A 57,671-nucleotide genomic window follows, 5' to 3' on the forward strand; every position below is an offset into this window, starting at 1 on the left:
AACCTTGATTTAATCGCCATTCAACCAGAAAACATGCAAGGTAAATGGCAAAGCCGTTTTGCTAAAGAACAGCCGTTATTTATTGAAGTTGGCTCAGGTAAGGGTAGATTTATTACTGAATTAGCTAAGCAAAATCCGCAAAATAATTATATTGCGATGGAAGTTCAAGAAGGGGCCATTGCTTTGGTACTAAAAAAGCAAGTTGAGTTAAAATTACCCAACTTGCAATTGTTATTAGCTAATGGTGCTGATTTATCTGAATATTTTGCTGAGAATGAAGTTGACGGAGTTTACCTAAACTTTTCCGATCCATGGCCAAAAACGCGTCACGAAAAGCGTCGCCTAACATACAAATCATTCTTAAAACAATACCAATACATTTTAAAAGATGATGGTTATTTACAATTTAAGACTGATAATCAAGGCTTGTTTGAATATTCATTGATCAGTATGAATAATTATGGAATGAAGTTTGATGAAATTTCTTTGGACTTACACAATAATGAAAGTCTAAATATGAATAACATCGAAACTGAGTATGAAGAAAAGTTCTCAAAAAAAGGCTTCAGGATCAATTACCTGAAAGCCCAATTTAAAAATTAATATTTAATTGTTTACTGTACTTTTTTAATGTTAAGTAATTCACCAGTCATGGCGTCTGCGATGAAGTGGTATTGAACAACATCGAATTCGTCCATAGTGGTTACTCCACCGACGATTCCCCAAGTTGCACGACCGTTCACGTCAACGCGTTGGTAAAATGGTTCGACCCATGAACCGATGACTTTGCTATCTTCGCCCAAAACGGACTTAACTTTATTAATAATCTTCTCGCTATCTAGATGGTGTTTTACTAAGACTGTAGCAGCGGCAGAAGCAGCTAGAACAGTACCAGCAACGATTAATGAACCGATACCTTTTTTACTCATAAAAATCACTCCTTGATTTCGATTTACTGATATATTACCACTATTATATATCAATCCGATGCTCAAGAGCACTTAATTGACCGTTTAACAAATAAAAAGTATCTTATTGAAGAGGTGAATAATATGAAAACATTTGAAGATTATGGTGTAAAAGATTGGCACGAGATTACTAAAGAGGGAAAACATATTTTATTTTTCCACGCTGATTGGTGCCCAGATTGCAAATTTATCGAGCCTAAATTACCAGAACTTGAAAAAGAGTATTCTGACTTTAACTGGATCAGTTTCAATCGTGATGATAATATGGAAATTGCTCAAGAATTAGGCATTATGGGAATTCCTAGCTTTGTTATTATTGAAAATGGCAAAGAAATTGGTAGACTAGTAAATAAAGATCGAAAAACTAAAGAAGAAGTTGAGACCTTTATTAACGGTGTAATTAACGCTTAGTATTAACATTGCTTAGATAGCCGCCTCCGGGCGTAAGAAATTTGGGCTGCTGTGGGGACCGGTTGGAGCCAAGGTCTCCAATCTCGATTTTGAACTTCGCCAAGAACGCGAATTTCAAAACTCGTCCCGTATTGTAATGGCTAAAGCCATAACAATACCTTCACTGCTGCCTAAATTTCTTACGCTCGGAGGCTAGTGTATTAGTTACTTCTGGTTGAATTTTTCATATGAATTTTCTTATTACAAATATGAATATTTAATAAAAATGATACTAGTTGGAAGAGTGAAGAAAGATTAACAGACAGTGAAAGTGGTGTTAGTGCTTTAGCACTTACACCACCGGGCGTATTTGGAGACTTGCTTGCAAGTCTTCAAATCGAGGTCTGAGACCTTGGCTCAGACCGGTCCGAACCGCCAGTTAATCTTTCTTCACTCTGGAAACGGCATAATACTAAATATTAATTAACAAATAAATTAATCAAGTGAGGGAAAAAACTTGCTATTAAGCTTTTATAATCCAGATGTTTTAGGGGATGTCTTGATTGTCGAGACAGCAGAAGATGTTGCGGCACAAGATACGACTCAAAAAGATAATGTAGTACGTATTTTTAATACAGAAACTAATGATGCCATTGGATTCAACTTTTTGGACTTGGTGAAGCGCTAGGTATCCAAAATGAATCCGGTCAAGTATTTCTTGATGACAAGCAAGTAGACACTTTGAATAGTGCCATTGCTAAAGCAGGTTTTTCTGATAAATTAGAGACTGATAATAGTCCCAAGTTCGTTATTGGACATGTTGATGAAATGGAAGCACATCCTGATTCAGATCATTTGCACATTACTCAAACAAGTGTTGGTTTAGATAAACCTGTACAAATCGTTTGTGGTGCGCCAAATATTGAACAAGGTCAACTAGTTGTCGTTGCATTGCCGGGTGCGGTAATGCCAACCGGAGCTGAAATTTGGCCTGGTGCCTTACGTGGCGTTGATAGTTATGGGATGATTTGTTCTGCTCGTGAATTAGGTATTCCTAATGCACCACAAAAACGTGGAATTTTGGTACTCGATAATGGTACAGCAGGACAAGCATTTGATTTTGAAGCAGCTAAGAATTTGTTCGATTAGGAGTTATTATGGAAAATACAGTCTATCATTTTGTTGGAATTAAAGGTACAGGTATGAGTGCTTTAGCACTTATTTTGAAAGACCTAGGATATGAAGTTCAGGGATCAGATATTGATAAATATACATTTACTCAACGTGGCCTTGAACAAGCAGGTATTAAAATCTTACCTTTCGATGAAAATAATATTCATGAAGCTTTGACAATTGTTAAAGGAAACGCTTTTAATGATGACCAAGTAGAAATTAAAAAAGCTAATGATATGCATTTATCAGTTATTACATATCCAGAATTAGTTGGTAAATTGGTTAATGATTATACATCAATTGGTATTGCTGGTTCACATGGTAAGACAAGTACAACTGGTCTTTTGGCACATACACTTAGTGGAATTGCTAAGACTTCATACTTGATTGGTGATGGTACTGGTAAAGGTATCAAAGATGCAAAATTCTTTGTATTTGAAGCTGATGAATATCGTCGTCACTTCTTAGCTTACTCACCAGATTACTTGATCATTACAAATATTGATTTTGATCACCCTGATTACTTCTTCGGTGGAATCAATGATGTTGTTGATGCCTTTGAGTCAGAAGCTAGAAAGACTAAGAAGGGTATCTTTATCTGGGGTGAAGATAAACATGCTAAGTCAATCAAGGCTGATGCTCCAATTTATACATATGGTTTGAATGAATCAGATTATATTCGTGCAACTAATATCAAGCGGACTGTTAAAGGTTCATCATTTGATGTTTCAATTAATGGTGAAAATATTGGTAATTTCCAAGTTCCATTGTTTGGTGAACACAATGTTCTTAATTCACTAGCTGTTATCGGTGTCGGTCATATGGAAAAACTTGATCACGCTTTGATCAACCGTGAACTACAAACATTCAGTGGTGTTAAGAGACGTTTCAGCGAAAAGAAAGTAGCTGATCAAGTTATCATTGATGACTATGCTCACCATCCACAAGAAATTAAAGCTACCATTGACGCTGCTAGACAAAAATATCCTGACAAAAAGATTATTGCTGTCTTCCAACCACATACTTATACAAGAACGTTAGCCTTAATGGATGACTTTGCTAAGTCACTTGATTTGGCTGATGAAGTTTACTTGACTAATATCTTTGGTTCCATTCGTGAAGCCCATGGTGATATTACAAGTAAAGATCTTGGTGACAAGATTCATAAGGGTGGTAACGTTCTAACGCTTGACGACCTTTCATCATTATTGGATTATCACAATACAGTGATGATTTTCATGGGTGCCGGGGATGTTCAAAAGTATGAAACTGCTTATGAACAATTGTTAAGCACTTTGAATCCTAATCAACAATAAAAATAAAGCTAAGCAATCTGATTTTTGGATTGCTTAGCTTTTTTATATGCCGCCTCCAGGAGCAATGAAATTAGGTACGCTATGGGGACCGGTTGGAGCCAAGGTCTCCAACCTCGATTTTGAACTTCGCAAAGTGCGCGAATTTCAAAACTCGTCCCGTGGTGTAATGGCTAAAGCCATAACGCCACCTTCACAGCGACCTAATTTCATTGCTCCTGGAGGCTAGTTTATTTGTTGTTTTTTTACAATATTGAGATTGATTTGTATGCTGTTTACTATCTTGATACTTCGGAAAACTAGAGTGTCATAACTTAAAGTCTATTTTGAAACTTTTAACATTTGGTTACTTAATCATTAATACTTTTGAAAATTTAATTCACAGTAATCTAAATTTATTGTTGATGTGGTTTTATCACAAAAGTTTCAAAAAGACTGATGCGATGATAACTGATGCCACTGATACGGTTGCAAATCCTCCGACGAGCATTTTAGGTAAGATGGATTCGGTTAGATAGGCTTTTTCGTCGTCGCTTTGAGCAACACTTTGGCAAATTTCGGTTGTTAGGATGAAATCGGCAGGAAATCCAAAGAGGGCTGTTAATGAACAGGCAAAGGCCATTTCACGGCTCATACCAAATGGCTTTGCTAATAGGAATGAGGCTACAAACATACCGAGGATTCCTAGTAAAATTAAAACGATAATTTGAATAATAATATGTCCGATAATAGCAGGTGTGGTCAAGCTTAGTTGGGCAAAGATGTATGACAATAGTCCATACATTAGCCAGTTGAAGACTTTAGCTTTATCAAGGGCATTTGTTTCAATGAAACCGAGTTGATGGGCGATTACACCCAGGATTAGACAGATGACGTTGGCGTTGATTTCTCCGTGAACGAGGCTGGCTAACCAGTTTCCTAGTAAAGCAATCAAGGCAACACGAGTAATGATAAAGACGGGTGTTTGAAATTGGTCAGGCAATTTAAAAGCTGGTTTATTAACTGTTTCAGAAAGATTATGTTTTTTAATAATTTGGGCGACTTCAGAAGTGGGGTCGTCTTTTTCATTGTGATATTTAGTTGAAAGTCGATGTCCTTCTTTACGCAAAAGGAGGGCCGTTAATGGATAACCAATCATTGAATGCATGATAAACATTGAAACTGGGAGAGCTACTAGGGTTGTGATGCCGGCAGCTTTCAATCCGTTAGTCATCAATAATGCAGCAACGATACCACCAGTTAATGGTGGAACTGCAGCAACAACTGTTTTCCAGTTAAAGAATAATGATCCAATGGTTAAAGTGAAAATTAATGTACCAGTAACGCCTAGAAGCGCGATACAAACAGCTTTCCACTGGTTAGCCAATTCCTTTAGATCCATTAAGCTTCCCATCTGTACCAATAACATCGACATCGCAACCCCGACGAATTGGGGTGTATAAGAAGCTTGTGTAACGATATTTTTTGGTAGAATAGTCCAAAATCCGATGGCGAAGAGGACCGCGGTGATGAAAATTGAAGGTACGAATGCTTTGGTAGCGGCAGAGGCCCACTCACCGATCAATATGAAAATCATGACAGTTGTGAACGATAGTAGATAAGTCATATTTTTGACCTCCTGAAATTTATTGGCAAAAATTATTAGTTACAGCGCAAATTTTGCGAGCATTTAATAAATATGGCAATAAATAAAGCATTTATTAGACAAAAAGTATAATTATATCAAAAATAATTTGTACATTTTGACTTTAAAACTATTTCAATTTAAGCTAAATTTAAATTTTATTTAGGAGGACTTTATCGTGGAAACTCTTTACAAGAATTTTAATTTATTTGATGGCAAAACAGCTCAAATTCAAAAAGATGCTTGGTTTATCGTTGATGATAAGTCTGGAGAAATTATTAAGTTAGGCTTTAAAGATGCACCTGATGCTGAACACATCGTTGATTTGCAACAAAAGTATGTCATGCCTGGATTGATCAATTCGCATGTTCACTTAATGATGAATGCAATTACTAATAAGTTGAATTATTTGTCAGAGGCTGAAGTTACTTTTACAGCGTTAAATAATTTAAAAGAGGCACTTCAAGCTGGTGTTACTTATGTGAGAGATTGCGGTTGTGCCTTCGATGTGGATATTAAATTGCGTCGCTTACAAGAAGAAGGTCAATTGGGTGGAACCGAAATAGTGCCATCTGGACGTCCAATGTCAATCACAGGTGGACATGCTGACTTTACTGAAGGACTTGATGGCGAAACAACTTGGGGCAATATTGTCGATTCCCCTGATGAAATGCGTCATGCTGTTCGTCGTGAGTTTAAACTGGGTGCTAAAAATATCAAAATCATGGTTACCGGTGGTGTCATGTCGGCGACTGATAAGATTGATGATGTAGAACTTTCAATGCCTGAATTGGAAACTGTTGTTGAAGAAGCTCACAACAAACATATGACAGTTGCCGCCCATGCTGAAGGTGCCAAAGGTATTCATGAAGCAATTGTTGCTGGAGTAGACTCAATTGAACACGGTTGCTTAATTACAGATGATGACATTGAGTTAATTAAGCAAAAAGGCATTTATTTAACACCGACAGTTATCGCAACATACTCTATTCCAGCCTATGGTGAAGGCAAATTGCCAGATTATATGATTGAAAAAGCCAAAGGTTTCAAGGAACAATTCTATGCACGTATGAAAGTAGCCATTCCTGCAGGAGTTAAATTATCTTTTGGTACTGATGCTGGGACTCCATTCAATCGTTTCGGCGATATTCCAAAAGAGCTAGAACTGCTGACTGATGTTGGAGCAACCAATGAAGAAGCCTTACTATCAGCAACAAAAAATAGTTCCCACTTGTTAGGAATTGATGACAAATATGGTTCACTAGAAACCGGAAAAATCGCCGATTTCTTAGTGCTTGATGATGATCCCATTGCTGATATTAAGGCTGTTCAACAAGCTGATAAAGCTGTTTATAAAAAAGGCGTTAAGGTATTTTAATTAGTAAGATTTGTCGAAGACTTAATTAAAATTTTAGGAGATACAGATGAATAAGACATTTACCAACCTCAATTTATTTAATGGAATTGACGAAACAATTGTTAGAAATAGTTATTTTACCGTCAATGAAAGTGGTCGTATTACTGAAATTGGGGTAGGTATTCCCAATGATGACAGTCAGAAAATAGATTTGAAGGGAAAATACGTGATGCCAGGGATGATAAATGCCCATACTCATATCATGATGGATCCCTTTCTCAATAAATTTAATTATGCATCTGAAACTGAAGTGACTTTCGAGGCGTTGAATAATTTGCAAAAACTTTTGCTGTCAGGAGTTACTTATGTGAGAGACTGTGGTTGTGCCTTTGATGTTGATATTAAATTACGTAAGTTACAAGAAGATGGGCAACTCAAAGGAACTGAAATTTTACCATCTGGTCGTCCGATGACAATGACAGGTGGCCACGCAGATTTTGTTGAAGGACTTGATGGGGAAACGACTTGGGGTCATATTACGGATTCTAACGATGCTATGCGTCATGCCGTTCGTCAGAATTTCAAACGTGGTGCTAACAATATTAAAGTCATGGTCACAGGTGGAGTAATGTCACCAACTGACCAAGTTGACGATGTTGAATTAACAGAAGAAGAAATTCGTATAGCGGTTGAAGAAGCTCACAGTAAGCACATGACAGTGGCAGCACACGCCCAAGGTAATCGTGGAATTCAGTTTGCACTCAATGCTGGTGTTGATTCAATTGAGCATGGAATTTATCTTGATAAAAAACAAGCTGAATTTATGAAAGATAATGATATCTGCTTAGTACCGACCTTGAGTGCCTGTGTTAATATTGAAAAATTTGCAAAAGGTAAAGTTCCAAATTATATGTACTTGAAAAATCAAGCTGTTAAGGCCGATTTATTCAGAAATGCAACAATGGCTACACAAAAAGGTGTCAAAATTATTGTTGGGACCGATGCTGGAACACCCTTTAATAGTTTTGACACGGGCACGGCAGATGAAGTTGTATTACTTACTGAATTAGGATTAACACCTTATCAAGCTCTATTAGGAACAAACATTTATGCGGCTGAATTATTAAAGATTGATGACCAATATGGCAGTATTGATGTTGATAAATTTGCTGATTTTTTGGTATTGGACGAAAATCCATTAGATGACATTACTGCAATTAGACAAGCTAATAAACTAGTTTATAAAAAAGGTGAGTTAGTTAATAAAAAAGTAAATGTTGGGCTGAATGAAGTAGCTGATTTGTTATAAAAGTTAGATTCTTTTCTAGCATAAATTTTTTTAAAATAGTAAAGTATAGGGTAAGAGCTAGGCTATGACAGAGCAGATTGTCATGGCCTTTTTGTATGAAAAGAGGTCATTGGTTTGGATAATTCCGTATCAACTCGGGTTAAATTGTCAATTTTGGCAGTGGGATTGTTATCATTTACAGGTATTTTAATTGAAACATCAATGAATGTGACATTTCCAACATTGGTTAAAATGCTTAACGTCAGTCTGGGTACAGTTCAGTGGCTGACAACGGGATATTTATTGTTAACAACAATTGTTATGAGTACAACGGCTTATCTTTTGAAAAAATTTAATCCGCTAAAGTTATTTATTTTCGCAACCGCTTGTTGTTTTATCGGTTCGCTGGTTTGTTTAATGGCACCTGATTTTCCAGTTTTGCTAGGTGGGAGATTATTACAGGCAGTCTCTACAGGACTTTCAACACCATTGATGTTCAATTTGATTTTTGAGGAAATACCTACTTCTAAGTTAGGGCTATATACTGGTTTAGCTGGGATTGTAATTTCATTAGCTCCTGCCTTAGGGCCTACCTATGGTGGTGTCGTTAATGGCTTGTGGTCGTGGCGTGAAATATTTGTAGGTGTTTTGCCATTAATTATTTTATTGTTTATTATTGGGATTTTTACTATTCGTGGTCAAGCTCGAGGTACAAAGGGGATTTCCTTTGATTATTTGAGTGTGGCAGGATTAGCCATAATTTTCTCAACAATTTTATTTACTTTTGATCAAGCAGGTCGCTATGGCTGGGATTCTAAGAAATTTTTACTTTGGGTATTAGGTTCGTTAGTGATTTTTATAATATTTACTTGGTACAATCGTCAAAGTAGTCGTCAATTGATAGATTTTTCAATATTAAGAGTTCCAGTTTTGAGGTTACGTTTATTTGGATACTTTAGTTTGCAATTTATAAATATCGGTTTGTCATTTGTTTTGCCGATATTTGCTCAAACAGTTTTAAAACTAGATTCAGCACAGGCTGGATTAATGCTACTACCGGGTTCGTTGCTAGGTGCAGCAGTCGGCCCTATTGCCGGTTATATGTACGATAGACGAGGAGCTTGGATTCCACTATTGATCAGCGGTTTATTAATAACTGTTGGTTCAGGTCTATTTTGGATTAAGAGTGAAAGCTTGACGATGGTGGGGATTATTTGGATTTATATTTTAGTAAGGATTGGTTTCAGTATGGGATTTGGAGTCTCATTATCCGACGGAAGCGTTCAAGTAAAGGGGGCGAAGAAGTCGGACCAAAATTCGCTTTATAGTATGATGCAACAATATGCGGGTTCACTAGGAACAAATGTCTTGTCGGTTGTTATTTCAGCAGTGGCTATAACAAGTGGCACCAATAATGAAGTTTTGAACACAATAGCGGGTGCAAAAATTGACTTTGCTATTTTAACTGTTCTATCGTTACTAGTATTGTTATCAATTATTTATGTTTATTTCAGATATGAAAGACAAAAAGATTAATTGAAAATCTTGGGAAGTTTGGTTAGTTGCCGTCTCTGGGTGTAAAAAATGTTGGCGCTGTGGGGACCGGTTCGAGCCGAAAAGCGGTCTCGAACCACGATTTTGAACTTCGCAAAGTACGCGAATTTCAAAACTCGTCCGGTGGTGTAATGACTAAAGCCATTACACCACCGTCACTGCAGCCAATATTTTTTGCACCCAGAAACTAATATATTTGTTATTTTTAAAACAGTGCTGTATTATTTGAAGTTTAATATAATCAAAAGGGCTAGATATTTTTTGTATACCAAGAAAAATATCTAACCTTTTTTTACATTGGATTCTATAACCAAAGTTGAGAAAAAACTGATGCGGTAAGAGTTGTTTTTTATCTTTCACAGTCAAGTGATTATAGGTTAACCCCATAGCTACCAAAATCTCTTGCTCTTGGAGGCGGAATATTTAACATGCATATTGACTGGAGGTTGCGTAGTGATGGGTAACTTTAATTTCACTAATCTGTTACAACGCAGTCTGATTTGTTAAAATAGAATTAGTTAATTCAGTTTTATTGGAGAATATATGTCAAAAAATAAAAAATTACTTTTAATAGATGGAAATAGTGTGTCATTTCGAGCTTTCTTTGCTATGCACAACGTTTTAGATAAGTTTGTTACTGGCGAAGGAATCCACACAAATGCACTATACGCATTCAACAACATGTTGGAATTGATTTTAAAAGATGAACAACCAACACACGCTTTAGTTGCTTTTGATGCTGGTAAGACAACTTTTAGAACCAAGATGTTTGATGAGTACAAGGGTACACGTGCTAAGACACCCCAAGAATTGATGGAACAATTGCCATTGATTCAAGAGATGTTAAATTACCGTGGGATAAAAACGTATGAGTTACCAGACTATGAAGCTGACGATATCATCGGTACAATGTCACGTAAAGCTGAACTGGATGGCATGGACGTGACGATTATCACCGGTGATCGTGATTTGACTCAGTTAGCAACTGATAAAGTTACGGTTAAAGTTAACGTTAAAGGTGTTACGGAAACCGAAGCATATACCCCAGAGCACGTTCAAGAAAAATTAGGCATTACACCTAAACAAATCATTGATATGAAGGGCTTAATGGGTGATACATCTGACCATTATCCTGGTGTTGAAAAAGTCGGTGAAAAAACCGCTATCAAATTGATTAATGAATACGGTAGCGTTGAAGGTATTTATGATCATGTCGATGAGATGAAGAAGAGTAAATTAAAAGAACACTTAATTAATGACAAAGACAAAGCATTTTTGAGTAAAAAGTTGGCTACGATTAATTTGGAAGCCCCAGTCGAATTGTCATTGGGTGATTTAGAGTATCGTGGTGATAACCAAGAACAATTAGTTCAGTTTTATCAAAAAATGAACTTCAAAACTTTCTTAAGTCGAATGGATATTCCACAAGAAAATACTTCTGAAGCTTTAGCAGATATTAAAGTGCAACCATTAGATGCTACTGCTATTAAAGCAATTGCTGGTAACACTAAGCCACAAACATTAATCGTTGAAGGTTTTGGTGAAAATTATCATTTGGCTCCAATTGTTGGTTTAGCAATATCGGATGGTAAAAACTATTACGGAACGACTGATGTTTCGGTATTAGAAAATGCTGATTTGAAAGCTTGGCTAGCTGATGAGACAAAGGAAAAGTATCTCTTTGATAACAAGCGAACGATTGCGTTATTGCATCGTTATGGTTGTGATATAGCTGGTATTAGTTTTGACATGTTATTAGTGGCCTATTTATTGGATACTAATGATAACAAGCAAGATATCGGTTTAGTTGCCAAAAACTATAATGTCAATTTGCCATCAGAAGAAGAATTTTATGGTAAAGGTGTTAAGAAGGCTGTTCCTGAAGACACTGATATTTTATTGAACTTCTTAGCTCAAAAGGCACAAGTAATTGCAACTTTAAAAGATAAGATGATGTCTGAATTGAAAGATAATGATCAGGACAGTCTTTATGATGAGATTGAACTTCCATTATCAAATGTCTTGGCCAGTATGGAAATTAAAGGTATTACAGTTGAAGTTTCCAAGTTAAAAGAAATGGAAAATACTTTTGCCACTCGTTTAGCCGAAATTGAAAAGAAAATTTATCAAGAAGCAGGCAAAGAATTTAATATTAATTCGCCTAAACAATTGGGAGTAGTCTTGTTCGAAGATTTGAAATTACCTGTTGTTAAGAAAACTAAGACTGGCTATTCTACATCAGTTGATGTTTTGGAGAAATTAAAAGATAAGTCACCAGTAGTTCAGATGGTTTTAGATTATCGTCAAATTTCTAAAATTCAATCAACTTATGTAGTCGGATTACAAAAGTTTGTTCAACCAGATAACAAGATTCATACGATTTATTTACAAACTTTGACCCAAACAGGTCGTTTGTCATCAATTGAACCAAACTTGCAAAATATTCCAATTCGAATCGACGAAGGTAAGCAGATTAGAAAGGCATTCGTGCCACAGCATGAAGATTGGGAAATCTTTTCAGCCGATTATTCACAAGTTGAATTACGTGTTTTAGCTCACATTTCGGGTGATGAACATATGCAAGAGGCGTTTAAGGAAGATTACGATATTCATGCTCATACGGCCATGCGTATTTTTGGCTTGAATAGTACTGATGAGGTAACACCAAATATGCGTCGTCAAGCTAAAGCTACTAACTTCGGAATTGTATACGGAATTAGTGATTATGGTTTGTCACAAAATATTGGTATCAGTCGAAAACAAGCTGCGGCCTTTATCGAATCTTACTTTGAACAATATCCTGGTGTTAAGAAATACATGGATGATATTGTTAAATATGCACGCGAGAACGGTTATGTTGAAACAATTATGCACCGTCGTCGTTATTTACCAGATATTCACTCAAGTAACTTTAATATTAGAAATTTTGCCAAACGGACGGCAATGAATACGCCTATTCAAGGTAGTGCGGCTGATATTATTAAAGTTGCCATGATCAATATGCAGAAGATGTTGAAAAAAGAAAACTTGCAAGCTAATTTATTGCTACAAGTACATGATGAAATGATTTTTGAAGCTCCAAAATCAGAAATTGAGACTTTAGAAAAATTAGTGCCAAGCGTGATGGATTCAGCTGTCAAACTTGATGTTCCTTTGAAGGTCGAAACAGCTCATGGTCAAACTTGGTATGAAGCAAAGTAGGTTGATAATATGCCAGAGATGCCAGAAGTAGAAACAGTTAGACGTGGTTTGAATGCTCAAGTCAAAGGACGTAAAATCACTGATGTTGAAATACGCTATCAAAATTTAATTACTGGGGATGTTGACCAGTTTAAAGAATTTGTTACCGGGGCAACTATTACTGATGTAGGTCGTCGGGCAAAGTTTTTGTTGATTCATTTGGATAATGGCTATACAATTATTAGTCATCTAAGAATGGAAGGCCGCTATCGAATTTCGGCAGATCCAAGTGCCATTGATAAACATTCCCACGCCATTTTTACATTAGATAATGGTCAAAAAATGATTTATAATGATGTTCGAAAATTTGGTCGTATGCAGTTGTGGAATACCGACGATTTAGCTAACAATAAATCAATTCACAAACTTGGTCCTGAGCCACTTTCGGTAGAATTTACTTTTGAGGACCTGAAACCAAGAATAATGCGTCATCGTAAAGACATTAAGACTGTTTTGTTGGATCAGTCAGTAATGAGCGGTCTAGGAAATATTTATGTTGATGAAGTTTTGTGGAAGGTTAAATTACATCCGGAAACACCGGCCAACCATTTAACTGATACAGATATCCAAAACATTATTGAAGCTTCTAATCAAGAGATGAAAAATGCGATTGCTTCAGGCGGTTCAACAATTAGATCCTATGTTGATGCAACAGGCCACACAGGAAATATGCAAAATAGTCTCCAAGTTTATGGTAAGGAGGGGACACCTTGTCCACGTTGTGGAACTGACATTGTTAAAATCAAAGTCGGTGGAAGAGGAACGCATTTTTGTCCTAAGTGTCAAGTTGTCAAATGAGTAAAATTTACGGATTAACTGGTGGAATTGCTGCTGGAAAGTCGACGGTATTAGCAATGTTTAGGGATCACGGATTCATAATATTTGATGCCGATTCATTTGCCCGGGAAGTAGTCGTTCCTAATTCGATAGGGTTAAAACAAATCGTTGCGCAATTTGGAGAGCAAATTTTGAATGAAGATGGAACCTTGAACCGAGCTGAGCTAGGCTCAATTGTTTTCAGTGATCGTAATGAATTAGAAAAATTGAACCGAATTACGCGACCATTAATTAAAGAGAAAATTTTAGAGACTATTACATTGATCAAAAGGTCTACTAGTAAAACAATTGCCATTTTTGAGATTCAACTGTTATTTGAAGGCGGTTATGAGGATTACTTTGACGGTGTTATTAGTATTTATGAACGTCCGGAGATTCAATTAGCTCGACTTATGAAACGTAATAATCTGTCTGAAAAAGTTGCTTTGGACCGAATCAACTCCCAGATGTCGATGGATGAGAAGAAACGTCGAGCCGATTTTGTAATTGATAATTCAGGAGATTTAACACAGCTTCAACAGGAATTTAAAAAACTAATATCACAACTTTGATTTGGAAAAGAGGTTGGAATTTTGATTTGTCCACATTGTCATCATGATTCATCAAAAGTAATTGACAGTCGTCCCAGCGATGAAGGACGCGCCATTAGAAGACGTCGTGAATGTGAGTACTGTGGTACTCGCTTTACAACGTTTGAAAGATTAGAAAAGTCGCCGCTCTTGGTTATCAAGAAAAATGGTAATCGTGAGGAATTCAGTCGTGAGAAATTACTTCGGGGAATTGTTCGTGCAGCCGAGAAACGTCCAGTTACCATGGATCAGATGAACGATATCGTCGATAAGGTTGAAAATGAAATCAGAGCTAACGGTGAAAGTGAAGTTGGCTCACAAATTATTGGTGAACATGTCATGAAAATTTTAGCCAAGGTTGATGATGTTACTTATATCCGCTTTGCTAGCGTTTATCGTGAATTTAAAGACATGAATAGTTTCATGCGTGAAGTTCAAGAGATGATGGCAAACGGTAATAAAATTGATAAGAAGTAAGAGGGATGCCAGTGTCTACAAGTAATTTTGGATCAGAAAAGTTTACACCACTAGTAGGCTATTGGTGTTTGCCAAATGGTCATTTGAATGATGATGATCGTCACGTTTTAACCGATTTATATTTGCCCATTTTGGGAACAGAGGCTTTTAGCCTCTATTTGTTGTTGTGGGAAAAATTACCTAATAAGGAACTAGTCACGCAACGTAAAAGTCACGCTGAATTGCTGAGTTTATTAGGAATTGATTTGAAACGGTTTTATGAAGCACGCATTAAAGCTGAAGCATTAGGGTTGATCCGTACCTTTGAAAAAAAAGATGATCTTGGTCCATATTATGTTTATCAACTGTTTGAACCTTTATCACCGGATGACTTTTTTAAGGATGACTTGCTAAGTATCTTCTTATACGAGCAAGTTAGTGATAGTAAATATCGTTTATTGGTTGATAAATATGCTCATTCAGACTTGATTTTGCAAGATTCTCAAGAAATTACGAAGGATTTCTTGGAAGTCTTCCAATTGAGTAATAATGATTTGATCAATACACCAACTGAAGTTAAAAACGCGAAAAATAACTTTGCCACAACGGCTGATGTTAAGAAACCTACGTTAAATGCTAAGAAGGTTAAACCATTAGACTGGGAATTGATTTCTGATCGAATTCAACAGTTGTATCGAATTAATCCAGATAATTTATTAGAGAATCAAGAGTTGATCCTTAATCTGCACGCTTTTTATGGATTAGATGAGATGGTTTTGATTGATTTAATTGGTAAAACTTGTGATATTGTCAACAATAAAATTGATCCTAAACGTTTGAAAAAGTCAGTGCAGGACCGTTTTGAAAAGAATGCTAATATCTCCGTTAAAAACCAAGCTCCAACAGTGGAGACAACTCCAGATACTTCTGCAACAAGCCTAAACCGCTCTGACCAATTGATTTTGCAACAAGCGAAGTCAATGACACCTGCAGATTTTTTGGCGGCTCAAAAACAAAAAAGTGGCGGTTTTGTGGGTACAGTAGAATCGCGTGCTTTACGTGATATGGCTATGAAGACTTATTTGTCAGCTGGAGTTTTGAATATTATGGTTTACTATATCTTGCAAAATTCGCCGACCTTAACTTCGCCATTAATGGAAACGATGGCCAATGATTGGCAGCAAAATAATGTTCAAACACCTGAACAAGCTCTCAAACGCATCAATGAATTTCAAAACAAGCCGCGCAATCCTAAGCGCCGCTATAACAACAATCGGAATCGTAAAGTGGAACAAGCTACTGACTGGAGTAAAGTTAAAGCCAAAGTTCCAAAGCAACAAAACCAACAAACTAGTCACAGTGAAATGCAAGATCGCTTGAAACGACTAAGAAATAAGGATAATTAAGCATGGAAAATTTAGGAAATAGACTGGCAGAATATTTAAATTCAAAGAATTTGACGGAGGATTATCGCCGTCTTCTTAATGGTGCTTTGAAAGACCCAGATGTTCAAAGCTTCTTGAAAGAAAATAGCGATTCAATCAATCCTAATGCGATTTCAACGAGTGCCGCCAGTATTTATGAGTTTTACAATAACAAAAATCATGCTAGTGAATTGTCCCGTGGTTATTATCCTAAGTTAATCGTAAATAATCACAATATCGAAGTAGCTTACTATCCTAATGAAAGAACCCAGAATCGGGAAAAACGTGATCAGTATGAATCTGGTTTCGTTTTGATGGATATGCCTTCTGACATTAGAAGTGCTAAGTTGGATGATTACAATGGTGATGGTCGACAAGACGCCTTGGGCAAATCGCTTGATTTTATCGATAACTATTTGAACCAAAAAGGCTTTGTACCGGGACTATATTTAGCCGGTGATTTTGGTGTTGGAAAAACTTATTTGCTGGGTGCAATTGCCAACGAACTATTCAAACATGACGTTCATACGACAATGATGCATTTTCCTACTTTTGCGGTAGAAATGAAAAACTCGATCGGTTCTAACAGTGTTTTGGCAAAAGTTAATAAAGTTAAAGGTGCAGAAATCTTAATGCTTGATGATATTGGGGCGGATTCGATGTCTAGTTGGATTCGTGATGAAGTTTTAGGAGTCATTTTGCAATATCGGATGCAAGAAAATTTGCCAACTTTCTTTTCATCTAATTTTTCAATGCAAGAATTGGAAAAACACCTGGCTATCAACCAGCGTGGTGAGGAAGAACCAGTTAAGGCAAAGCGAATTATGGAGCGTGTTAAGTACTTATCACGTGAGGTTATTGTTACCGGTCAAAACAGAAGATTTGAAAAATAACTTGCAATCAATGAAAATAAATGTTTCAATAAAGCCATGAAAGATAACACTTTGGTTCTATTCAGGGAGGGTACGATTACTGAAAGCTTACCCATTACTGGAGTTACCACTTTCACATAAAACTGTATAATGGTCGGTTACTTTATAACCAAATGAGAGAAAACTGTTATTTGTTGTACAGTTTTAAAGTGGGTGGAACCGCGTAGAAATACGTCCCTGAAGTATGCACATATTTAAATATATGTATATACTTCAGGGACGTATTTTTTTTGTTATCAAATTTTAGGAGGAAAATAGTCAATGTCAAAAATCAAGTTAACATTCCCAGATGATTCAGTTAAGGAGTTTGACGAAGGCACTACAACCTTAGACGTTGCTAAGTCAATTAGCACATCTCTAGGTAAAAAAGCTGTTGCTGGTAAATTAAACGACACTTTGGTTGATCTTGAACGTCCAATCAAACAAGATGCCAAAATTGAAATTATTACAGCTGAAGATTCAGAAGATGCACAAAAGGTGCTAAGAAACACTGCTGCTTTAGTATTTGCTGCTGCAGCTAAGAGTTTCAAAGAAGACCTTCACTTCGGTGAAAAACAAGCTAATGACGATGGTTTCTATGTTGATACTGATAGTAAATCAGGTCAAATCAGTGTTGATGAATTAAAAGAAATCACAGCTTTGATGAACAAGATTATCAAGAACAACGATAAGATTGAAAGATCAATGATGGACAAGAAGGACCTTGAAGCAATGTTTAAGGACGATCCTTACAAGTCATCATTAGTTGCTGCTATTGAATCAGTTCAAATTCCTGTTTACACACTAGATGGATTTGTTGACTTCGGTTATGATGCCGTACTTACAAACCTTAAAGCTTTGAAACACTTTGAATTACTTTCAGTTGCCGGTGCTTATTGGCAAGGTAAATCAAGTAACCCAATGCTACAAAGAATTTATGGTACAGCCTTCTACAAGGAAGATGGCCTAAAAGCTGACCTTAAACGTCGTGCAGAAATTAAGGAACGTGACCACAGAACAATCGGCCGTGACCTTGACTTATTCTTCGTTGATCCAGAAGTTGGTGCTGGACTTCCATACTGGATGCCAAATGGTGCTACAATCCGTCGTGTCATCGAAAGATATATCATCGATAAGGAAGTTGCTTGGGGTTACCAACACGTTTACACACCAATCCTTATGAACTTGAATGCTTATAAGACTTCAGGTCACTGGGATCACTACCGTGAAGACATGTTCCCACCAATGGACATGGGTGATGGCGAAATGCTTGAACTACGTCCTATGAACTGTCCTTCACATATCCAAATTTACAACCACCACAACCGTTCATACAGAGACTTGCCTCTACGTATCGCTGAACTTGGTATGATGCACAGATATGAAAAATCAGGTGCTTTGTCAGGACTACAACGTGTTCGTGAAATGACTCTAAATGATGGTCACACATTCGTTGCACTTGACCAAATTCAAGAAGAATTCAAGCGTACACTACAATTGATGGTTGAAGTTTATAAAGACTTTGATATCAACGATTACACATTCCGTCTAAGTTATCGTGACCCTGCTAATACAGAGAAGTACTTTGATGACGATGAAATGTGGAACAGATCACAATCAATGCTTAAAGGCGCTATGGATGACCTTGGTCTTAAGTACTATGAAGCTGAAGGTGAAGCTGCTTTCTATGGTCCAAAACTTGATGTTCAAACTAAGACAGCTCTTGGTAATGAAGAAACATTATCAACTATCCAATTAGACTTTATGCAACCAGAGAAGTTCCAATTAACATATGTTGGTGCTGATGGTAAGGATCATAGACCAGTTATGATTCACCGTGGTATCGTTTCAACTATGGAAAGATTTATTGCTTACCTAATTGAAATTTACAAGGGTGCATTCCCAACATGGTTGGCTCCTACACAAGTACGTATCATCCCTGTTAACCAAAAACTTCACACAGATTACGCTAACGAAATTCTTTCAGAATTACGTGCTAAGAATATCCGTGCTGAATTGGATGATCGTGATGAAAAGATGGGTTACAAGATCCGTGATTCACAAACAATGAAGATTCCATACACAGTTGTTGTTGGTGATGATGAAGCTAAAGACGCCACAGTTTCAGTAAGAAAATATGGTGAAGAAGATTCAGAATCAGAAAACGCTAAGATGTTTGTTGACAGTGTCGTTGCCGATATTGCTAACTACAGTCGTAAAGACGTTACTGATAAATCAGATAAATAATGATTATTAAATAGTAAAATCCGGAACAGTCAATTGATTGTTCTGGATTTTTTTTGTTTCAATATGCCGCCTACAAGAGTAAAAAATTGAGGTTGCTATGGGGACCGGTCGGAGCCAAGGTCTCCAACCTCGATTTTGAGCCTTGCAAAAACCGCAAGTCTCAAAAGTCGTCCCGTGGTGTAAGCACTAAAGTGCTAACACCACCTTCATAGCAACCTCAATTTTTACTCTTTCCGGCTAGGTTCTTTCTTCAAATGAATTTGATAAGTGTATTTCCAAATTAAAAAAAATGTCCGATTCTGGAGACGGCATATTTAAACACAAACTTAATATAAAGAACAAAAATATTATGTAACATCCAAATTTATGTCTATAATAGATATGGTTTGAAATTAAGCAAAGAAGGCATAAATAAATTATGGATGAAAAAAGTAATAATTTAATAAAAAGTTTGGGTGCCGCTTATAACAATCAAATGATTAAAAATAATGCAGAACTAAAAAAGGCTGTTGAAGAATGTGCCCGACCTTTGATGGGTAATAATGATGATAAAGTTTACTTTGAAGTCATTGCTAAGTTATCCCACTGTGTTGTTAATTATTATCAAGCAAGTAGGGAAGAGGTCCCTGAAGAAATCAAGGCTATTTATGAACAAATTCAAAAAGATGTTCCTGCTAAGAGTGTTGTGGGTAAGAGGTTACGTAGACAATTTAAAGATGATAAGTTAGCATCAATTTTGTGATAAGTTTCTACCTATATAAAGGAATCTCTTAAATGAAGATTCCTTTTTTTGTTTTAGCAATTGTTGATAGTCTGATTAAATAGAATGGGTTTTAAATATTTGTAAGTAGTTATAAATTATGCTAAATTGGATGTATTGAAATCTTCAACAAACTAACCGAAAAGTTTTTCTATTGTATTGACAGAATAGGACTTTGTTGGTATAGTTAATAACTGTTGAGATTAAGCAGAAGCGCCCGCTTCTCACCTATGCAATTGCCTCTAGGTTAATACGATTACGTAGATAATTATAGTGGGCATGCTTGTGCAGCCCGCTTTTTTTTGTGGGTTAAATTACTCCGGAGGTGACTACTCATAGCAAGAGATTTATTAATAAATGATCAAATACGTGCTAAAGAAGTACGACTAATTTCTGAAAATGGTGATCAAGTTGGTGTTAAGCCAAAAGCTGAAGCACAACGTTTAGCTGAAGCAGCTAATATGGACTTAGTTCTAATGTCACCAGGTGCTAAACCACCTGTTGCCAGAATTATGGACTATGGTAAGTATAAGTTTGATCTTCAAAAGAAAGATAGAGAAGCACGTAAAAAACAGAAAACTGTTAGTCTTAAGGAAGTACGATTGAGTCCAACTATTGAAGAAAACGACTTCAATACTAAGCTTAATAATGCTCGCAAGTTCTTGGCTAAAGGTGATAAGGTCAAAGTTTCTCTTCGCTTTAAGGGTAGAGCAATCACTCATAAAGAGATAGGTAAGGAAGTCCTAGACCGTGTTGCTGAAAAGACCAAGGATGTTGCTACGGTAACTACAAGGCCTAAAATGGACGGTCGTAGTATGTTCTTAATGCTTGATCCAATTAACGCAAAAGATAACAAAAAGAAGAAATAGTGGAGGGATTTTCAATGCCTAAACAAAAGACACACCGCGCATCAGCAAAGAGATTTAAGAAGACTGCTAATGGTGGTTGGAAGAGAATGCATGCTTACACAAGTCACCGTTTCCACGGTAAGACAAAGAAGCAACGTCGCCAATTGGCTAAGCCAGGTATGGTCAGCTCAAGTGATATGAAACGTATCAAACAAATGTTAGCTACATACTAATTAATTATTTTTTATAATCAAAAGGAGGAGTCATTATGCCACGTGTAAAAGGTGGAACAGTAACTCGCAAACGTCGTAAGAAAGTTTTAAAATTAGCTAAGGGATATCGTGGTTCAAAACATATCACTTTTAAAGCAGCACATACTCAAATCATGGTTTCATACCGTTACGCATTCCGTGATCGTCGCCAAGTTAAGCGCGATTTCCGTAAGATTTGGATTGCTAGAATTAATGCTGCTGCAAGAATGAACGAAATCAGTTACAGCAAGTTAATGCATGGTTTGAAATTAGCTAATGTTGACATCAACCGTAAGATGCTAGCTCAAATCGCTATTGAAGATCCAAAGGCATTCACAAGTTTAGTAGATACAGCTAAGAAAGCTTTAGCTTAATTTTTTAAAACGTAATTTGGATAACCCCAAATTACGTTTTTTTACTAATTCGCAAAGATGAGGATTAAATTAATGTTTAAACCGTATATTATGCTTGATAAGATCACTGATATCAATGTTGAAGATCTAAAAGAACTTGGTATCACAACTATCATGACAGATTTGGATAATACTCTTTTGCCATGGAATAGTAACGAATATGATTTATCACTCCGTAAATGGCTTAATCTAATGGCCCAAAATGATATAGAAGTTATGATCGTGTCTAACAACAGTTATGAGCGAGTGGAAAAAGCCGTCAGTGAGTTACCCGTCAGCATCGTAGCTCGGGCTGTAAAACCATTGCCATTCGTGATCATGAAGCACATTAAAAAAGAAAATATCGACCCTAAAAATGTTTTATTTGTCGGGGATCAAGTTATGACTGATGTTTTAGCTGGAAATATGGCTAAATTAAAAACAGTTTTGGTCAAGCCGCTTGTTGATACAGATGCAAAGAAAACCCGCGTTAATAGATTTTTTGAGCGTCCGATTCTAAAAATAGAACAAAAGCGTGATAAGAATTTATATTGGAAGGATTCATTAAATGACAGAAAATGATGAAAAGTTGTACTGCATGGGATGCGGTGCACAAATTCAAACTGAGGATAAAGATAAGCCAGGTTATGTTCAAGCTTCAACTTTAAAGAAGTATCTTGAAGATGATGGCGATGAGGAAAAAGAACTCTTTTGTAAGAGATGTTTCCGTCTTCGTAATTACAATGAAATCACTGATGTTGATGTGTCAGATGACGACTTTTTGAAGTTGTTAGATTCAATTGCTGATGAGGATGCATTGGTAGTGAACGTTGTCGATATCTTTGACTATGAAGGTAGTGTTATCCCTGGTTTGCAACGCTTTGTTGGTGACAAAAAGATTCTAGTTGTCGGTAATAAAGTTGATTTATTGCCTAATTCAGTTAATAACAACCGCTTATTGAACTGGTTGCAACAAAAGAGTAAGGAAAATGGTATCAAGTCAGTTGACCAGATTATGGTTTCTGCAGTTAAGGGAACTAATGTCGATAAATTGATGGACATGATCGAAAAATATCGTGATGGTAAAGATGTTTATGTTGTCGGAACTACTAATACTGGTAAATCAACTTTGATCAACCGTATTATCAGTGCTAGAACTGATGTGAAAGATTTAATCACGACTTCAAGATTCCCCGGAACGACACTAGATCAAATTGATATTCCTTTGGATGATGGTCACAACTTGATTGATACACCCGGAATCATTCACCGTTACCAACTAGCACATTTTCTAAATGCTAATGATTTGAAGACTGTGACACCAAAGAAACCTTTGCGTCCAGCAACCTTCCAATTACGCGATAATCAAACTATTTTTGTGGCAGGACTAGCTCGGTTTGATTTTCTAAATGAACGTACGAACGCAACCTTCTACGTTACCCAAGGATTGCCACTTCATAGAACCAAGACCGCTAACGCCGATGAATTTTATAAAAAACATTTAGGCGATATTTTAACACCACCAACCGATATCAAAGAATTTCCTGAGTTTAAGAGCCAAATTTTCTCAGCCCATGAAAAGTCAGATATCGTTATTTACGGTTTAGGTTGGTTAACAATTCCCGCCGGAACAAAAGTGAAAGCTTATGTTCCAGATGGAGTTCGTGTTTCAATTAGAAACGCAATTATTTAAGGAGAATTACATGATTATTAAAGGAAAAAAGAACCGTTACTTGAGAAGTCAAGCAGCCACAATGAAACCGGCACTCCAAGTTGGACGTGAAGGAATCACTGAAAATCTTTTGAATCAATTTGAAGTTTTGATTGAAAAGAATGAACTTATTAAGATTTCACTTTTACAAAATACTAGAGTGGAACCTCAAGATATGATTGATGCATTAACTGAGTTTGATGCAAACATCGTTCCAATCCAAACAATCGGTTCAAAGATGATTTTTTATAAGAAAGCTTCAAAAATTAAAAATCGTAAGTATTCGGTTGAACTAGAGAAGATGTAATTGGGCCGCCTGCGGGCAAGACAAAAACTTAGTCTGCTGTGGGACCGCCTTGAGCCAAGGTCTCAAGGCTCGATTTTGAGCTTTGCAGAGTTCGCAAATCTCAAAATACGTCCATTCTGTAAGGACTAAAGTCCTAACAGAATTTTCACTGCTGACTAAGTTTCTGTCTTGCCCTCCGGCTAGGGTATTTGTTAATTTGAATGTGTTAACTTTATTCAAATTGATTCAAAATAACCTTAATTTGACGGATAGTTGAAAAAACAATGTGATAACTTAGTCGGAGGGAACGATAGTGGTTGAAGTCTGCCGTGAAGGTGGTGTTAGAACGGTGATTTTCCGTTCTTACAGCACGGACGTCTTTTGAAACTCGCGGTTTGTGCGAGGTTCAAAAGCGAGGTGAGAGACCTTGGCTCGAACCGGTCCCACGGCAGACTTCAACCACTATCGTTCCCGGAGACGGCATTCTTAAACTAAATTTAAGTGATGAAAATTATGAATACTCAAAAACAATTATTAACTAAAGCAAAATTAGAATTTCATAGTAACTTGCCTAAACGTCATGTTGGTATTTTGGGTGGAACTTTTAATCCGATTCATCTGGGTCACTTGGTGATTGCGGATCAAGTTTATGAGCAACTTTGTTTGGATAAGGTACTCTTTTTGCCTGATAAAATTCCACCTCATCGTGGGGTGAAAAAGGCGATACCAACGATTGATACTAATGATCGTATCGAAATGATTAAGTTAGCCATTCGTGATAATATGCATTTTGATTTGGATCTAACTGATATTCGTCGTGGCGGGGTTAGTTATACTTATGACACGATTAAAATGTTGAAAGATTTGAATCCTAATACGGAGTATTACTTTATTATTGGTGGCGACATGGTGGAAAATTTGCCTAAGTGGTCACATATTGATGAATTAGTACAAATGGTTCATTTTGTTGGAGTTTGTCGAAAAGGTTTTGAGAAAAAGTCAAACTATCCTATACTTTGGGTAAATACTCCTGAGCTTGAGATTAGTTCGAGTATGATTCGCGAACGCATTCAAAAGGGACAGTCGGTCAAGTACCTTGTTCCTGATGATGTGGCGTGGTATATAAAGGATAGGGGACTTTATAATGGCTGATGATTTTGATTATGATGACATTAAGCAAGGTTTAAAACGAGAAGATATTTTAAATCAAATGCAAGATACATTAAGCGATTTTCGCTATGGACACTGTTTAAGAGTTGAAAAAGTTGCTCGTGGTTTAGCGGCTGAATATGGTGGAGATGTAAATCGAGCGGGTTTGGCAGGTCTGTTACATGATTATGCTAAAGAACGTGATGATCAAGAATTCATCGATACAATTAAAAAACATGATTTAGATCCTGATTTGTTGAACTATAATAATGCAATTTGGCATGGAATTGTCGGTGCAGAGATTATCAAAGATGAATTAGGTATTTATGACGAGGATGTTTTAAATGCTATTAGACGGCATACAGTAGGTTCTACTAATATGACACAAGTTGATAAATGTGTTTTTGTTGGTGATTTTATTGAACCCGAACGTGATTTTCCAGGTATTGATGAAGCTAGAGCTTACGCCGAAAAATCACTTGATGCGGCAGTTGCCTTTGAATTGAAACATTCTGTACAACACTTAGTAGATAAAAATAGAACAATCTATCCCGCAACTTTTGTAAGTTACAATTATTGGATAGCAAAAGGAGAATTATAATTTGGACTCAAAAAAAATAATGGAAATTGCTGTGAAAGCAGCCGATGAAAAACATGCAAATGATATCAAAGTTTTAAATATCAGTGAAGTAAGTATCATGGCTGATTACTTTGTTATTATGGATGCTTCATCACAACGTCAAGTAGATGCCATCGTTCAATCAGTTTTGGACAATGCTGGTAAAAATGATATTGAAATTGGTCACGTTGAAGGTAACCGTAACTCTGAATGGGTTTTAATTGATCTTCACGACGTTATTATCCATGTCTTTACGTCAGAACAACGTGATTTCTACAATCTTGAAAAACTCTGGTCAAACGCTCCAGAAGTTGATATTTCAAATTTGGTAACTGAATAATGATTTATAATTCATTTGCGCGTGTTTACAGTGAATTGATGGATGACTCACTTTATGCAAAATGGGCACAATATGTTGAAAATCAAGTTTCAGAAGGCAAAAGTCTGTTAGATGTAGCTTGTGGAACCGGTGATTTAACGATTTTACTGGCTGATAAATTTCAAGTTACCGGGACAGATTTGTCTGAAGAAATGCTAAAAATTGCAGCTGAGAAGGCTAAAAAAGCTAATAAGTCTATTCCATTTGAGCAAAGTAACATGATGGATCTGTATGATTTTGATAAGTTCGACGTCATTACTTGTTTCGATGATTCCATTTGTTATTTGCAAGATGAAGATGAATTGGCCGTGGCTTTTAATCAAGCTTTTGAACACTTAAATGAAGGTGGAAAATACTTGTTTGATGCGCATTCTTTGTATCAAATGGATGAAGTTTTCCCAGGTTATATGTTCAATCATCGGACTGAAGATTCCGCTTTTATGTGGAATAGTTTTGAAGGTGAATATCCACATAGTATCGAGCATGAATTAACGTTCTTTAATTGGAATGACAAAATCAAAGGTTACTCAGTCAATACTGAGTTGCATAAAGAGCGTACTTATCCGATTGAAACTTTTGTGATGATTTTGAAAGATATTGGTTTCAAAAATGTACAAGTTAGTGCTGATTTTGGAGAGTCAGATGTTCAAGACGATTCAACTCGTTGGTTCTTTGCTGCAGAAAAATAGAGGACTGGAAAATGAAAGTTTATGGTTTAATTGCCGAATTTAATCCGTTTCACAATGGTCATAAATTGTTCGTTGATTCAATCAAACAAAAATATCACCCTGATGTATTGATTGCCGTTATGTCTGGCAATTTTGTCCAGCGGGGTGATTTTGCGATTTTAGATAAATGGGATCGTGCTAAACTAGCTGTGGAATTGGGTGTCGATTTGGTGATTGAATTGCCAGTGGCGTATGCGGTTGAACCGGCCGAGTTATTTGCTAAAGGTGCAATTAAGTTGTTAGAGACTGCAAACATTGATACATTGGTCTTTGGGACTGAGCAACAGGTGGATTTTGATACCATTGTTAAAAAAATATCACAAGTAGACGGTACCTTTAATCAGGATTATCAACAAAGTTCAGCCTTGAATTTGACTAATTATTATCAGTCGATGGGGATTGATGTTTCTAAGTTGCCTAATCAATTATTAGGATTAAACTATGTACAGCAAATTCAAAAACAAGCTTTAAAAATTAATGTTCAAACGATTCAACGCCTGCCAAGTGATTTTAGTGCAACTAAAGTTCGTCATCGTTTAGCCAACAATCAGTCTGTTACTGATTTGGTACCAGAGTTAACGCAAAAATTATTAGTCAGTCGTCCCACTGTAACTTGGAATAACTATTTTCCATTTTTTAAATATCGTATAACAAGTTCATCGGTAGAGGAGTTACATCAAATCTATCAAATGGTTGAAGGACTTGAATATAAATTGAAGAAAGAAATTGTTACGAGTGATAATTTTGAGCAGTTTCTTGAACAAGTTAAGTCAAAACGCTATACTATGGCTCGGCTAAGACGTTTAATGATCTATGTTTTGTTAAATGTTAAAGCCGATGAAATTAATAATGTGTACAAAAATACTTATTTGAGAATATTAGGTTTTAACAAAACTGGTCAAAAGTATTTAAATGCTTTGAAGAAATCAGATGTTAATTTAATTACTCGAGTAGGAAAAAAAGAAAATAACATTCTTGATTTAGAAATTAGAGCTGATCGTATACGCCAGCTTGTGACTAATCAAGAAGAAAATTTTGGAAGAATGCCTTATATGAAAGGGGTAAATTAATGCTAAATTGGGATGTTCAAGATGTTCGCCGCTACAAAGACAAACCTTTTGAATTTGAAGAAAAACTCGATTTAACTGCTGAATTAAAGCAACGTTCAAGTGATGTCTTGGACGCAACAGTCGTTGAAGTTAAAGGGCAATTGTTTAACGACAATGGTCTGGTGATTTCTGATGTGAAGGTTAAGACAACTTTGAAGGTGCCTTCAACCAGAAGTCTATTACCAGTTGAATTACCATTAGATATTAGAATCAATGAAGCCTATAACATTGATAATGTCGATACTGAAGAATTGGAAGATTATAATATTGTTTTACCAATCGATGAAGAGGACCCAACAATCAATGTCTATGAGTCAATTATTGATAATATTTTGTTGAGTATTCCGCAAAAGGTTTTAACTAAGAAGGAAGCTGAAGAAAATATTATGCCTTCTGGTAAGAACTGGGAAGTTATCTCAGAAGATGATTTCAAGAAGCAAAAAGAGGAAGAGCATGTTAATCCTGAATTTGCTAAATTAAAAGATTTATTTAAAAATAATAACGATGAGGAGTAGTTTTTATATACTCCTTTTTTATTTTTTTGTTAAGATGAATATGTGAACAAAAATCGGAGGTAATTATTATAATGGCGAAACCACAAATTGGTGTTATCGGTATGGCTGTCATGGGTAAGAATCTTGCCCTAAATATTGAAAGTCGCGGATATGAAGTTGCTATCTATAACCGTACAGGTTCAAAGACTAAGGCGGTTGTTGAAGAGCATCCAGAAAAGAAATTAGTACCAAGTTATACAATTGAGGATTTTGTAGACTCACTAGAAAAACCACGTCGTATCATGATGATGGTTAAGGCTGGTGCTGGTACTGATGCTGTTATCAAACAATTACTACCTTTACTAGATAAAGGTGATGTTTTGATTGATGGTGGTAACACATTCTTCGAAGATACTATGGAACGTAATGCACGCTTAGATAAATCAGGTATTAACTTTATTGGTATGGGTGTTTCTGGTGGTGAACTAGGTGCCCTAAAAGGACCTTCATTGATGCCCGGTGGTCAAAAAGAAGCTTATGATTTAGTTGCTCCTATTTTGGAACAAATTTCAGCTAAAGCTGACGAAGACGGTGCTCCATGTGTTACATATATCGGACCTAACGGTGCTGGTCACTATGTAAAGATGGTCCACAATGGTATCGAATACGGCGATATGGAATTAATTTCAGAAAGTTACAACTTGTTGAAGCACTTGTTTAACAATGATGTTAACAAGATTGCTGATGTCTTCAATGACTGGAACAAGGGTGAACTTTCAAGTTACTTGATTGATATCACTGCTCAAATCTTAACAAGAAAAGACGACGAAGGCTCAGATGACTACATCGTCAACAAGATTATGGATAAAGCTGGTAACAAGGGTACTGGTAAGTGGAGTTCACAAAGTGCTCTAGAACTTGGTGTTCCACAATCATTGATTACTGAATCTGTTTACTCACGTTACGTTTCAGCTTATAAAGACGAACGTGTTAAGGCAAGCAAGGTTCTTCCAGCACCTACTAACACTCCTGAAATCAAGAATGTTGATGAATTAGTTGCTAAGATTCGTAAGGCTTTGTACTTCAGTAAGATCATCAGTTATGCTCAAGGATTTGCACAAATGAAAGCTGCTTCAGATAACTACGATTGGGACCTTAACTATGGTAAAATCGCTCAAATCTGGCGTGCTGGTTGTATCATTCGTGCTCAATTCTTGCAAAAGATTACTGATGCTTACGACGAAGATCCAAAACTAGACAACTTACTATTAAACGATTACTTTAAGGGTATCGTTGAAGAATATCAATCAGATGTTCGTGACGTTGTTAGTTACGCCGTTCAAGCAGGAATCCCAGTTTCAGGTTTCATGGCTGCTATTTCATACTATGATCAATATCGTTCAGAAGTATTGCCTGCTAACTTGATTCAAGCTCAAAGAGATTACTTTGGTGCTCATACTTATGAGAGAAATGATAAACCAGGTATTTTCCACTATACTTGGTATGAAGAACAATAATTTTATTTTGAGATTAAATAGTTAATGACGAGAACCTCCATTTCGAAATGTTGAAGTGGAGGTTTTTGTTTGGGTGCCGCCTCCAGGAACAAGAAATTTAGGTCGCTATGGGGACCGACTGGAGCCAAGGTCTCCAGTCTCGATTTTGAACCTCGCAAGGTACGCGAGTTTCAAAAGTCGTCCCGTGGTGTAATGGCTAAAGCCATTACACCACCTGCACAGTGACCTAAATTTCTTGTTCCTTCCGGCTAAGTTGTTCGTTGATTTTTATAAGAATAATTTTGAATATTTGATATGACTAATGTTTTTTTATAAAAACTAAGGCTAAATCTTAGTTTGGGATTTTCAATCTTTAGAAGTAGATAAAAAATGTTAATGTGTTTTATTAATATATTTCGATACAAAATTATTAGTTTTAAAGGATTTAGTTAAAATAGATTAGTCGGAAGAATCGGGAAATAGTTACTGGCTGTGAAAGTGGCGTTACGGCTTTAGCCGTTACACCACCGGGCGTGTTTGGAGACTCGCGAACTTTGCGAGGCTTCAAACCGAGGTATGAGACCTTGGCTCATACCGGTCCGCATAGCCAGTAACTATTTCCCGATTCTGGAGACGGCAACAACCAACAATTTTAATCTTTAAACACAATATTTTTACTGTTTTAAAAAAATAAAAATTAAAGCTTGTCTTCTTTTAATTTTTGCTATATGTTAAAATCATTAATGCATTGCCAACAACGTGACATATTCAAAATAATGATTAAGCTATAATTAAAGATAATTTAATATTTTATATATAGGAGATACGTATGGCTAAAATACTTGTTATTGAAGACGAAGAGAACATGGCAAAATTCGTTCAACTTGAACTTCAACATGAGAATTATGAAGTAACTGTTGAACGTGACGGTAGAACCGGTCTTGAAGCTGCGTTATCTGAAGATTGGGACTTGATCCTACTTGATTTAATGCTTCCTGAATTGAACGGTATCGAAGTTTGTCGTCGAATTCGTCAAGAAAAAAATACTCCAATTATTATGATGACTGCGCGTGATTCAATCATCGATCGTGTATCTGGTTTGGACCATGGTGCTGATGATTATATCGTTAAGCCATTTGCAATTGAAGAATTACTAGCTCGCATTCGGGCATTATTAAGACGCATTGATTTAGATATTGATGTAACAAGAAACAATGATCAAGTTCTTAAATATAAGAATCTTGTGATTGATAAAACTACGCAAACATTGAAACGTAACGGTGAAGTGATTGACCTAACTCGTCGTGAATATGATTTGTTGAGTGCTTTAATGGAAAATGTGGGAACAGTTTTAAGTCGTGATGACTTATTGGAACGTGTTTGGGGAACTGGTTCTTCAACTGAAACTAATGTTGTTGATGTTTATATCAAGTATTTACGAAATAAGATTGACCGCGCTGGTGCTCCAAGTTATATCTCAACTGTTCGTGGTAAAGGATACGTGATGCGTCGATGAGAATCTCGATAAGATTTAAATGGACGGCATTGATTTCAATCGTTATTTTGATGGCATACATTTTTGTCGGTGTCTTAGCAATGAGAACGGTACAAAGTGTTGCTTCAGTCAATGAAATCCATTCATTTACAACAAAATTGATTATTGGCGGAATTGTAGTCTTTATTTTAGGAGTCGTGTTAACCTTTTATGCGGTCACATTAGTCTTGAATGATTTGAGAAAAGTCAACAAGACAATTGATGATTTGAATAAAAAACCAGATTCAGACTCACGTATTAAATTACGTAAAAGAAATGATGAAATTTATGATTTGACAGTTAATATCAATAAGATGTTAGACCGAATGCAAGCATATACTAATCAGCAAAAGGAATTCGTGGAAGATGTTTCACATGAACTTCGGACGCCGGTGGCTGTGCTTGAGGGTCATTTGAGTATGTTACAACGTTGGGGCAAAGATGATCCAGAAGTATTAAATGATTCAATCAACTCATCCTTGCAAGAGTTGAAGCGAATGCAATCCTTGATTCAAGAGATGCTAGATCTTACACGTGTTGAACAGATCGACAGTGCATATTTGGAACAGACAACAGAAGTTAAGCCCATGTTTACGCAAGTATACAATGACTTTAAAATGTTGCATCCAGATTTTGTGATCAATTTTGATGACGATATCCGAGAGGGTAGTGAAGTTAAGATCTATCGTAATCATTTGGAGCAAGTATTGGTGATTTTGCTGGATAATGCTTTTAAGTATTCAGCGGATCGCAAAGAAATTAATTTAGCAGCATCAACTAATTCAGCTTTATTAGAAGTGGTTGTTCAAGATTATGGCCTAGGAATCGCCAAAAACGACCTTAAACGCATTTTTAATCGATTCTACAGAGTTGACAAAGCACGTTCAAGAAAGCGTGGAGGTAACGGTTTAGGGCTTTCTATTGCTAAACGTTTGATTGAGATCTATCACGGTAGCTTGGAAGTTGAAAGTGTCGTTGGATCAGGAACGGTTTTCAAAATTGAATTACCATTAATTCAAAAAGTTCCAAAAGATACTGAAAAAGATTCTACAAGTGATAAAGAGACCACAACAAAAAAGTAATTCTCTAATCGGGAGTTACTTTTTTTGTCGTTTGGGGACAATTTTGGTTCTACAAACAAAAAGGTATAATATAAAAGACAAGTTATTGGGGGGAAGATCATGAAAAGAACAGGACTAGCTGTCATTTTTTTAAGTTTGCTGCTACTAATCGTTGGTTGTGGCAAGGTCACGACTAGTCAGAAAAGTGATCAGAAGCATAAGGTGATTGAAAAAACGATTGATTATGCGAAGTTGAGCGATTCTGAACAATCAGAAATGACGTTTATTTTTACTAAGAATAGTGACTCTTCAGCAGTAGACTTAAAAGTAATCAACCGAACAAGTAAAAATGTAACCTTCAATGGTAATAAATTTTTGCTAATTTATCCCAAAAAATCACAAATTGATTCGACCGATGGGCGAACAATTAAAATTGGGTCAAATAGTACTAAGACATTTACGAATTTGTTTGAAGATTTAAATAGTGCTGATTTTTCAACAATTGGATTGTATTGTTATAAAAATAATCATAATAAATTAGCTTATAGTGAGGCCAACAGTAGTTCGTCTAAGTCAACTAATTTAAAAGATGAGAGCTTACAAAAAGCTTATAAAAAGGCTGCGGCAAAAGAAAAAGTTCCTGACAGTAAACGCTCAAACGGTCGAAATGATACTGAACGCCAAAATTCAGTACCCAATGGTCAAATTACTAGTGGACAACAAGCGGTAGCATTGATTCAAAGTTTGAATGGCCCGGCTCCACAAGGTACATCCTATACATTTATGACTGATGGATCTTCTGGTACCAACGGCGCGGTTAAGACAAACGATGGTCAGATGGTCTTTTGGGTCAGATTGTTTGAAAGTGGCAATGGGGTTGCGATAACAGTCGATGATTGGACCGTTTTCCCTAACCGAACAGTAATTCATCAAGCACCACCAGAAGTTGGCGAACCAAGTAACAATCGCAGTAATGATAGCAATTTGAATGATTCAGATAATGACTCGGATGATAGTTCATTAAATGATGATGCAGGTAGTGATACTACTGATACCAATGATAATTACGACACTGATAATTTGAATTAAAACAATCACTCGTTTCTTGGCTTTTATCTAAGAACTATTAGATAGTGATATGCCGTCTCCAGATTCAGACAGTGGTCACTGACGGTGCGGAACGGTCCGAGCCACGGTCTCGGACCTCGGTTTAAGCCTTGCAAGTTCGGCAAGTCTTAAACGCGCCCGGTGCTGTAAGAACGACAAAAGCGGTCGTCCTAACACCACTTTCACTGTCATTGACCACTGTCCGAATCTTCCGACTAGTTCTTTATTAACTCAAGAATAGCTTGATATTTCAAATATTTTTCATGGCTTTTATTTACCGTCTTGATAGGATTTGGGGACAATCATGCTATTAAAATATTTATCTGTATCAGAATAAATTCTTATCAGACTAATTTGAAAACAGACCCTAGTTTGTTTGTTATTTTTAGACATAATGATATTGAACTAGGAATATAAAAAATGATTCAAAATCACATTAAAAAAAATAACTCGCACTGTGAGTGTTGTTATGTGTTAAGTTATCGTTACAGACTTTGAATTGAATTGAAAACTCCCGAATTCCCGAGTAAGTTAGGTTATAGAAGTATTAGGGGGAAAATAAAAATGAAACAGAAACGAGTTTATTTTTATATTTTTTTAGCTAGTTTCATTGGCTTCTTCATTGCTCTAAGTAATGTCGAAGTTGTTCAGGCTGGAACGGTTAATGATTATATTATTAGTAATCGTATTCAACCGGTTAAAATCCAGAATAAAGAGGGTACGTTTAGTCATTGGACACCTTATGAACATGGGGTAGGCAAGCCAGAAGGTGTTGTTATTCATGAAACGGCTGACGACCATGCCACAGCTAATGCAGCCAACGAAGCGGCTTATTTTAACAACAATTGGCCTAAAATCAGTGCCTATGTACATGCTTTTGTTGATAATAATGAAATTATTAACATTCATAATACTGATTATGGTGTATGGGGTGCTGGTGCCACAGCCAATGCAAAGTATATTCAAGTGGAGTTATGCCATACTCACGATTACGATTCATTTGCCAGATCAATTGCAAATGACGCCTATTATGTAGCTTCGAAATTGATTCAATATAATTTGCCTGATAAGCCAGAAGTAACGATTGTTTCACACGACCAAGTCAGCAAAATGTATCATGAAACTGATCACACTGATCCAGTAGGTTACTTTAACAATTGGGGTTATAGTATGTATCAACTTTACGATATGATTGGCTATTACTATAATAACTTGAAGACAACTGGTGATGTTTATGGTGCAAATGGGACCAAACCTACTAATCCAGTAACTAATAGTGCCAATACTATCAAAGTTAACAATACAGCAGGTAACTTTGTTCCGATTGTTGCATTTAATAACGATGGAACTACAAAAAGAGTCATGAATCGCGCTTTAGCTAATAATTCAGCTTGGTACACTGACCAAGTTAAAACATCTGAAGGCGTCGTCTATCATCGGGTTGCAACTAATGAATGGGTAGCAGCCACTTATGTTATTTAGATTTTAGGATGGACTTTCAAATTAAAACAGAACTAAATAAGACTAGATATTTTTCTGATGTATATAAAAAAATACCTAGTCTTTTTGATTATATTCAATTTCAAATAATGTGGCGTTTTATCGCTTAAACCAAAGGCTCCAGCAATCCAAAATTGGATTACTGGAGCCTTTACTACTCGAAAGTGGACTATATTTGTCACACTTTCTAATTATTTATTATTGTTTCGCTTTTGTTTACCCTTATTTAACTCACGAATGTTCTTATGGAAGTCTTTGGCTTCCTTAGCTTCTTCTGCTCTTTCTGCAGGTGTTGCGTTAGGAGTTGAAGCAGTCGCCGTTGAACTATTGTTAAGAATGCCATCAAGCATTTCTTTGGTAACAACGACCTTTACCGGATTCTTTTCAAGCTCTTCGTCAGTTCTCTTTCTAATTTTAGGAGTAATGACGTAGTTGGTAATTAATTGTTGAATTAAAATAACAATACCACCGACTAAGAAGTAAAGTGCCAATGCAGCAGTAGAAATCAATGAAATAAAGAATGTCATCATAGGACTCATTAAAATCATTGTTTGCATTTGCTTTCTTTGTTCCGGTGCCACGACTTGAAGTGACATCCAGCCTTGAACCAAGTAGAAGACAGTCGCAATAATAGCAATCAACATACTTGGTTTTCCTAGTGGAATAGATAGGAAAGTAGCTGAACCGATTTGTTTAGAGTATTGCACGGCTTGATAAATACCAATTAAGATTGGCATTTGTAGTAGCAATGGGAGACATCCCATACCACCGGTAAGACTTAGGTTGTTTTGTTTATAAACATCCATCATCAAACCACTGATTTTTTGCTGGGCATCTGGACCTTTAGCTTTCTTTTGAGCTGCTTGAATCAGCTTCAATTGAGGTTGAACAGCACGCATTTTTTCTTGTTGTGTCGTTGATTTGTATTGTTGATTCAATGACAACGGAACAAGTAGTAGACGGACAACAAAGGAAATAATTACGATTCCCCAAGCATAGGCATTTTTACCACCAACAGTTTGAGCTGTTTTGAGAATCAAGTTTTGGAACGGAATTCCAAGCCATTTGTAAATGAAACCATATGGCCCACTAGTAGGAGCGTGTAAATTAGCCGAAGATTGAGCACACCCCGTCAAAACTAGTGTCAGCACTAAAACTAAAGAAAGTACTGATAAATATTTGACGTATTTTTTATTCACTTAATAAACCACCCTTTTGATTGTATACAGACCTTAAGTGAAAGTTCAGTTGTTATTTCAAATCGTTCTTTGTAGAAGTGATATCTAAATAACAGTGAAACATTCAACTTTAGTATACAAAGTAATATACGTTAACTTATTTGACGTTTCAACCAATCACGGTAAATTTCGTGTAATGTTGCAAGTCGTCAGAAAAAGTATAGTCCATTTTGTTTACTTTTCCAAAGGGAGATGGCGAAGATTTAATTCGATTTAAGAAAATATATAGAATTTTTTCATCTGCTTCGGCCTCAATCGAAACAGATCCATCCATTTCATTTCGAACAGTCCCTGTTACTTCAAGTTCTTGAGCAACTTGAAATGTCGAATAACGAAAACCAACTCCTTGAACCAAACCATTAACGTTAATGGAAAGATGTTTCACAAGCAATCACCTCAGATCTTTGAATATATTTAACATGCGCGTTGTGTTAGTTAAATATGCCGCCTCCAAGAGCAAGAAATTTTTGGTCGCTATGGGGACCAGTTCGAGCCAAAGAGCGGTCTCGAATCTCGATTTTGAACTTCGAGAAAACCGCTTGAATTTCAAAAGTCGTCCCGTGGTGTAAGAGCTAAAGCTCTAGCGCCACCTGCACAGCGACCAAAAATTCTTGCTCTTTCCGGCTAGTTTATTCTTTGTTTTTGAATCAAGAGTGAATAATTTTAAGTACACTATCTCATTAATAACTAAAGTTATCTGATGCGGAGTATGTTTTGATTTTAAAAGTAATTTTAAATCCATTTTCAAAAAATCAACTAACACCACGCAAATTTAACACGAATAGTAGAATACTTCTAGAAGCATTCTATTACCATCTATACAGCATATTTGAATTTCCTAACGATTTTCTAGCGCTGGAGACAGTACCACGCATGTGTTAATATCTATATTATAGAACAAGAGGGATGGATGATATGAAATATATTGAGTCGAAGAAAAATGATGAAATTAAACAATTAAAAAAATTGTCAGCAACAAAAAATATTCGTAAAACGGGAACTTACATGATTGAAGGCTTCCACTTAGTTCGTGAAGCTGATCAATATGATCAAGATTTTGTAAAATTATTGGTTACAGAAAAATATACTGAAGATCGTTTGGTTAAAAAGTATCATGATATCGCTGTTTCAATTTCTGAAGATGTGGCAAACGAATTGTCAGAGACAAAAACACCACAAGGAATTTTTGCAGTTATTAAAGTCAAGACAGCTGATGACTTCAAAGAATTCTCTGGTAAATGGGTCATGTTAGATGACGTCCAAGATCCCGGTAATGTTGGTACGATTGTTCGAACTGCTGATGCTGCGGGTTACGATGGAGTTATCACTAGTTTAGATACTGCTGACTTCTATCAACCAAAGGTTCAACGCTCAATGCAAGGTAGTCAATTCCATCTTCCTATTTATCGCATGGATATCAATCAAGCTATCAGTTTAGCTAAGAAATCCCAACTAAAGATTTATGGATCAGAAGTTAACAACCAAGCTAAGCCATACAATGAATTAGCTAAAACTGATGAATTTGCCCTTATCATGGGGAATGAAGCACATGGTATTACGCAAGACGTTCTTAATGAAACTGATGAAAATATTTATATTCCGATTCTTGGGAAAGCCGAATCACTCAACGTAGCAGTGGCGGCTGGTGTTTTGATGTACGGACTACAATCACTTTAAAACTTGCGAAAGTTTTTTGTTTTTGTATAATAATTGGTATATAAATAATATTAAACTTTGACGAAAAATAGTATCTGTGACGTTCATGACAGGAAGAGCCGTTGACTGAAATAGGCTTGATGAACAAAACAGTGAATTCACTTTCTGAGTTTTTAGTTAGTTACTATATAACTACTTGAGTGCATGTTTAACATGAACTAGGGTGGTACCGCGAGTCCTCGTCCCTTACTTGGGATGGGGACTTTTTTTTTACGGAAAAGTTAATATGAAAGAAGTCAAAAATCGAGGAGTTACTTAAGGTGAACTCTTGATGGAGGAAAACAACAATGTCATTAAATGATACATTAAAGAATTTACGAGAAAATGGTATCGACGAAGCCAAACGTGCTGAGAGACTTCAAGAATTAAATGACCTGAGAGTTAATCTTTTGGGTAAGAAGGGACCAATTACTAAAGCTTTGCGTGGAATGAAAGATGTTCCCGCTGAGGAGCGCCCAGAAATTGGTACTTTAGCTAATAACGTTAAAAAAGATATTCAAGCAGCGATTGAAGAAAAAATGGCTGAATTGAATCAAAAATTAGTTGCCAAAAAACTAGAAGAAGAAACAATTGATGTTACCTTGCCTGCTACTAAGCAAACACAAGGTACAAAACATATTTTGAACCAAACAATTGAAGATATTGAACAATTCTTCATTGGCTTGGGCTATGAAGTTGCTAGTGGTTATGAAGTTGAAGAAGATCACTATAATTTTGAAAGATTAAATATTCCTAAGGATCACCCAGCTCGTGATATGCAAGATACTTTCTACTTGTCAGATGAATTATTGATGAGAACTCAAACATCAGCTCAAGAAGGCCGTGACATGGAAGCTCATGATTTTTCAAAGGGTCCTTTGAAGATGATCTCACCAGGTGTCGTTTATCGTCGTGATGATGATGATGCAACACATTCACATCAATTCCACCAAATTGAAGGTTTAGTAGTTGATAAAAATATCAGTATGGCTGATTTGAAGGGTACTTTGGACGCTTTATGTCGTCACGTCTTTGGTGCTGATCGTGAAATTCGTTTCCGTCCAAGTTACTTCCCATTTACCGAACCATCTGTTGAAGTTGACGTTTCATGTTTCAACTGTGGTGGCGAAGGTTGTCGTATTTGTAAGTATACTGGCTGGATCGAAGTTTTAGGTGCCGGACTTACTCACCCTAACGTTTTGACAATGTCTGGTATTGATCCTAACGAATACAGTGCCATGGCCTTTGGCCTTGGACCTGAACGTTTCGCAATGCTCAAGTATGGAATTAACGATATTCGTGATTTCTACCTCAATGATGTTAGATTCCTAGAACAATTCAAAGGAGTAAATTAAGATAATGAAGATTTCTGTTAATTGGTTAAAAGAATATATCCCGTCAATCATACTGTTGAAGAAATGGCTAATAAGATTTCTCTAACAGGTATCGAATCTGGTCCCGTTAAATTAGGTGAAGAATTAACAAACTTAGTTGTTGGACATATTACTAGCGTTGTACCACACCCAGACTCTGACCATTTGAAAGTTTGCCAAGTTGATGTTGGTGAAACAGAAGATATCCAAATTGTCTGTGGTGCTCCTAATGTTGCAACTGATCAATATGTTATCGTTGCCTTACATGGTGCTCATTTACCTGGTGGCGTTAAGATTAAGCGTGGTAAGTTGCGTGGTCAAGAATCAAATGGGATGATCTGTGGACTTGATGAAGTCGGTGTACCAGCACAATATATGCCAAAGGAATTTGAAAATGGTATTTATGTTTTTGATGAACCACAAACACCTGGTGAAGCCGTTTATGATTTGTTAGGTCTTAAAGATCAAATGATCGATATTGATATCACACCTAATCGTGCTGATACCTTGGGTATGCGTGGAGCCGCTTGGGAAATTGGTGCCACATATAATGAAAAACCTACGTTCACTAAGCCTGAACTAGATGCTGACAAAGTTAAAGATATGAATGATGTGACAGTTGATGTTGCTGAAAAGAAACTTGTTCCTGACTACTTGTTGCGTGAATTAAAAGACGTTCAAGTGGCTAAGAGTCCACTTTGGATGCAAAGAAGATTGTGGAATCAAAATATTCGCCCAGTCAACAGCGTTGTTGATGCAGCTAACTACGTAATGATTGAATATGGTCAACCTATTCAAACTTATGATTTGGATAAATTGAACGAACATAAATTGACAGTTAGATTTGCTAATGATGGTGACAAACTCGACTTAGCCGATGAAACTAAAAAGTTGACCCACAATGACTTGGTTATTGTTTCAGGTAATCAAATCGTTGGACTAGCAGGTGTACAAAGCAGTGTTGATGTAGCAGTTGATGAAAATACCAAAAATGTTTTAATCGAAGCTGGTGTTTTTGATGGTGCTTCTGTTCGTAAGACAGCCCAAAGACATGACCTTCGTGGTGATGCTTCAAACCGTTTTGAAAAGGGTGTTGATAATGGCATTGTTGAAGAAGCTTTGATGCGGGTTGCTCAATTAATTGACCAAACAACCACCGTTAACGAAATTTCTAATGTTATTACTGGTAATTTGACAAAAGCTGAACCAACAATTATCAAAGGTAGTGTTAGCCATATCAATCATTTGATGGGACTAGATTTAAGCACCGATGAAATTGTGGCTATTTTAGACCGTCTTGGTTTCACTGTTGCTGTTGACGGTGATGCTCTGACAGTAACAATTCCTACACGTCGCTGGGATATGGAAATTGAAGCTGATTTGGTTGAAGAAGTTAACCGTATTTATGGTTACGAAAACTTGCCAAATACTTTACCTGCAGGGATGGAAACACGTGGAGGCTATGATCCTAAACGTGAATTAGCTAATAAGTTGCGTGACATCTTGCTAGGCGAAGGAATGGATGAAGTAATCAATTTCTCACTTTTGAGCAAGCAAGAAGTTGAAGATTTCAATACAATCAAGAGTGAATATACAAAATTGTTGCACCCAATGACTGAAGACCATGAATATTTACGTAACAGTTTGATTCCTGGTTTAGTTAAAAATGTGGCTTATAATCAAGCTCGTAAAAATGATGATTTGAAGATTTTTGAGCATGCACGTGTCTTCCAAAGACCTACTGGTCAAGATCGTCCTAATGAGTTGACATATCTATCTGGTGCCATTAGTGGTAATGTTGTGACTGATTCATGGAATACAAAAGCTCAACCAGTTGATTTTTATTACGTGAAGGGAATCGTTGAAGAGCTACTATCATTTACTAATACCGATGCCGAATTCACTTTTGTGGCAACCGATGAGTATAAGAATATGCACCCAGGCCAAACTGCTAAAATTTTGGCAAATGGTCAAGTTATCGGTCTACTAGGTAAGTTACATCCAAATTATCAAGCAGATCATAATGTCAGTGATACATTCGTTTTTGAGTTGAATGTCGATATGATTTTTGACTTGAACACAAAGAATGTTAAAGCACAGGCAGCTCCTAAGTATCCATCAATTAGCCGTGATTTAGCTATTTTAGTAGCTAAGGATGTTGAAAATGGTCAAATTGTAACTGATATTTTTGCTAATGGTGGTAAATACTTGAAGGATGTTAATATCTTTGATGTTTATGAAGGTAAGAATATCAAGCCAAATCATAAGTCACTTGGTTATCATTTAGAGTTCCAAAATCCTAATGATACTTTGACTGATGATGAAGTTGAACAAGCATTTTCACTAGTAAAAGACAGTTTGGTACAAAAATTTAATGTAGAAATTAGATAATTATTCCAGAACTAATGGTATAATTCTAATAAATTAACTCGGGAGGCTGTGTCTTGAGCCAAAAGGACGATAAAAAAGAAGCATTGAAGCAAGAGTCAGATGACAAGATAAAAACCCGCGCCGAAGAAAGATCAGTCGCAAACCATATTGCGTACTGGATTGTCGGAGTGATCGCCGTCTTGGCAGTTGTCGTTGCTATTATTGGCTTCAATTATGTAAATAGTTCATTGCAACCATATGATGCAAATAGTAAAGAAGACGTTGTGGTTAAGATTCCAATAGGTTCTTCTAGCAAAGAGATTGCAAAAACTCTAGAGAAAGATAAAGTTATTAAGAGTGCAACCGTCTTTAACTTCTACATTAAAGCTCAAAATTACAATGATTTTCAGGCTGGATACTATAAGTTTAAGCAATCTTGGGGCGTCAGTGACGTCGTTAAGCAACTACAAAAGGGTGGTAGTGCACAACCACCTGCAACAAGTTCAGGTGAACGAGTATTAGTTCGTGAAGGTATTACAATTGATCAAGTTGGTGATGCTATCCAAAGTGGTACTAAAGGAAGCTTGAATTTTAAGAAGTCCGATTTCTTGAAACTGATGAAGAATGAAGAATTCTTGAAAAAACTTCAAAAGAAATATCCAGAATTACTTGATTCAACAATGGCCAAAGATAATGTTCGTTATCACTTAGAAGGTTATTTATTCCCTGCAACATACACTGTTTATAAAGGGATGACCTTAAAGGGTCTAGTTGAACAGATGGTTGAAAACGAAGACGAAAAATTACAACCATACTATTCAACAATCAAAGAAAAAGGCTACACAGTTCAACAAGTCTTGACGCTTGCATCACTAGTGGAACGTGAGGGACTCGATTCAAAGAACCGTGCCAAAATTGCTGGTGTCTTCTATAATCGTTTAGCAATTAATATGCCTTTACAATCTGATATTTCAGTTATGTACGCTTTAAATACACATAAAACGAAATTAACTAATAAAGATACGAGTGTGAAATCTCCATACAATTTATACAAGAATAAAGGTTATGGACCTGGACCATTTAATACACCAAGTTTGGACTCAATTGAAGCAACCTTGAATCCTGCTGATCGTGATCAAAACTATCTCTACTTCTTTGCTAACTTGAAGACAGGTAAGATTACTTACTCACATACTCTTGAAGAACATAACAGTAGATATGCAACGACCGGACAATAAGCTATAATGGTATGTAACGTGTTGCGTTATCAGACCATTACGTTATAGAAAAATAAATGTCATCTAATCGTGCTTGATTAGATGACATTTTGAAATTAAAACAAATAATCAATTTTTGAAAGAGGTATTTAGAAAATGGCAGATAGAAGTTATCCAATGACAGCCGCAGGTTTACAAGATTTGAAGGATCAATTGGAAGAATTAAAGAAAGTTAAACGTCCTGAGGTTATTAACCGTATCAAGATTGCTAGAAGTTTTGGTGATCTTTCAGAAAACTCAGAATACACTTCTGCTAAGGACGAACAAAGTGTTATTGAATCAAAAATTTCCGAAGTAACAGAACGTATTCAATATGCTAATGTTATTGATGCTGATCAAGTTGCTGATGATGAAATTTCTATTGGTAAAAAAGTTACTGTTCAAGAAGACGGTGAAGAGCCTGATGAATATACAATCGTTGGTGCTTCTGAATCAGATCCTGATGCAGGTAAGATTTCTAATGAATCACCAATTGCTAAAGCTTTGATCGGTAAACATGTTGGTGACACAGTTACCATTGAAACACCAGTTGGTAGTTATGATGTAACTGTGAAAGCCGTTGCAGTTGCCGAATAGCTATGTTTTCTGCTATGTTTATCTTAATTAAAAGATTGAGGTGGGCGTCATGAAGATTGAACTAACTGATGAAGCAGTAAAGTGGTTTGAAGAAGAGTTGGACTTAGTACCCGGTGATGGTGTACATTTTTATGGTAAGGTCTATGGAAAGACAATGGTTCATGATGGCTTTTCAATTGCTATGCGTAAAGAAAAGCCAGTTGATCCAGTGTCTAGTACGGTGGTCAATGGTGTGAGTTATTATATAACTGATAGTGATACATGGTTTTTTGCCAGATATGATTTGTTAGTTGAATATGACCCAGATCTTGAGGGACCAAAGTATATTTTTAAATCGAATGAGTGATCGTTCGTTTTTTTGAAGGATAAATATGAGAAGAATACTGGATATAATAAAGAAAAGAACAGGTAGTCAAGCGAAGTCTACTATTCCATTTCGTCTAAACCTGCTTTTTTTATTGTCTTTGTTCTATTCGCAATGTTAGTCGCACAGCTAGCTTATCTCCAGATTGTTTATGGTGGTAAATTCGAAGCTGAGGTTGACCGAACAGATAAGACAGTAATGACGGGCAGTGTACCACGTGGGATGATCTATGATTCAAAAGGTAGACTTTTGGTTGGTAATTCAACTGCCAATGCAATCACTTATACTAAGAGTGGTAGCGTAAAATCGAGTGATATTTACACAATTGCCAATAGATTGACGAAATATATGACAGTTGATGTTGATAATTTAACCGAACGTGATAAAGCTGATTATATTTTGGCTGCACCAAATAAGTCGGCTCAAGTGGCTAAACAAATGCCAAAGTCATATCGTGTTGATGCAAACGGTGATGCGTTGTCGTCTAACAAGGTTTATTCAAATGAAGTGAAGTTTGTGCAAAAAGAGGGTATTCATTTAAATGATAAAGACCTCCAACGAGCTTCGTTATTTAAGAAAATGAGTGCCGCATATTCACTTTCAACAGTTTTCTTGAAAGACAAGAATTTGTCAGCTCGAGAAATTGCCCAAGTTAGTGAACATTTAACTGAGTTACCAGGTATTAGTATCGGTAGTAACTGGACACGTGATTATCCCCAAGGAAAATCCATTGCCAGTATCATCGGGGGCGTTTCAACTGAGCAACAAGGTATTCCCGATGATGAAATTAATTCGATGTTAGCTTCCGGTTATTCAAGAAATGATCGTGTTGGTACGAGTTATCTAGAAAAGAATTATGAATCAATTCTTTCTGGTACTAAGAGCCAACGCCAAGTTCAAATAGGTGCTAATAATCAAATTAAAAAGAGTACAGTATTGTACAAGGGTCAAAAGGGTGGCAATCTTAACCTGACCGTTGACTCGAAATTCCAAAAAAAGGTTCAAGCTGATTTGGAAGCACAATACAACTCGGCTAAAGCTGCAGGTATTACACAATATTCTGATGGTGCCTATGCAGTTGTCTTGAATCCAAAGACTGGTGCTGTGTTAGCGATGGCTGGGATTCACAATGATCCAAAGACTGGTGAAACGAGTGAAGACGCTTTGGGAGTTATTAACCGGACGTTTGTCATGGGTTCTGCCGTTAAGGGTGCGACTGTTCTTGGTGCCTTGATGGATGGTGTAATTACGCCTGAAAACAATAGCCAGGCTGATGAACCTATTTATTTACCAGGATCACCTGTTAAAAAATCAGTTTATCCAGCCGGAACTTTCAGTAGTTTAAATGCTATTCAAGCTTTGCAGTTCTCATCAAATATTTATATGATGAACTTAGCAATGAAGGAAGGTCACGCCAAATACGTTCCAAATCAAGAAATGGTAATGAATCCCGATATCTTCTCGAAGTTACGTGGATACTTTAATCAATTTGGACTAGGTGTTAAAACTGGGATTGATATTTCGGGTGAAACAACTGGTATTGAAGGTTCAACTAAGAATAGCGACGGTAAGTTGAAGACTGGTTCAGCACTGGATTTATCTTACGGAAACTATGATGCTTATACATTGATTGAAATGGCCCAATATATTTCTACTATTGCTAATGGTGGTTATCGTTTGAAGCCATATATTGTTCAATCAATTCAAAAGACTAAAGACGATGGAACAAAGGGTGCTTTGACATCTGTTACTAAGCCTTCAGTCTTGAATAAAGTTGGATTTACTCAGGATGAGTTAAATGTGGTTCGAAAGGGTATGTATGCTGCGGTTCACGGTAGTGGATACTGGACGACTGCAACAAAACTGGCTGATTTATCACCAGCAGTTGCTGCTAAGACTGGTACTGCCCAATCGTTCTACTATGATCCTGACAATCCTTCTTCTGATCCTCCCGAAACAATTACAACTAGTTTGGTAAGTTTTGGACCTTATGAAGATCCTAATGTGGCAATGGCAATTGTCTTTCCTAACCTAACAAGTGAGAATGGTAGTTATCCAAACTTACTTGCACATCAGATTTATACGGACTATTATAAGATGACGGGTCAGAAATAATCTGAATTTAACCTTTTAAAATATGCCAAAAAATGATATATTTAATTAGTTGAATTTAGTTAAGTATTATGAAAGGATGTTCCCAATATGAGAGTAAACATAACAATGGAATGTACTTCATGTCACGAACGTACATATCTAACAAACAAGAGCAAGCGTAACAATCCAGATCGCCTTGAACTTAAGAAATATTGTCCACGCGAACGTACTGTTACTTTGCATCGTGAAACAAAATAAACAACAGGTTAAAACCCCTGTTGTTTTTTTTTACTAAGGGAGTGATTAGTTGGATAAAGTAAGCTTTAGGAAAAAGCAAATTGACTTAGTCAGTGAGTTTATGAAATCCGATAAGGCTCAAAAAGAGATCAATGATCTTTATATGCAATTATTTGATGATTTGGATTTTAAAAACGCCCCTAGTATCGGGATAACTTTAAGTATGAACGATGAGATCCCGACCTTTCCAATTATCAATCAGTGTTGGGAAATGGGGAAAGATGTTTATATTCCCAAAACTTTTTCTGATTATTCGATGACGTTCATAAAATATACTAAGGACACAGAATTAACAGAAAGTGCCTTTGGTGTTAGAGAACCCAAAGAATATCAAAATAACATTATGGATCCGCCTGACCTTTTAATTGTGCCTGGTTTGGCATATTCAAAAACAAATAACCGGCTGGGATTTGGTGCGGGTTATTTTGACCGTTATTTGGCTAAATATCCAACAAAAACAATTTCCTTAGCCTCATCGAGACAATATTATACAGATACGCCCTGGCCAGTATATGTCCTTGATAAGCCAATAGATAAAGTTTTAGTGTCGAAGGGTGATGTCAATGGAAATAATTAATCGTGAAAGCAGAGCCTACGTTACGTGGACTTTGTTGATCATAACAATCGGTGTTTTTATAATAGAAACACTGTCTGGTGGGTCACAAAATTATCAAACGTTATTATTGATGGGAGCTAAAACCAATGATTTGGTTCAAGTTGGTCAATGGTGGCGTCTGATTACACCAATATTTTTACACATAGGTATCTTTCATATTTTTATGAATGGGTTTACACTGTTATATGTTGGTCAAATCTTAGAACCAATGGTCGGCCATTGGCGATTTTTCTTAATTTACATGTTAAGCGGAATCATGGGTAATCTGGCTAGTTTTGCTTTCGGTGCCAATAACGCTATTTCAGCGGGTGCTAGTACATCTTTGTTCGGGATGTTTGCTGCCTTTCTAGCCTTAGGTGTTATTTATCGTGAAAACCGCTTTCTAAGAGAACTTGGTAAAAGTTTCTTAGGTTTAATTGCAATTAATTTGTTGATGGATTTGACTATGTCTGGTATCGATATTTGGGGTCACGTTGGTGGAGCAATCGGCGGTCTGTTTTTAGGTTATGCCTTAGGATTACCAAAGATCAGCCGACCAAAGATGATTTTTCGGATACTGGCAATCGTGGTAGTTGTCGTTATTTCTTACTATATGTATGTAAAGGGTATGATAGTTTATGGATGATAATATGAGCTTTAGAACCCTCTATGATGTACAGCAACTGTTGAAGCGTTTCGGAACTTTTGTCCATGTGGGGAAAAGAATCTGGGATATCGAATTGATGTCTAGTGAAATCAGACGCTTGTACGAAGGTGGATTAATCGACAAACAGACTTTCATTCGTGTTCAAATGGTCTTAAAACGTGAGCACAGGATAGAAGAGAAAAAGAAGAAGAAAAGGACAGATCAAAGTGACAGACAAAAAGTTAATCGGTGTTGACCTTGGTGGTACAACAATTAAATTTGCTATTCTTACTGATAAAGGTGAGATTCAACAAAAGTGGAGTATTGAAACAAATATTCTATCTGATGGACAATTGATCATTCCTGATATCATTGATTCAATTAATCACCATATCAAGATGTATGACATGACTCCTGACCAATTTGATGGTATTGGATTAGGTTCACCTGGTACAATCAACCATGAAAAAGGCACAATTAAAGGTGCTTATAACCTTAACTGGACTAACGAAGTTTATCCAGTTCGTGATATTCAAAAAGGTACAGGTCTTCCTGTCGTAATTGAAAACGATGCTAACGTTGCTGCTCTTGGTGAAAGATGGCAAGGTGCTGGTAACAATGCTAATGATGTTGTCTTTGTTACTTTAGGTACTGGTGTTGGTGGTGGTATCATCGCTAACGGTAAACTAGTTCAAGGTGCTAATGGTGCTGGTGGTGAAATTGGTCACGTTACCGTTGATCCTAATGGCTTCATGTGTACTTGTGGTAAGAGAGGTTGTCTAGAAACAATCGCTTCAGCTACTGGTATCGTACGTGTTGCTAGAGACCGTGCCTCAGAATATGCTGGTTCATCAGAATTGAAAGAAATGCTTGATGATGGTCAAGATATTTCAGCTAAAGATGTCTTTGATTTAGCTAAAAAAGATGATGATTTAGCATTGATGGTTGCAGATTATGTTTGCGAATCACTTGGATTTGTTCTAGGTAACATTGCTAACACATTGAACCCTAAGTACATCGTTATCGGTGGTGGAGTTTCAGCTGCTGGTGAATTCCTTCGTGCAAAAGTTGACAAAGCTATGCGTGCCAATGAATTTGCTACAATCAAGGATGCAACAGAACTAAGACTAGCTAGTTTAGGTAATGGTGCCGGTGTTATCGGTGCTGCTTCATTGATTAAAGTTGATTAGGAGTTTTTGTTAATGCAAGTATTGAATGCTGTTTTGTATGTTATTGTAATCGGATTTTTTGTTTATTGGGGCGGTTCATGGCTTTACTACTGGATGAAAGGTAGAAGCATGGGCGGTTCAATGGATCAAAAGACATTTGAGGAAACAATGAGAAAAGCTCAAATTGTTGATTTAAGAGAGAAAAACGCATTCGACGCCAAACATATCTTGGGAGCTAGAAATCTTCCATATTCACAACTCAAGTACAATGAGGGTGAATTAAGACCAGATCTTCCAGTTTATCTATATAGTGATAACAAGAATATGTGCGTCCGTGCCGCTCTTAAGTTACAAAACAAGTGGGGCTTTACTGACGTTAAGTGGTTAGAAGATCGTTTTGTTGATTGGGAAGGCAAAACAAAGAAAACCACTAAAATTTAAAAAAATGCTGTGCAGAGTTTAATCTGACACAGCTTTTTTTGTTAAATATTCCGCCTCCAGGAGTAAGAAAATTAGGTCGCTGTGGGGACCGACTGGAGCACAAGGTCTCCAGTCTCGCTTTTGAGCCTTGCAAAAACCGCAAGTCTCAAAAGTCGTCCCGTGGTGTAAGTGCTAAAGCACTAACACCACCTTCACAGCGACCTAATTTCTTACTCCTTCCGGCTAGGTTATCCGTTTTTTCTAGAGTATAATTTTGAATATTTGATATGATTAATGCTATTTTTATGTCTTGAATTGTATGAGCATTACGATTTAAATCTCATTTTTGATACTATAATTAATAAGTTAATGAATACGTAATGCTAAGATACGCCTTCAAATTTTTTTATTAAGTGTTTCCATTTTGATAAACAAAGTTGAATTTTAAAATTATATAACAACATTAGAATTGTATTGATACGATTTCTTTTAAAACTTGCTAAATATTAAGAAGAGTTGAGACAAGATATTTGAGTTTTAAAATTATTTATCAACTATAAGATAACTGTTTCTCTGTTCTGGAGACGGCATATTTGTAGTTCTATTAAATAAAAAACCAGATAGAAAGCCTATCTGGTTTTATAATTGATTATTCTATTGTTAATTAGCCTTGATGTGCTTGAAGACTCTTGCGGTTAGCACGTCTACGGTTAGCTTCGATACGTTCGTTTTCAACATTTTCGGGTTCGATAACCTTCTTCTTGAATGCATGCAATGCACCATAAACTGCTGTAGCTGTTGTTAATGAACCAACAAGGAAGCCTTTAACAAAACGAAGATGTTTTTGTTTTTTTGCCATAATAATATTCCTCCTGTCTTTAATTCTCATTATGGCTTATTTCGTTTAAAATATCTATAAAAGACTGTCTAAGAGAGGTAATTTTTTGATAAAAGTTGTTGCGATTGTAGGTCCAACTGCTGTGGGGAAGAGTGCCCTGGGGTTAAAGTTGGCTCAAAAATTGAATGGAGAGATTATTTCTGGTGATTCAATGCAGATTTACCGACATTTAGATATCGGTACAGCAAAGGATTCACCAGAGGAACTCGCCGCTGTACCACATCATTTAGTTGATATTTGTAATGCAAATCAACGATATACGGTAAAAAATTTCCAGGAAAAAGCTAAGTCAATCATTACTGATTTGGCAACTGAAAATAAATTACCTTTGGTAGTTGGGGGAACTGGCTTTTATTTAAGCTCATTAGTTAATAATCTTAACCTTGGTGGCAAGAAAGATGATGATGAATACCGACAGGAATTAGTTCAGTTGGAAAAGTCGGGTCAGATTGAAAAATTACAAGCAATTTTAAAGGAAGAAGATCCAATTGCCTACCAACAAATAGATATTGAAAATTCTCGTCGGTTGATTCGGGCGATTGAAGTAAAACGTTCAACTGGAAAATCGATTGTTGAGCAAAATAACGGTCATAAATGGGCGGATTTTTATTTAGTTGGTTTGACAGATGATCGTCAAAAACTTTATCAACGAATCAATAGTCGTGTTGATAAAATGGTCGAGATGGGACTATTAGATGAAGCTAAATATGTTTATGACCATCGGTTAGAATTTCCCCAAGCCAAAAATGGAATCGGGTACAAAGAGCTTTTCCCGTATTTTGCTGGTCAAAGCGATTTAGATAGTTGTCTCGATGAAATCAAAAAGAATTCCCGCCACTTTGCCAAACGTCAATTTACGTATTTTCGTAATCAAATGGATGTGGATTGGTATAATATTAGTGATGATAAAAATTATCAAAAAGATATTGAACAAAATATCATGAAATTTTTAGGGGGACAAAATGACTAAGTGGAATGCAACATTTCCTGATAAATTGAAGGAAGTTATTAAAGAGACTGATCAAATGATTGCACCAAAATTGGCTGAAATAGATGAGCAAGTTTTGGATAATCAAAACAAAGTATTAGCAGCTTTTCGAAAAGAGAGTGTTGATGAATCAAGCTTATTAGGAACAACTGGTTATGGCGATGATGATCGTGGTCGAGATCAGCTAGAAGCAGTCTATGCCGATGTTTTCAAGACTGAAGCAGCTTTGGTACGTCCACAATTCGTTTCGGGTACACATACACTAGCAACAGCCTTGTTTGGTTTATTGCGTCCGGGAGATAATCTCCTATACGTCACAGGCGAACCATACGATACTTTGCAAGAAGTTATTGGTATTGCAGGTAATAAAAAAGGTTCGTTAATTGATTATAAAGTTGGTTTTGATTCCGTTAAGATGGATGGAGATAAAGTCGACTTTGATTTGATGAAGCAAAAGATTCAAACTGAACAGCCCAAAGTTATTGCTATCCAAAGATCACGTGGTTATTCGACGCGCAAGAGTTTAACTGTGAAAGAAATCTCAGAAATTATTAAGCAAGTTAAGACCGTTTCTGATGCAATTATTTTTGTTGATAATTGTTACGGAGAATTTTCAGAGGAAATAGAACCAACTGAAGTTGGCGCAGATCTGATGGCTGGTTCTTTGATAAAAAATGCTGGTGGTGGTTTAGCTAAAGTCGGTGGCTACATTGTTGGTAAAAAAGATTTGGTCGAATTAGCTAGTTATCGTCTCACAGCACCTGGTATTGGCGCTTCTGAGGGTGCTACAATCGATCGGCAATCAGAAATGTTTCAAGGCTTCTTCTTAGCTCCTAGAGTGACTGGTAATGCTATAAAGGGCGCTATCTTTGAAGCAGCCATTTTTGAGAAGCTCGGTTTGAATGTTTCGCCTAAGTGGAATGATGACCGAACAGATTTGATTCAAACCATTGAATTTGGTGATCCTGATAAAATGGTTCAGTTTGCAAAGATGGTTCAAAAATTCTCTCCAATTGATTCAGACGTTTCGCCAATCCCTAGTCCCATGTCTGGATATGAGGATAAAGTTGTTATGGCGGCCGGTACTTTTGTATCAGGAGCAAGTATTGAGTTTTCATGTGATGGTCCAATGCGTGCCCCATACATTATATATATTCAAGGTGGCCTAACTTATGAACACGTTAAGATAGCCATTTCTAATGCATGTAAAGAATTGTTCTTCTAAAGTCTGACCGAGAGGTCGGGCTTTTTTGCTTTCATGAAACAATTTTTGGTTGTAAGTGCTTAATAATGACTAAAAGCCGAACATTTTGCGGTTAAAAGTTAGCTTTATTAAAATATAATTCAGGATTACCAGAACAATTAACTTATTTTCTGGAAATTCTTTTGATGCCAAAGTATATCTCAAAATATTACGGTTGAATTACAAAATGCCTATTTAAAGGATTCAATTAACTCTCATTTAGGTTAGTCTAAAATTTATTGATAATTGACCTATTTTTAGAGTTAGTTACTTGCGATGAGAAACGCTGTAAAAGTGCTACCGAACTATTTTAATATTAAAAAATGAAATAGTTTGTGTATTTTCCTTGATTTTATTTTTAAAGCGAGTATGATAAGGAATCATAAATAGTTGGAGGTAAGCAATATGAGATATAAAGTGACTTTGGATACAAAGCATCAATTGTTTACCGTATTTGATAAGAAAAACACTAGGGTTTCTGCATGCGGTAAGTCAATTGAAGAAGCTATGAATAAGTTATTGAAGATGGTGGCATAGTTCTAGTTCGTTATCATTTATTAACAGAAATGTAATTCACAATACAGATACTTTACGTATAGATGAATTAGTAGAATTCTGACTTATGAGATGATATATTGAATGAGCAACGAGAGTTGCAGTTCTATCCTCAACGATAACTAAAAAAGTCCTTTCCAAATGGAGAGGGCTTTTTATTTTTGCTCTGAATTCTTAATTGTTAAAATGGAGCTGTTAATATATTTTTATTTAAGCATTTTTAGGTAAAGAGGCTTTAATTGATGGAAGAAGAAACAGCACATCGGCAGGCAGAACAAAAGATTTGGAAAAAAATGCAACAAGAGGAATTGCAACGATTGAGTAGTGCCCAACATCATCTGTGGTTTAATGTTGGTGCATATTTATTGATTTCTATTATTGAATATTATTTGGCAATTATTGGTCACTCGCAAACATTAAGAGCTGATGCTTTGAATAATCTGGCTGGAATTATCTCGGCTGTTTTACTTTTAATAGGGATATTTATTGCACGAGATACTGGTGATGACGATATTATGGGGCGACCTTTACCAGAAGATCCCACTAAAAGCGGTCAAAAGCTCCAATTAGCTAGATTTCACTATGAGACAGTTTTTACGCTAATAACCGGTATTATTATGATTGCAATTGCAGGAAATGTTATGTACACCGGTTTAATGAGCTTAATGGGGAAGACAAAGATGGATGTTCCTCAGCCAATCACGTTAATTGGTGCCGGTATTGCTACGGTCATTATGCTAGTAGTTTGGTGGTTTAATAAAGCTGGTGGTAGAAAGCTACAAAATGCTGCATTAACGGCTGCTGCTCAAGATAGTTTAAGTGATGCTATGACCAGTTTAGGTACCTTTATCGCTATTGGTGGAGCTTTACTATTTAAAATTGTTTGGCTTGATGGAGTTGCCAGTATTGCAGTTGGTATTTTTATTTTAACAGCAGGTATTAAGATTTTCCGTGAAAGTAGTTTGAATTTGGCTGATTATTTTGATCCAAAAATTGAGGAACAATTTAAAAGAGCTATTGAAAAATATACTGAAGTTAAGCAGGTGATTGACCTTAACGCTAGTTATAATGGCAATATGGTCACTTTGGACGTAATTATTGCTGTTGACCCGACAATGCAGGTTAAAGATAGTTATCGTCTGGGTGAGCAAATTGAGGCACAGATGCGTCGACAATTTGGTGTGGTGGATACGGATGTTATGGCTGTGCCATTTGTGAAAAAAGAGTAAAAAAATACCGCTAAATATTGAACTAATCAACATTAAGCGGTAAAAAAAAGGTATAAAAAAATGTCACAGGTGAGATTCGAACTCACGACCTACGGTTTAGAAGACCGTTGCTCTATCCAACTGAGCCACTGTGACATCACTCGTACTATTATAGATAAAAGTTATGAAAGTTGCAACGCCTAATTCAAAAAATATTTCATTATTTTTTAGATTATTATTGAGGAGAGAATTGATGAAAAAAATTCTAGTAGTTCTTACTAATAAAACCCAATATGGTTACTATCCTGAGGCAACAGGTCTCTGGCTAGGAGAGGCAACCGAATTTGTTGAAGTTGTCCAAAAAGCTGGATTTGATGTCGATTATGTCAGTCCTAAAGGTGGCTTTGTACCAATTGATCCGCGAAGCTTCAAGTACGCTACACCAAACGATATGCAAATGTATCAAGATTTAAATTTTCAAAATCGTGCTTTATCTAATTCCTTGAGTCCAAAAGATATTGATTCAAGAAATTATACAGCCATTTATTATACAGGTGGTCATGGAGTTATGTGGGACTTTCCATATAACGAAGATTTGCAAAAAATCAGTTTACAAATTTACCAAAATGATGGCTTTATCACGTCAGTTTGTCATGGTATTTCAGGTTTACTTTATATTAAAGATGAGCAAGGTGAGTATCTCGTTAAACACAAGCATATTACAGGTTTTACGAATGCTGAAGAACAATTGAGTGGAAAAAAGAAATATGTGCCGTTTTTGAATGAAGAGGTTGCTAAGTTGCATGGGGCAATTTTTTCTAAGAAACGTCCTTATGCCGAGTACGCTTTAGCTGATGGTCAGTTTATTACGGGACAAAATCCATTTTCTCCGGCAGCTGTAGCAAAATTGTTGATTGAAAAAATGCAATAAAAGGGTCGTTAGATTTAATCTAGCGACTTTTTTGTGGATACAAGTATATTTTTGGGCACATTGTGGGCATAAGTTTTAAAAATTAGAGATATTCAGTTATCAGAGTAAAAAAATAATCCATAAACATTGAATTAACAACATCCATGGATTATTTATAAGTTAACAAAAAATATTATGTCACAGGTGAGATTCGAACTCACGACCTACGGTTTAGAAGACCGTTGCTCTATCCAACTGAGCCACTGTGACATCACTCGTATTATTATAGTTAAAGATATCAGTTACTGTCAATGTAAAATTTGATAATAATTAAAAAATATCTTAATTTATAAGAAAAATGAGAAAAAAGGGCAAATAAAAAGGTTCACTTCCCAAAAGTGAACCATCCCAAAATAGTAATTTACTGAATGAACCTTATTTGCTGAAGGTATTGGCTCTGTTCTCGCCCTCGAGTTCGGCCAAAACTTCTCTGTCTTGAGTAGAAGTTCTAGTTCTTTCGGCTTTTAATAATGATTTGATTAAATTTACAATTTTCATAATCCTCATCTCCGAAATCACTTCAGCTTTTAATGTCATCAGAATCTGGACAGAATGCTTATAAAATAGGTTTTTAACCCTCTCATCTATATATAAATTATATCAGAAATATTACATTTGATACAAAATATGTTCTTTTTCAGTAAAAAAATATTTATTTTTCCAAATGTAAAGGTATACATTTTTTAAAAATGACTATTTAGGGTTGAACCAATTCTTTACGACGATTTTCAATGATGTCTTGTAATTCTTCTAAGTCATCTAATGTCGATTTTTTTCTAATAAAACTTCTTGCTGAAGAGCGCATTGCAATATAATTTGCTCTTTCGCGATGGTTTTTGTGCCATTTTTCGTTGGCGCGTTTTTGTGCATCTGTTAAGACCATTTATTTCTCTCCCTTAAAAACATATCTTTGAAATTATATACAATGTTATTTTGCTAGACAAGGAAAATTGTGAATAAATTTCAATAAGTCTGTTGAAAAAATGGTTACATGAAATTCTTGTACATTAATATTATTAGTTTAGAATATTAACTAAATTGATATTTTGTTCATTGGGGGTTTATTTTTAAATGAAGAAGATAATGAAAACAACCACAGGTACTTATCATGGTGTGATGGATCATAACCATGTTGATTTTTTAGGCGTTCCATTTGGTTATGGCCGACGCTTTAAACGTGCGGAAGAATTTTCAATGGCAAAATTTGGACCGGGCGAATTTAATAAATTACATTATGCTGTTCATAATGGTGTTCAACCGATGCAAGATGAGGCTTTGAATCAAAATAATAAAATTCCATTTGGTGAAAACTGTTTGAACTTGGATATTTGTACCCCCGATGTAGATGGTAAGTTTCCTATCGTCATTGAATTTTATGGTGGAGGATTTTTACATGGAGGGAACTACAATAAACAGATGTCATGGTTGGACCATCAATCTGTTGTTCATGTTGTTCCTAACTATCGGCTGGGACTATTCGGCTGGGGTATAGTTGAAGGTGGCGACAGCAATGTTGGCTTAACTGATCAACTAATGGCTATTCAGTGGGTTTTAGACAATGCAAGTAGTTTTGGTGGAGATGTTCATAATATTACGTTAGCTGGCTTATCAGCGGGCGCTAAGTCTATTGCAGCATTAATGTCGTCCAATTCGACAATTCTTGACCGAGTTCAAAAAATTATGCTATTTTCAGGTGGAGTTCAAACGATTCGTGACTGGGACACGGCTAAAAAGGTTTCAGAACGGATTTGCCAAGATAATAGTATTAAGTCAACAAAGGATCTATTTAATTTAACTGATGATGGTTTGCAATTAATTCAACAAAGAGCAATCGGTCAGCATATTGCAACTAACTGGTTTGGCCCAGTTATCGATAATGATTTGATTTCGGCTGATTGGTCTAGTAAATTGATTGAACGATTGAATAGAACCCATTTTAAGACCATTATTTCTGCCGCCAGCAATGAACTGGAAAGTTATCATTCAATGGGGATGGACCATTTGGAAAATGAAGTTTTGTTTGACCTCTTTGGGGAAATGGCGCTATCTTTAAAAAAGAGCTGTTAGCTGAGAAATATTCTAAAAATGATTTCGTTAAAATGTTGGGAACGGCTATGTATCGATTGCCTGCTAGAAGGTTAGCTGGTTTGTTGGCAAAAGCCCAAGATGCGGAAGTTTATTGCAATTCGGCGGAGGTCTTTTCGGGACGACATGGTGGGATTATTCGTTATTTGAATATGCCAACAGATGAACTTAATATTGATTATCGGAAAAATCGTCAATATTTACTAAATTTGTTACTTGATTTTATTGAAACTGGCAAACCATATGAAGAAGAAATCAAATATGAGTGGCCTGTTTTCGACGATGATCAGCTAGTGATGGAGCTTGATTCAGATGACTTGAAGAGTCGTTCAATAATTAGTCAGCGATTTTCGGAAGATTTACCATGGCAATCATATAAGCTTTAATGAACTGTATTTTAGAAGAAACTGACAAACCAATAAAACAAATTTATAGAAGTTTTTATATAAAAAAATATATGCCGATATATTAGTATTTTTGGCATGAAAGTAAAAATATATCTTGCAAAGGAAATAATTTAAATTTACAATAGCCTCGGAGTGCTTAAAGTTTAAGTATTATTTATAATGCTTGGAATTTTAGAGGTGGAGATTTGAAAAGAAAGTTTTCGTTTATTATTACAATTGCTTTCATCGTGCTAGATGTTTTTGTAGCGTTTTTGACACAACAAGCAATTATTAGTAATTTAATGGGGATTTTAATTGGTGTTAGTTTAGTAATCGCACTAATACTAATCACAAGAGTCTTCGATAAGTGGAATTTAAAGCGTGGTAAGCTTGTTGTTGCTGCGGTTTTCTTTTTTCTAGTTCTAGGACGATTGTTTATGACTACGTTA

Annotated in this window: 57 protein-coding genes, 2 tRNA genes and 2 pseudogenes (2 of these 61 only partly in view); 53 read left to right on the forward strand and 8 right to left on the reverse strand. The window is 36.2% G+C overall.

Going from position 1 to position 57,671, the window contains the following annotated elements; translation table 11 throughout:
• Window positions 1-603 carry the 3' portion of a tRNA (guanosine(46)-N7)-methyltransferase TrmB gene (gene trmB / locus D1B17_RS04565; RefSeq protein ID WP_120142833.1) on the forward strand. It extends 45 nt beyond the left edge of the window, so 603 of the gene's 648 nt are visible here — the last part of the coding sequence; the start codon falls outside the window, past its left edge; its stop codon occupies window positions 601-603.
• Between the two features lie 11 nt (window positions 604-614).
• On the opposite strand, the gene D1B17_RS04570 is transcribed toward trmB, so the two are convergent.
• A complete protein-coding gene (locus D1B17_RS04570; protein WP_120142832.1) occupies window positions 615-929 on the reverse strand; it encodes a hypothetical protein in 315 nt (104 codons plus the stop codon).
• A gap of 123 nt (window positions 930-1,052) precedes the next feature.
• Here D1B17_RS04570 and D1B17_RS04575 point away from each other — a divergent pair, with 123 nt between their 5' ends.
• The 3 genes and pseudogenes from D1B17_RS04575 to murC all read left to right on the forward strand — a co-directional run bounded on the left by D1B17_RS04575 (window position 1,053) and on the right by murC (window position 3,847).
• Window positions 1,053-1,379, forward strand: coding sequence for a thioredoxin family protein (locus tag D1B17_RS04575; RefSeq protein WP_120142831.1), 327 nt, complete (start codon window positions 1,053-1,055; stop codon window positions 1,377-1,379).
• A gap of 496 nt (window positions 1,380-1,875) precedes the next feature.
• Window positions 1,876-2,507, forward strand: a pseudogene (ytpR, locus tag D1B17_RS12750) (YtpR family tRNA-binding protein).
• Window positions 2,508-2,515: 8 nt separating this feature from the next.
• Window positions 2,516-3,847 (forward strand): UDP-N-acetylmuramate--L-alanine ligase, encoded by a 1,332-nt coding sequence (murC, locus tag D1B17_RS04585; protein WP_120142830.1) that lies wholly within the window; start codon window positions 2,516-2,518, stop codon window positions 3,845-3,847.
• A 412-nt stretch (window positions 3,848-4,259) separates the two neighbouring features.
• On the opposite strand, the gene D1B17_RS04590 is transcribed toward murC, so the two are convergent.
• Complete coding sequence (locus D1B17_RS04590) at window positions 4,260-5,450, reverse strand: hypothetical protein (protein ID WP_120142829.1); 1,191 nt, start codon at window positions 5,448-5,450, stop codon at window positions 4,260-4,262.
• 196 nt (window positions 5,451-5,646) lie between these two features.
• Here D1B17_RS04590 and D1B17_RS04595 point away from each other — a divergent pair, with 196 nt between their 5' ends.
• From D1B17_RS04595 to D1B17_RS04730, 28 genes are all read left to right on the forward strand, one after another.
• Window positions 5,647-6,846 (forward strand): metal-dependent hydrolase family protein, encoded by a 1,200-nt coding sequence (locus tag D1B17_RS04595; protein WP_120142828.1) that lies wholly within the window; start codon window positions 5,647-5,649, stop codon window positions 6,844-6,846.
• Window positions 6,847-6,892: 46 nt separating this feature from the next.
• On the forward strand, window positions 6,893-8,134 hold the full coding sequence (locus D1B17_RS04600; RefSeq protein WP_120142827.1) for a metal-dependent hydrolase family protein: 1,242 nt from the start codon (window positions 6,893-6,895) through the stop codon (window positions 8,132-8,134).
• 108 nt (window positions 8,135-8,242) lie between these two features.
• The gene (locus D1B17_RS04605) at window positions 8,243-9,649 is read left to right on the forward strand and encodes an MFS transporter (RefSeq protein ID WP_166806698.1); all 1,407 of its coding nucleotides are present in this window, start codon (window positions 8,243-8,245) and stop codon (window positions 9,647-9,649) included.
• A 561-nt stretch (window positions 9,650-10,210) separates the two neighbouring features.
• Window positions 10,211-12,868 (forward strand): DNA polymerase I, encoded by a 2,658-nt coding sequence (polA, locus tag D1B17_RS04610; protein ID WP_120142824.1) that lies wholly within the window; start codon window positions 10,211-10,213, stop codon window positions 12,866-12,868.
• 9 nt (window positions 12,869-12,877) lie between these two features.
• Window positions 12,878-13,705, forward strand: a complete 828-nt coding sequence (gene mutM, locus D1B17_RS04615) for a DNA-formamidopyrimidine glycosylase (protein WP_120142823.1) — start codon at window positions 12,878-12,880, stop codon at window positions 13,703-13,705.
• Entirely contained in the window at window positions 13,702-14,295 is a 594-nt protein-coding gene (coaE, locus tag D1B17_RS04620; protein ID WP_120142822.1) for a dephospho-CoA kinase, read from the forward strand. The genes mutM and coaE overlap by 4 nt, the downstream gene beginning before the upstream one ends.
• A 21-nt stretch (window positions 14,296-14,316) precedes the next feature.
• Window positions 14,317-14,790, forward strand: a complete 474-nt coding sequence (gene nrdR / locus D1B17_RS04625) for a transcriptional regulator NrdR (RefSeq protein ID WP_120142821.1) — start codon at window positions 14,317-14,319, stop codon at window positions 14,788-14,790.
• An 11-nt stretch (window positions 14,791-14,801) separates the two neighbouring features.
• A complete protein-coding gene (locus D1B17_RS04630; RefSeq protein ID WP_166806618.1) occupies window positions 14,802-16,175 on the forward strand; it encodes a DnaD domain protein in 1,374 nt (457 codons plus the stop codon).
• 2 nt (window positions 16,176-16,177) lie between these two features.
• On the forward strand, window positions 16,178-17,086 hold the full coding sequence (gene dnaI / locus D1B17_RS04635; protein ID WP_120142819.1) for a primosomal protein DnaI: 909 nt from the start codon (window positions 16,178-16,180) through the stop codon (window positions 17,084-17,086).
• Between the two features lie 300 nt (window positions 17,087-17,386).
• The gene (thrS, locus tag D1B17_RS04640) at window positions 17,387-19,351 is read left to right on the forward strand and encodes a threonine--tRNA ligase (protein ID WP_120142818.1); all 1,965 of its coding nucleotides are present in this window, start codon (window positions 17,387-17,389) and stop codon (window positions 19,349-19,351) included.
• 418 nt (window positions 19,352-19,769) lie between these two features.
• A complete protein-coding gene (locus D1B17_RS04645; RefSeq protein ID WP_120142817.1) occupies window positions 19,770-20,093 on the forward strand; it encodes a bacteriocin immunity family protein in 324 nt (107 codons plus the stop codon).
• A 353-nt stretch (window positions 20,094-20,446) separates the two neighbouring features.
• Window positions 20,447-20,980, forward strand: coding sequence for a translation initiation factor IF-3 (infC, locus tag D1B17_RS04650; RefSeq protein WP_120142816.1), 534 nt, complete (start codon window positions 20,447-20,449; stop codon window positions 20,978-20,980).
• Window positions 20,981-20,994: 14 nt separating this feature from the next.
• Entirely contained in the window at window positions 20,995-21,192 is a 198-nt protein-coding gene (gene rpmI / locus D1B17_RS04655; RefSeq protein ID WP_025084493.1) for a 50S ribosomal protein L35, read from the forward strand.
• Between the two features lie 35 nt (window positions 21,193-21,227).
• Window positions 21,228-21,584, forward strand: a complete 357-nt coding sequence (rplT, locus tag D1B17_RS04660) for a 50S ribosomal protein L20 (protein WP_057892750.1) — start codon at window positions 21,228-21,230, stop codon at window positions 21,582-21,584.
• Window positions 21,585-21,656: 72 nt separating this feature from the next.
• On the forward strand, window positions 21,657-22,184 hold the full coding sequence (locus D1B17_RS04665) for a YqeG family HAD IIIA-type phosphatase (protein ID WP_120142815.1): 528 nt from the start codon (window positions 21,657-21,659) through the stop codon (window positions 22,182-22,184).
• Complete coding sequence (gene yqeH, locus D1B17_RS04670; protein WP_120142814.1) at window positions 22,171-23,295, forward strand: ribosome biogenesis GTPase YqeH; 1,125 nt, start codon at window positions 22,171-22,173, stop codon at window positions 23,293-23,295. Before D1B17_RS04665 ends, yqeH begins: the two co-directional genes overlap by 14 nt.
• A 10-nt stretch (window positions 23,296-23,305) precedes the next feature.
• The gene (locus tag D1B17_RS04675; protein WP_120142813.1) at window positions 23,306-23,620 is read left to right on the forward strand and encodes a YhbY family RNA-binding protein; all 315 of its coding nucleotides are present in this window, start codon (window positions 23,306-23,308) and stop codon (window positions 23,618-23,620) included.
• Between the two features lie 492 nt (window positions 23,621-24,112).
• Entirely contained in the window at window positions 24,113-24,751 is a 639-nt protein-coding gene (locus tag D1B17_RS04680) for a nicotinate-nucleotide adenylyltransferase (RefSeq protein ID WP_120144267.1), read from the forward strand.
• On the forward strand, window positions 24,744-25,349 hold the full coding sequence (yqeK, locus tag D1B17_RS04685) for a bis(5'-nucleosyl)-tetraphosphatase (symmetrical) YqeK (RefSeq protein WP_120142812.1): 606 nt from the start codon (window positions 24,744-24,746) through the stop codon (window positions 25,347-25,349). Before D1B17_RS04680 ends, yqeK begins: the two co-directional genes overlap by 8 nt.
• 1 nt (window position 25,350) lies before the next feature.
• Window positions 25,351-25,707, forward strand: a complete 357-nt coding sequence (gene rsfS, locus D1B17_RS04690; RefSeq protein ID WP_120142811.1) for a ribosome silencing factor — start codon at window positions 25,351-25,353, stop codon at window positions 25,705-25,707.
• Window positions 25,707-26,435: a class I SAM-dependent DNA methyltransferase gene (locus D1B17_RS04695; RefSeq protein ID WP_120142810.1), complete on the forward strand. Its 729-nt coding sequence runs from the start codon at window positions 25,707-25,709 to the stop codon at window positions 26,433-26,435. The genes rsfS and D1B17_RS04695 overlap by 1 nt, the downstream gene beginning before the upstream one ends.
• Before the next feature lie 11 nt (window positions 26,436-26,446).
• Entirely contained in the window at window positions 26,447-27,544 is a 1,098-nt protein-coding gene (locus tag D1B17_RS04700) for a nucleotidyltransferase (protein ID WP_120142809.1), read from the forward strand.
• The gene (locus D1B17_RS04705; protein ID WP_120142808.1) at window positions 27,544-28,098 is read left to right on the forward strand and encodes a YceD family protein; all 555 of its coding nucleotides are present in this window, start codon (window positions 27,544-27,546) and stop codon (window positions 28,096-28,098) included. Before D1B17_RS04700 ends, D1B17_RS04705 begins: the two co-directional genes overlap by 1 nt.
• A gap of 71 nt (window positions 28,099-28,169) precedes the next feature.
• Entirely contained in the window at window positions 28,170-29,594 is a 1,425-nt protein-coding gene (gndA, locus tag D1B17_RS04710; protein ID WP_120142807.1) for an NADP-dependent phosphogluconate dehydrogenase, read from the forward strand.
• A gap of 808 nt (window positions 29,595-30,402) precedes the next feature.
• Window positions 30,403-31,089, forward strand: a complete 687-nt coding sequence (locus D1B17_RS04715) for a response regulator transcription factor (protein ID WP_041499563.1) — start codon at window positions 30,403-30,405, stop codon at window positions 31,087-31,089.
• Window positions 31,090-31,139: 50 nt separating this feature from the next.
• A complete protein-coding gene (locus tag D1B17_RS04720) occupies window positions 31,140-32,189 on the forward strand; it encodes a sensor histidine kinase (RefSeq protein WP_240704457.1) in 1,050 nt (349 codons plus the stop codon).
• A gap of 99 nt (window positions 32,190-32,288) precedes the next feature.
• On the forward strand, window positions 32,289-33,257 hold the full coding sequence (locus tag D1B17_RS04725; RefSeq protein ID WP_120142805.1) for a hypothetical protein: 969 nt from the start codon (window positions 32,289-32,291) through the stop codon (window positions 33,255-33,257).
• A gap of 582 nt (window positions 33,258-33,839) precedes the next feature.
• The gene (locus D1B17_RS04730; RefSeq protein ID WP_120142804.1) at window positions 33,840-34,757 is read left to right on the forward strand and encodes a peptidoglycan recognition protein family protein; all 918 of its coding nucleotides are present in this window, start codon (window positions 33,840-33,842) and stop codon (window positions 34,755-34,757) included.
• A 209-nt stretch (window positions 34,758-34,966) separates the two neighbouring features.
• On the opposite strand, the gene yidC is transcribed toward D1B17_RS04730, so the two are convergent.
• Both yidC and D1B17_RS04740 read right to left on the reverse strand, forming a co-directional pair.
• The gene (gene yidC / locus D1B17_RS04735; RefSeq protein ID WP_120142803.1) at window positions 34,967-35,974 is read right to left on the reverse strand and encodes a membrane protein insertase YidC; all 1,008 of its coding nucleotides are present in this window, start codon (window positions 35,972-35,974) and stop codon (window positions 34,967-34,969) included.
• A gap of 148 nt (window positions 35,975-36,122) precedes the next feature.
• On the reverse strand, window positions 36,123-36,398 hold the full coding sequence (locus D1B17_RS04740) for an acylphosphatase (RefSeq protein ID WP_120142802.1): 276 nt from the start codon (window positions 36,396-36,398) through the stop codon (window positions 36,123-36,125).
• A gap of 530 nt (window positions 36,399-36,928) precedes the next feature.
• On the opposite strand from D1B17_RS04740, the gene D1B17_RS04745 reads away from it, so the two are divergent.
• From D1B17_RS04745 to D1B17_RS04805, 13 genes and pseudogenes are all read left to right on the forward strand, one after another.
• A complete protein-coding gene (locus tag D1B17_RS04745) occupies window positions 36,929-37,690 on the forward strand; it encodes a TrmH family RNA methyltransferase (RefSeq protein ID WP_120142801.1) in 762 nt (253 codons plus the stop codon).
• A 326-nt stretch (window positions 37,691-38,016) separates the two neighbouring features.
• Window positions 38,017-39,063: a phenylalanine--tRNA ligase subunit alpha gene (pheS, locus tag D1B17_RS04750; protein WP_120142800.1), complete on the forward strand. Its 1,047-nt coding sequence runs from the start codon at window positions 38,017-38,019 to the stop codon at window positions 39,061-39,063.
• A gap of 21 nt (window positions 39,064-39,084) precedes the next feature.
• A complete protein-coding gene (gene pheT / locus D1B17_RS04755) occupies window positions 39,085-41,472 on the forward strand; it encodes a phenylalanine--tRNA ligase subunit beta (RefSeq protein ID WP_240704458.1) in 2,388 nt (795 codons plus the stop codon).
• A gap of 53 nt (window positions 41,473-41,525) precedes the next feature.
• Window positions 41,526-42,689, forward strand: coding sequence for an endolytic transglycosylase MltG (mltG, locus tag D1B17_RS04760; RefSeq protein ID WP_120142799.1), 1,164 nt, complete (start codon window positions 41,526-41,528; stop codon window positions 42,687-42,689).
• Window positions 42,690-42,824: 135 nt separating this feature from the next.
• On the forward strand, window positions 42,825-43,304 hold the full coding sequence (gene greA, locus D1B17_RS04765; RefSeq protein ID WP_120142798.1) for a transcription elongation factor GreA: 480 nt from the start codon (window positions 42,825-42,827) through the stop codon (window positions 43,302-43,304).
• A 49-nt stretch (window positions 43,305-43,353) separates the two neighbouring features.
• On the forward strand, window positions 43,354-43,650 hold the full coding sequence (locus D1B17_RS04770; RefSeq protein WP_120142797.1) for a HesB/YadR/YfhF family protein: 297 nt from the start codon (window positions 43,354-43,356) through the stop codon (window positions 43,648-43,650).
• Window positions 43,651-43,687: 37 nt separating this feature from the next.
• Window positions 43,688-45,783: pseudogene (locus D1B17_RS04775) on the forward strand (peptidoglycan D,D-transpeptidase FtsI family protein).
• A gap of 87 nt (window positions 45,784-45,870) precedes the next feature.
• Window positions 45,871-46,020 carry a 50S ribosomal protein L33 gene (gene rpmG, locus D1B17_RS04780; protein WP_075887565.1) on the forward strand — a complete coding sequence of 50 codons (150 nt, stop codon included), beginning with the start codon at window positions 45,871-45,873 and terminating at the stop codon, window positions 46,018-46,020.
• A 100-nt stretch (window positions 46,021-46,120) separates the two neighbouring features.
• Complete coding sequence (locus D1B17_RS04785) at window positions 46,121-46,636, forward strand: 5-formyltetrahydrofolate cyclo-ligase (protein WP_240704459.1); 516 nt, start codon at window positions 46,121-46,123, stop codon at window positions 46,634-46,636.
• Window positions 46,623-47,300: a rhomboid family intramembrane serine protease gene (locus tag D1B17_RS04790; RefSeq protein WP_120142794.1), complete on the forward strand. Its 678-nt coding sequence runs from the start codon at window positions 46,623-46,625 to the stop codon at window positions 47,298-47,300. The genes D1B17_RS04785 and D1B17_RS04790 overlap by 14 nt, the downstream gene beginning before the upstream one ends.
• Window positions 47,293-47,556, forward strand: coding sequence for a YqgQ family protein (locus D1B17_RS04795; protein WP_120142793.1), 264 nt, complete (start codon window positions 47,293-47,295; stop codon window positions 47,554-47,556). The genes D1B17_RS04790 and D1B17_RS04795 overlap by 8 nt, the downstream gene beginning before the upstream one ends.
• Entirely contained in the window at window positions 47,528-48,490 is a 963-nt protein-coding gene (locus D1B17_RS04800) for an ROK family glucokinase (RefSeq protein ID WP_120142792.1), read from the forward strand. Before D1B17_RS04795 ends, D1B17_RS04800 begins: the two co-directional genes overlap by 29 nt.
• Before the next feature lie 12 nt (window positions 48,491-48,502).
• On the forward strand, window positions 48,503-48,910 hold the full coding sequence (locus tag D1B17_RS04805) for a rhodanese-like domain-containing protein (RefSeq protein ID WP_120142791.1): 408 nt from the start codon (window positions 48,503-48,505) through the stop codon (window positions 48,908-48,910).
• 643 nt (window positions 48,911-49,553) lie between these two features.
• On the opposite strand, the gene D1B17_RS04810 is transcribed toward D1B17_RS04805, so the two are convergent.
• On the reverse strand, window positions 49,554-49,748 hold the full coding sequence (locus tag D1B17_RS04810) for a DUF3042 family protein (protein WP_120142790.1): 195 nt from the start codon (window positions 49,746-49,748) through the stop codon (window positions 49,554-49,556).
• A gap of 85 nt (window positions 49,749-49,833) precedes the next feature.
• Between D1B17_RS04810 and miaA the strand changes: the two genes are divergently transcribed.
• From miaA to D1B17_RS04825, 4 genes are all read left to right on the forward strand, one after another.
• The gene (gene miaA, locus D1B17_RS04815; RefSeq protein WP_120142789.1) at window positions 49,834-50,757 is read left to right on the forward strand and encodes a tRNA (adenosine(37)-N6)-dimethylallyltransferase MiaA; all 924 of its coding nucleotides are present in this window, start codon (window positions 49,834-49,836) and stop codon (window positions 50,755-50,757) included.
• Window positions 50,750-52,000 (forward strand): methionine gamma-lyase family protein, encoded by a 1,251-nt coding sequence (locus D1B17_RS04820; protein ID WP_120142788.1) that lies wholly within the window; start codon window positions 50,750-50,752, stop codon window positions 51,998-52,000. The genes miaA and D1B17_RS04820 overlap by 8 nt, the downstream gene beginning before the upstream one ends.
• Before the next feature lie 423 nt (window positions 52,001-52,423).
• Window positions 52,424-52,555, forward strand: a complete 132-nt coding sequence (locus D1B17_RS12850; protein WP_263390693.1) for a hypothetical protein — start codon at window positions 52,424-52,426, stop codon at window positions 52,553-52,555.
• Window positions 52,556-52,815: 260 nt separating this feature from the next.
• Window positions 52,816-53,802, forward strand: coding sequence for a cation diffusion facilitator family transporter (locus tag D1B17_RS04825; RefSeq protein ID WP_120142787.1), 987 nt, complete (start codon window positions 52,816-52,818; stop codon window positions 53,800-53,802).
• Window positions 53,803-53,863: 61 nt separating this feature from the next.
• Here D1B17_RS04825 and D1B17_RS04830 read toward each other — a convergent pair.
• Window positions 53,864-53,937: transfer RNA gene (locus D1B17_RS04830), tRNA-Arg, on the reverse strand.
• Between the two features lie 97 nt (window positions 53,938-54,034).
• On the opposite strand from D1B17_RS04830, the gene D1B17_RS04835 reads away from it, so the two are divergent.
• A complete protein-coding gene (locus D1B17_RS04835; protein WP_120142786.1) occupies window positions 54,035-54,712 on the forward strand; it encodes a type 1 glutamine amidotransferase domain-containing protein in 678 nt (225 codons plus the stop codon).
• A gap of 175 nt (window positions 54,713-54,887) precedes the next feature.
• Here D1B17_RS04835 and D1B17_RS04840 read toward each other — a convergent pair.
• Both D1B17_RS04840 and D1B17_RS04845 read right to left on the reverse strand, forming a co-directional pair.
• Window positions 54,888-54,961 (reverse strand) — tRNA-Arg (locus tag D1B17_RS04840).
• A 487-nt stretch (window positions 54,962-55,448) separates the two neighbouring features.
• The gene (locus tag D1B17_RS04845) at window positions 55,449-55,634 is read right to left on the reverse strand and encodes a hypothetical protein (protein ID WP_120142785.1); all 186 of its coding nucleotides are present in this window, start codon (window positions 55,632-55,634) and stop codon (window positions 55,449-55,451) included.
• Window positions 55,635-55,822: 188 nt separating this feature from the next.
• Between D1B17_RS04845 and D1B17_RS04850 the strand changes: the two genes are divergently transcribed.
• The 3 genes from D1B17_RS04850 to D1B17_RS04860 all read left to right on the forward strand — a co-directional run.
• Window positions 55,823-56,818, forward strand: coding sequence for a carboxylesterase family protein (locus D1B17_RS04850; RefSeq protein ID WP_120142784.1), 996 nt, complete (start codon window positions 55,823-55,825; stop codon window positions 56,816-56,818).
• 32 nt (window positions 56,819-56,850) lie between these two features.
• Window positions 56,851-57,222, forward strand: coding sequence for a hypothetical protein (locus D1B17_RS04855; RefSeq protein ID WP_137432104.1), 372 nt, complete (start codon window positions 56,851-56,853; stop codon window positions 57,220-57,222).
• Between the two features lie 206 nt (window positions 57,223-57,428).
• Window positions 57,429-57,671, forward strand: the 5' portion of a protein-coding gene (locus D1B17_RS04860; RefSeq protein ID WP_120142782.1) for a hypothetical protein. Its footprint extends 6 nt past the window's final position; the window shows 243 of its 249 coding nt (coding positions 1-243); it begins with the start codon at window positions 57,429-57,431; its stop codon lies beyond the right edge, outside the window.

This window comes from Companilactobacillus zhachilii (assembly GCF_003606365.2).
GTDB classification, from domain to species: Bacteria; Bacillota; Bacilli; order Lactobacillales; family Lactobacillaceae; genus Companilactobacillus; species Companilactobacillus zhachilii.

What these genes read in the sequence shown, in the direction of transcription:
- D1B17_RS04570 (WP_120142832.1), bottom strand. Translation starts at nt 929, where the DNA reads ATGAGTAAAAAAGGTATCGGTTCATTAATCGTTGCTGGTACTGTTCTA.
- D1B17_RS04575 (WP_120142831.1), top strand. Translation starts at nt 1,053, where the DNA reads ATGAAAACATTTGAAGATTATGGTGTAAAAGATTGGCACGAGATTACT.
- murC (WP_120142830.1), top strand. Translation starts at nt 2,516, where the DNA reads ATGGAAAATACAGTCTATCATTTTGTTGGAATTAAAGGTACAGGTATG.
- D1B17_RS04590 (WP_120142829.1), bottom strand. Translation starts at nt 5,450, where the DNA reads ATGACTTATCTACTATCGTTCACAACTGTCATGATTTTCATATTGATC.
- D1B17_RS04600 (WP_120142827.1), top strand. Translation starts at nt 6,893, where the DNA reads ATGAATAAGACATTTACCAACCTCAATTTATTTAATGGAATTGACGAA.
- polA (WP_120142824.1), top strand. Translation starts at nt 10,211, where the DNA reads ATGTCAAAAAATAAAAAATTACTTTTAATAGATGGAAATAGTGTGTCA.
- mutM (WP_120142823.1), top strand. Translation starts at nt 12,878, where the DNA reads ATGCCAGAGATGCCAGAAGTAGAAACAGTTAGACGTGGTTTGAATGCT.
- coaE (WP_120142822.1), top strand. Translation starts at nt 13,702, where the DNA reads ATGAGTAAAATTTACGGATTAACTGGTGGAATTGCTGCTGGAAAGTCG.
- dnaI (WP_120142819.1), top strand. Translation starts at nt 16,178, where the DNA reads ATGGAAAATTTAGGAAATAGACTGGCAGAATATTTAAATTCAAAGAAT.
- thrS (WP_120142818.1), top strand. Translation starts at nt 17,387, where the DNA reads ATGTCAAAAATCAAGTTAACATTCCCAGATGATTCAGTTAAGGAGTTT.
- D1B17_RS04645 (WP_120142817.1), top strand. Translation starts at nt 19,770, where the DNA reads ATGGATGAAAAAAGTAATAATTTAATAAAAAGTTTGGGTGCCGCTTAT.
- rpmI (WP_025084493.1), top strand. Translation starts at nt 20,995, where the DNA reads ATGCCTAAACAAAAGACACACCGCGCATCAGCAAAGAGATTTAAGAAG.
- rplT (WP_057892750.1), top strand. Translation starts at nt 21,228, where the DNA reads ATGCCACGTGTAAAAGGTGGAACAGTAACTCGCAAACGTCGTAAGAAA.
- D1B17_RS04665 (WP_120142815.1), top strand. Translation starts at nt 21,657, where the DNA reads ATGTTTAAACCGTATATTATGCTTGATAAGATCACTGATATCAATGTT.
- yqeH (WP_120142814.1), top strand. Translation starts at nt 22,171, where the DNA reads ATGACAGAAAATGATGAAAAGTTGTACTGCATGGGATGCGGTGCACAA.
- D1B17_RS04675 (WP_120142813.1), top strand. Translation starts at nt 23,306, where the DNA reads ATGATTATTAAAGGAAAAAAGAACCGTTACTTGAGAAGTCAAGCAGCC.
- D1B17_RS04680 (WP_120144267.1), top strand. Translation starts at nt 24,113, where the DNA reads ATGAATACTCAAAAACAATTATTAACTAAAGCAAAATTAGAATTTCAT.
- yqeK (WP_120142812.1), top strand. Translation starts at nt 24,744, where the DNA reads ATGGCTGATGATTTTGATTATGATGACATTAAGCAAGGTTTAAAACGA.
- D1B17_RS04695 (WP_120142810.1), top strand. Translation starts at nt 25,707, where the DNA reads ATGATTTATAATTCATTTGCGCGTGTTTACAGTGAATTGATGGATGAC.
- D1B17_RS04700 (WP_120142809.1), top strand. Translation starts at nt 26,447, where the DNA reads ATGAAAGTTTATGGTTTAATTGCCGAATTTAATCCGTTTCACAATGGT.
- D1B17_RS04705 (WP_120142808.1), top strand. Translation starts at nt 27,544, where the DNA reads ATGCTAAATTGGGATGTTCAAGATGTTCGCCGCTACAAAGACAAACCT.
- gndA (WP_120142807.1), top strand. Translation starts at nt 28,170, where the DNA reads ATGGCGAAACCACAAATTGGTGTTATCGGTATGGCTGTCATGGGTAAG.
- D1B17_RS04715 (WP_041499563.1), top strand. Translation starts at nt 30,403, where the DNA reads ATGGCTAAAATACTTGTTATTGAAGACGAAGAGAACATGGCAAAATTC.
- D1B17_RS04720 (WP_240704457.1), top strand. Translation starts at nt 31,140, where the DNA reads ATGGCATACATTTTTGTCGGTGTCTTAGCAATGAGAACGGTACAAAGT.
- D1B17_RS04725 (WP_120142805.1), top strand. Translation starts at nt 32,289, where the DNA reads ATGAAAAGAACAGGACTAGCTGTCATTTTTTTAAGTTTGCTGCTACTA.
- D1B17_RS04730 (WP_120142804.1), top strand. Translation starts at nt 33,840, where the DNA reads ATGAAACAGAAACGAGTTTATTTTTATATTTTTTTAGCTAGTTTCATT.
- D1B17_RS04745 (WP_120142801.1), top strand. Translation starts at nt 36,929, where the DNA reads ATGAAATATATTGAGTCGAAGAAAAATGATGAAATTAAACAATTAAAA.
- pheS (WP_120142800.1), top strand. Translation starts at nt 38,017, where the DNA reads ATGTCATTAAATGATACATTAAAGAATTTACGAGAAAATGGTATCGAC.
- greA (WP_120142798.1), top strand. Translation starts at nt 42,825, where the DNA reads ATGGCAGATAGAAGTTATCCAATGACAGCCGCAGGTTTACAAGATTTG.
- D1B17_RS04770 (WP_120142797.1), top strand. Translation starts at nt 43,354, where the DNA reads ATGAAGATTGAACTAACTGATGAAGCAGTAAAGTGGTTTGAAGAAGAG.
- rpmG (WP_075887565.1), top strand. Translation starts at nt 45,871, where the DNA reads ATGAGAGTAAACATAACAATGGAATGTACTTCATGTCACGAACGTACA.
- D1B17_RS04785 (WP_240704459.1), top strand. Translation starts at nt 46,121, where the DNA reads ATGAAATCCGATAAGGCTCAAAAAGAGATCAATGATCTTTATATGCAA.
- D1B17_RS04790 (WP_120142794.1), top strand. Translation starts at nt 46,623, where the DNA reads ATGGAAATAATTAATCGTGAAAGCAGAGCCTACGTTACGTGGACTTTG.
- D1B17_RS04795 (WP_120142793.1), top strand. Translation starts at nt 47,293, where the DNA reads ATGGATGATAATATGAGCTTTAGAACCCTCTATGATGTACAGCAACTG.
- D1B17_RS04805 (WP_120142791.1), top strand. Translation starts at nt 48,503, where the DNA reads ATGCAAGTATTGAATGCTGTTTTGTATGTTATTGTAATCGGATTTTTT.
- D1B17_RS04810 (WP_120142790.1), bottom strand. Translation starts at nt 49,748, where the DNA reads ATGGCAAAAAAACAAAAACATCTTCGTTTTGTTAAAGGCTTCCTTGTT.
- D1B17_RS04820 (WP_120142788.1), top strand. Translation starts at nt 50,750, where the DNA reads ATGACTAAGTGGAATGCAACATTTCCTGATAAATTGAAGGAAGTTATT.
- D1B17_RS12850 (WP_263390693.1), top strand. Translation starts at nt 52,424, where the DNA reads ATGAGATATAAAGTGACTTTGGATACAAAGCATCAATTGTTTACCGTA.
- D1B17_RS04825 (WP_120142787.1), top strand. Translation starts at nt 52,816, where the DNA reads ATGGAAGAAGAAACAGCACATCGGCAGGCAGAACAAAAGATTTGGAAA.
- D1B17_RS04835 (WP_120142786.1), top strand. Translation starts at nt 54,035, where the DNA reads ATGAAAAAAATTCTAGTAGTTCTTACTAATAAAACCCAATATGGTTAC.
- D1B17_RS04845 (WP_120142785.1), bottom strand. Translation starts at nt 55,634, where the DNA reads ATGGTCTTAACAGATGCACAAAAACGCGCCAACGAAAAATGGCACAAA.
- D1B17_RS04850 (WP_120142784.1), top strand. Translation starts at nt 55,823, where the DNA reads ATGAAGAAGATAATGAAAACAACCACAGGTACTTATCATGGTGTGATG.
- D1B17_RS04855 (WP_137432104.1), top strand. Translation starts at nt 56,851, where the DNA reads ATGTTGGGAACGGCTATGTATCGATTGCCTGCTAGAAGGTTAGCTGGT.